The sequence below is a fragment of the Mesorhizobium sp. P2_E6 genome (assembly GCF_056403835.1).
This window is the reverse complement of the sequence record NZ_JBFUEQ010000003.1, coordinates 1-55,156: the sequence shown is the minus strand read 5'-3', so window position 1 is coordinate 55,156 and position 55,156 is coordinate 1. Positions and strand designations below refer to the sequence as shown.

The window sequence follows — 55,156 nt, the reverse complement described above, 5'->3', positions numbered from 1 at the left end:
CAGCATCCAGATCATCGGCAACGCGGTGTAAAGCAGCATGAACACAAGGAAGATGCGCCCGCCCCACCGCCATCCGTCGACGCGCATGCGGCGACGGGTCTGACCCCGAGAGGCTGTTTCGGCAATCGTGCTCATGCGCTCCCCTCTTTGCGTTCGTTGCCGCTTAGCGCACGGACATAGAAATAGCCCAGCGTCATCAGGATGAGGAACAGGAGCACCGAGTAGGCCGATGCCACGCCCCATAGCTGTCGTCCGAAGGCGAGCTCATAAATATGGGTGATCCAGATATGCGATGCGTTGGACGGCCCGCCGCCGGTCATGATCCAGGGGATGATGAAGGAATTGAAGTTGGCCACTGCGAGCAGCAGGATGGTCACCGTCGAGACGCTGCTCAGATGCGGGAAGGTAACGTGCCAGAAGCGTTGCCACGCACTGGCCCCGTCGACTTTTGCGGCGCTCAGCAGCTGTTCGGGGACCGTCTGCAGGCCAGCCATCATCATGATCATGGCAAACGGAAACTCGCGCCAGATATTGACGACGATCAGGGAGGGCAGCACCGTGCTGACGTTGTCGATGAAATTCGGCGGCCGGTCGGCCAATCCGAGACCGACCAGCACCGCACCGATGACCCCGAAGTCCGAATGGTAGATCCACTTCCAGATGTAGGAAGCGGCGACCGCGCTGATAACCCAGGGAATGATCAGGATAGCGCGCAGGACGCCGCGGCCGATAAAGTCGCGGTGGAGCGCCAGCGCGGAGCCAAACCCCAGGACGAAGGAGATGAAAGTCGATGCCAGTGTCCAGATCATAGTGTTCCAGGTGACTTTCCAGAACACCGGACTGGTGAGGATGTTCGTGTAGTTGTCGAAGCCGACGTAGATCTTGTCGCGCAGCTGTAGGCCTGGCGGCGTCTTAAAAAACGACAGCTCGATTGTGTAATAGATCGGATAGGCGATGACGATGAGCATCACGGCGATCGCCGGGAGCACGTAGGCGTAATCGGCGCGATGCTCCCATACCCTCCGCAGCACGCCGGACCTACCGGATTGCAATCTTCGGCGAGCCTCGGCCTTACCGGTCACGATCGTCACTATGGCGCGCCCTTATTTTCCTTGGAACGAACCGGCTGCACCGTCGGTGCAGGCCGGTCGAATCGTAAGCCAGGTTCAAACTAGAGTTTGCCTTCCACCAGGCTCTTCACCTTTTCAGCCGCGTCGTCCGCTGCCTGATCGACGGTCATCGCTCCGGTCAGGGCATTCTGCAGCATGTCCGGGACGATGATGTTCATGATCTCGGGAGACTGCGGCAGCGCTGGAAACGGGATGCCGTATGGCAGCATCGACGTCGTGACATCGAGGAACTTGATGCTGTCCAGACGTTCCTTCATCCATTTGGTCTTGAAGCCGTTGAGGTTGCCCGGGTTCGACCCGGCGTAGGCCATCTTCAGCGACCATTCAGGGCTCGTCCACATGCAGATGATGGCCTTTGCAGCCGGCTCGTCCACCTTGCCGCCCTCGACATATTCGGGCTTCAGGATGTGAATGTTCGAGCCGCCGAATACAACGGCGCGCTTGCCGTCTGGGCCAGTCGGAATCAGCCCGTAGCGCATGTTGTCGATGACGGTCTGCGCCTTGTCCTTGTCGGTGCCCGTCGCCTTTTTCTGCAAGTCTAGCATGACGTTGTAGTCGGACGGGTGCGAGACCATCATGCCGAGTTGGCCGGCGAGGAACAGCGGCTGGTTATCGGCCTGCTGGTTGGTGAGTGCCGACACCGGAACCGACTTGTCGCGAACATACATATCGTACGAGGCTTGCAGCGCCGCCTTGCTCTGGGGACTATTGAGTTCGACCTCCTTGTAGGTCGGGTTTGCGGTGGCTTCGTCGAAGACGCCGCCGCCGTAGGCCCACAGCTGCGGCATGAACCGGTACGGCGTGTTGCCGGCATTCTTGCGAGCCACGAGGCCGTAACCGGAAATGCCGAGCTTGTCGTGGATCTGCTTGGAATATTTGACCACGTCGTCCCAGGTCGCCGGAGCCTTGTCCGGATCAAGGCCGGCACGCTTGAAGACGTCGGCGTTCCAGATGAACGCCATCGTCTCGTTGTTGGTTGGAATGCCGTAGGTCACCCCGTCCCAGGTCACCGCCTTCATGGCGCCGGGCCAGAAATCCTCGGTCGAATACCCCACATCCTCGGGCTTGAGCGGCTGCAGATAGCCCTTTGCGGCGAACTCGGTACCACCCAGGATTTGCAGTCGGACCGCCATCGGCGCGGCATTGCCCAGGAGCGCCGTCCGGAACTTGTCAAGAAGGTCGTTGTAGGTGAGGGCCTGTTCCTCAAGCTGGATGTTTGGATAGGTCTTGCGGAAGGTCTCGAAGAATTCCTTGTAGTACTGGCGCAGGAGGTCGGGATCGCCCTCGAACACGCCCTGATACCAGAAAGTCAGTCGCCCCTTGTAGTCGAGCGGGGTGACTTTGCCGCAATCGGCCGCCGTATCAAAATCCTGTGTGCCCGCAATGGAACGCACATATTCCGGCGACCACTTGCTCAAATCGACCGGCGGCGCACCCAGCGCCGATGCGGACAGCGATACCACTAAAGCAGTGGAGACAGTGCCGCGCAGGACGGCACCGCCGAGTGTAATCCTCGTCATAGGTATCCTCCAGGTTCTCTCCCATGCCGCTTTGCTTCGAGGCAAGCGGTCCATGCTCGTTCGATCGCGGAACGTCTTCCTGTTCTGTGTATCCCTTCGAGCACTTTGTACGTTTTCAGATCATGGATTGTCTGTCAACGCGATAAATCGTACATTGTTTATGGAAACCGTGCGTGATATCGATCAAAGTGTGTATTGAATTGGGGAGCCGGCCTTGGCCGAAACAAGCGATTTCAAAGCAGAGCCACCCGCGGGGATTGATCCCATCGGGGCCTCCAGCGAGGGCGCCTCGCTTTATGAACTGATCAGGGAAGACATCATTGAGGGGCGCCTCGCAGCCAACGAGCGGCTTGTGGTGACCGATCTCGCCCGGCGCCACGGCACCTCGACCAACCCCGTGCGAGAGGCTCTGCAGCTGTTGCGCGGGGAGGGCTTCGTCACTTTTGTCGCCAACCGCGGGGCGCGAGTCCGGCCCATAGATCAGGATTTTGTCCGCGATATCTACGAGATCGGAGTCCTGATCGAGCCAGCCCTGACGCGATGGTTTGTGAATATGGCGACCGTCGAAGACATAGCCGAACTCGAACGTATCCAAGGTCTGATTGAAGAGAACAACTTTGCCGACACGTTCAGGCACAGTGAGCTGGATACCGCCTTTCATACCGTGATGTACCAGCGGCACTATAACCGCCATGCCGCCGAGCTTTGGTGGAAGCATCGCGAGGTGCTGCGGGCCGTGAGCCGGCGATTCAATTTCACCCTCGCACGGCGCGCCGCAATCCTTCGCGAGCATCGCGAACTCATCGCACTCGTGAAGGCGGGAGAGGCAGACAAGGCCGCCGACCTCATTTCCCGCCATGTCGAGGGTTCCGGCCGGCATGTTCTCGAACAGATGCGTGCGCGCAACGCCGCTCGGGCCGGATAGACTCTCCGATCTGGAACATCGTTAGCCTGACAATCAGATAAAGGTAGTTGAGAGATGAAAATCACGAGCGTTCGGCCGTGGCTGATCAAGTCCGATGCTTCATATTGGGGAGAGTACCTGTTCGTCGAAGTGACGACCGATGAGGGGGTGAGCGGCTGGGGAGAGATCACAACCACCACCAGGCTCGCCAACCGCGCTCTCTGCACGATCCTTCGGCAGATCGGCATCGCAGTAACCGGCGAGGATCCGGCGCGGATCGAGCACCTGTGGCACAAGATTTTCCGCAGCTTCACCTATATGGGCAGCCGCGGCGCTGCCGTCGAATGCGTGAGCGCCATCGACATCGCCCTCTGGGACATCCGGGGCAAAGTTCTTGGCAAGCCGATTTACGAATTGCTGGGCGGACCGGTACGCGATGAAATCGCGCTCTACACCCATCCCAACCAGGCCAAATTTACCAGCAAGGAGGCCGTGGTCCGCGAAATTCGAGACATCGTCGAATCCGGACACACCGGGCTCAAGTTTGATCCTTTCCCCCATCAGGGGCGCACCGCCGATGGCCTGTCCCGCGAACAGCGGGACGGCTACCTCGACGGCAGCATGACCCGCAAGGACGAGCGCGAAGCGGCCGAACTGACGGCGCTGATCCGCGAAACGGCGGGACCCGATGTCGACATCCTGATCGACGCGCATGGCCGCTTCGACGTTCCCACCGCCATTCGCCTGTGCCGGAGCCTTGAGGAAGCCGGCCAGATCGACTGGTTTGAGGAGCCTTGCCCGCCAGAGAGCCTCAATGCCCTCAAGCAGGTGCGTGAAAAGGTCAGTGCCGCTATCTCGTGGGGCGAGCGCGGCCACACGAAGTGGGATTTCGTGCCGGTGCTCGAGAACAAGCTCGCTGACTACATCATGCCGGACGTCACCTGGACCGGCGGCATTACCGAACTGAAGAAGATTTCCGCCCTGTGCGAAGCCTATTACATCCCGGTCTCGCCGCACGACGCCGCGGGGCCGATTAACGTGGTTGCGGGAGCGCAGGTGATGATGACGGTGCCTAACTTCTACAAACTCGAAACGTCGGAGTGGAACCTGGGCAAATACGATCACCTCATTGACAGACCGCTCGACGTCACGAACGGCAGCCTCAAGCTGACATCGAAGCCTGGTCTCGGCGTTGAGATGAACCGCGACTACCTTCAGGCCAACGAAATCGAGCTGGGCTAAGCAACGCTCCATGCCGCCCCGGCGTGCTTTCGACAAACCCCGCCGACCAGAATGAGGATAAGTCATGCCAAAGACAGGTGGAGCCGACGGGGCGCTCAATCGGGTGAACACGAATTCCAGGCCCAGCGACCTGCGCATCACCGACCTGCGCGTCGCCGAAATCGTCGGCGCGCCGTTCACCTCGGCGCTCGTTAAGATCTACACCAACCAGGGTATTGTCGGCCTGGGCGAGGTGCGCGACGGCGCCAGCGCGACCTATGCGCTGATGCTGAAAAGTAGGTTGCTTGGCGAGAACCCTTGCGACATCGATCGACTGTTCCGCCGCATCAAGCAATTTGGCGGTCACGGGCGGCAGGGTGGTGGTGTCTCGGCAATCGAGATCGCTCTCTGGGACCTCGCCGGCAAGGCCTACGGCGTGCCGATCTACCAGATGCTTGGAGGACGGTTCCGCGACAAGGTGCGAGTCTATTGCGACACCGACGCGGAGAAGCCCAGCGGCACCGAGACCGGAAGGCGGCTCAAGGCGCGGATGGACCTCGGTTTCACCTTCCTCAAGATGGACCTCGGGCTGGCGCAGATCTCCCACATCCCAGGCGCGGTCGTCGCGCCTGCCGGCGTGCTCGACGGTTTCCGCACGCATGCCGGCCGCGGGCGAGGAGGCACGCTGGACGAGCGCCGGGCGCGTAATGCCGCTTACGACGCGCAGAACGTGCCGCATCCCTTCACCGGCCTCCACTTCACCGAAAAGGGCATCGACCTGCTCGATCAATATATCCACGAGGTCCGCGAGGTGATCGGCTATGAGATTCCGCTCGCCATCGACCATGTCGGCCACGTCTCGCTGCAGGACGGCATCCGTCTCGCCCGGCGGATCGAGAAATACGCACCAGCCTGGCTCGAAGACGTGATCCCCTGGCAGTACACCGACCAGTATCGGCGGTTGCAGGAGGCAACGTCCGTGCCGATTTGCACGGGTGAGGACATCTACCTCAAGGAAGGCTTCGAGCCGCTGCTCAACTCAGGCATTTCGGTCATCCATCCGGACTTGCTTACCACCGGCGGCATCCTCGAGACCAAGAAGATCGGCGACGCGGCGCTGGACCACGGCGTCGCCATGGCCATTCACATGGCGGAAAGCCCGATCGCGGCAATGGCCGCCGCGCATGTCGCGGTGGCCACGGAAAACTTCATGGCGCTCGAATATCACAGCGTGGAAGTGGACTGGTGGGACGACATCGTCACCGGCTTGCCCAAGCCGCTGGTCAAGGACGGGTTCATTACAGTGCCCGACAAGCCGGGCCTGGGCATCGACGACGTGGTCGATGAAGTCATCAGCCAACACCTGCAGCCCGGTGTCACAGGGATATGGCAATCCACCGAGCAATGGGACAATGAACATAGCTGGGACCGGACCTGGAGTTAGCCCAGACCCCATACCCACATTCCCCCCCCAGGCTCACAGGGCCAACGACGGACCATTCGTGTCGACCTCCTCCCAAGGGAGAGGCGAAGAAAGAAACGGACGAAACCATGATCTACGAACTGCGTATCTATGACTGCCTGCCGGGCAGGCTGCCGGCTTTGCTCAAGCGCTTTTCCGACCAAACGCTGGCCATCTGGGAGAGGCATGGCATCCGCCAAGCCGGGTTTTTCACCACGGCTATCGGCGAAAACAGCAATCGCCTCACCTATTTCCTCGCCTGGGAATCGCTGGCCGAGCGTGAGGTGAAATGGGCGGCTTTCGTCGCCGATCCGGGATGGCACGGGGCTCGGGACGAGTCTGAGCGCGACGGGCAGATCATTGCTAATATCAGCAGCCAGCTGCTCACGCCGACAGCTTTCTCGTCTGTGAAATAGGACTGCGCCATGAAGATCACCGACCTGCGCTGCGCCGTCATCGGCAAGCACCCCATCGTCCGCATCGTCACCGATGAAGGTCTCTATGGCCTTGGCGAGGTTGAGTACACCAAGCCCTATCTCAAGCCCTGGGTGCTGCATTTTCGCGACGCGCTGATCGGCGAGGACCCGACCGACGTCGAACGCTGCATGCTGAAGATCCGCCAGCGCGGCTCGTTCAAGCCCTATGGCGCCGCTGTCTCTGCAATCGAGCATGCCTTGTGGGACATCGCCGGCAAGGCGGCAGGCATTCCGGTCTACAAATTGCTCGGCGGCAAGGTCCGCGACAAGGTGCGGGTCTATAACGGCTCCATCCGCAAAAAAAGGACCGGCGACAGGCCCGAGGACTATGCGGCGGATGTCAAATGGATGATGGAGCAGCCGCAGAACTTCTTCATGGTGAAGCAGGGCATCAGCTTCCACTCCAACATGAAGACGAGCGTACCCGACTTCCATTACGGCGTCCGGCAGCCGCCGACCTATCACGGCGCGATGGACCAGGGGCAGATCAGCGAGCGCGGCATGGCGCATATGATCGACTGCGTCATCGCCATGAAGGAAGTGCTCGGCGACAAGGTTTCGCTCGCACTGGATTGCGGCCCCGGCTGGTTCCTGCCCGACGCCATCCGCTTCGCGCAGGCGGTGGAAAAATACAATCTGATGTGGCTCGAGGACATGCTGACGGGCGACTATGTGCCGTGGGTCAATCCGCAGGCTTATCGTGAACTCACCACATCCACCTCCACGCCCATCCACACGGGAGAGCAGATCTACCTGCGTCACAACTTCAAGGAACTGATCGAAACGCAGGCGGTCCGTATCATCGGTCCGGATCCCGCCGATATAGGAGGCATCGCCGAGCTCAAATGGGTGGCCGAGCACGCCTATATGCACTCGATCCTGATGGCGCCGCACGGCACCGCGAATGGCCTCCTCGGCCTCGGCGCGCTGATCAATGTCTGCGCCACCTTGCCCGCCAACTACATCGCCTTCGAATATCCGAGCGCCTCCGACCCTTGGTGGGAGGACATCGTCATTGGCCTGCCTAAGCAGATTGTGAAGGATTCGATGATTGATCTGCTAGAAGCCCCCGGGCTTGGTCTCGACATCGACGCCAAGGCCGCCAAGAAGTATCTGCTGGAAGAGGACGCCGGGTTCTTCGACTGAACCACCCCGATTGAGCGAGACCGCGCCTTGCGTGGCCGCCATGCCTTCCGAAGCCGCTGACATACTCGTCAAAGTCCTTGATCAGGACATCAACTATCGCTGCGGCACGAGGCTTACCATTTGCCTCGTCAGTACCGTCAATAAATGTGCCATCGAGCCGGGGAAAATCGTCCTGACGCCCGGTGTCCTTTTTGGGCCCAATCTGGTCAGCTGTGGACTCATAGGAATCCACGCCGGTTTTTGTAACGTCCGCCGACCTTCTGTCTGAGATATTAATCACATAATCTAAAACATCACAACAGTGTTAGCGCCGTCTATCGACAGGTCAGGCTATTCGGAACAGGCGTTACTGTTACAGCGCGGTTCGCGCGTCGACAGGCGGCCTGTCGAGTTTATCGTGCGGCAGCACGTCTGGCTGCGCCCATTGCCTGCGGGCCCCTTCGGAGAGGACAAGGCCATGGCCGGGGCGCTCGGGGGCCTGAATCCATCCATCGACGATTGCCATAGGCTCATCGACAAGATGGTTCAGATTCTGGAAGGAATATTCGAGCCACTCGACTTCGGGCAGGGCGCAGGCCATGTGCACCCCTATTTCAAGAAACGTATTGCCGAGGGTCACCGGGATGCCGAGTTCAGCCGCCAGCCAGCCGATGCGCATCACGTCGGTCACCTGTCCATGAACATTCAGCATGTCGGTCGCCCCGGCCTGCATCAACAGGCGCTTGCCGGCGGCATCGAGATATTCGCCTGAATTGATCATGGTTTCGGGGGTTACCGCCTTGAGCATTCGAAGGCCTTCGAAGTCATGGCGCAGAATCGGATCCTCAACCCACAGGAGTTCATAGCCAAGGTTATGAATTTTATGGATTTTTACCGATGCTTCCTTTGCGCCCCAAGCCTCGTTTGCATCGATCATGATCGATGCGCCCGGCCGCACCGTGTTTCTCAACAGCTCCAGCCGGGACAAGTCGCGGTCGAAATCGGGGTGCCCCACCTTGATCTTGAACGCGCGGTACCCGAGGGCGTCGGCATGGGCAAAAAACGCTTGGAACTCATCGTCGCCAAGGTGGAAATCGAGACCTGAGGCATAGGCTCTCACGCGCTTGCGGCGGCTTCCCAGCAGGCTGTGCAACGGTAGGCCGGCCTGCTTGGCGCTCAGATCCCACAAGGCAACCTGAAGGGCTTCTTCGAAAGGCAAGCCGAAGAGGCGTCGGTTGCCGCCGCGGGGCCGCTGGACCCGGTGCACGAGCGCCAGCGGCGCCTGTCCGACAAGACCGGGCCAGACCTCTTCCTCAAAAACGCGGACGATCTCCGCCTGGGCGGGTAAAGGGTGAAACAAGCTCTGCACAAAGCCCAGTCCAATTTGGCCGTCCTCGCCAACGAGCTCGAGCGCGGCTACATGCACCGCATCGATACGCACCTGACTGTCACCTATGATACGGTCACGAGCGAATTGATAACGAGTGATGCGGTATTCTGCGATGCGCATATTAAAGTCTCTATATCTGATATTCCAGAATGTTGTTTAGATATTTCAGATTCAGAGGGGTGAAGCAAGTGGCTGAGCGCGAAAGGGAGCCCGACGGAAACGACGGAGCGGCACCGGGCCAACGCCTTGGCGATCGTGCCTACACGCGAATTCTCGAAACGCTGTTTGAGCGAAAGATCCCCGCAGGGGCCTTTCTGTCGCAAGGCGATCTCGTCAAAATGCTCCAGATCCCGGTTGCGCCTCTTCGCGATGCACTCAAGCTGCTCGAGGCGGAGGGGATCGTCATCATCCACTCGCGGTCGGGCATCCAGTTCGTGAAGCCCGGATTCGAATTGACCAGATCGACCTATCAGTTTCGCAGCATTCTGGAACGGGCGGCGACAGGTGTTTACGCGCAAACCGCCGAAGAGGCGGAATTGGCGGAACTGGAACGACGACATCTGTCGACCATCGAAGAGATCGAGCGCACCGGGCTCACCGACCATGTCAGAGCCGACCTCGAGGAACTCGAGACCTTGCTGCATCACTCCATCATTGCCAGCCTGAACAATCCATTGATCGAGAGTTCTTACAAGCGGCTGCACAACTACGTTCGGCTGATCCGGCTGGACAGAAAAGTCACCGTGCCACTCGTGCTGCAATCCCTGCGCGAGCACATGCAGGTCATCTTGGCATGCAAGGCACGTGACCCGGAGGCAGCAGCAGCGGCGATGCAGGCGCATCTGGCATCGGCCCTGCAGCGGGGCCTGGGGCTTTACTACGGTTACTAGGCTCAGGACCCTGACGCGTCAGGCAACGGAGCGCGACCGTTTGATGCCACGAGGCGTTTCGCCGATCTCGCGCCGCATCCAATGGGAAAGGTGGGATTGGTGAGCGAAGCCCGTCAGATGCGCCACCTCGCTGATGCTGAAGTCGCCTGCCAACAGCAACAAACGCGCCCTTTCGACCCGGCGACGAAGCACATAGCGATGAACGGTCAGTCCCGTCGCAGCTTTGAACCAGGTTCTCAGGTGTGAATTGCTGACCCCAGCGACCCTGCTCAATGTTTCCAGGGACAGCGGGGTTTGGATTTGGGCTTCGATGAAGTCGACTACACGCTTTAGTTGGATCTCGGACAAACGGCTCGCTCGCTCGGTCTCCTTTTCATCAAGACCCAGCAGGCGAACCGCCAGCGCAACGCCGATGCTATCCGCGAACAGCGATCCGCTCGGTGTGCCTGAGCGGAAATCGTTCTCGAGCGCGCGCGCGAGATGCTCAATCCGTTCGTCACGGAGAAGGTGACGCGTCTCAAGCCGTCGAAGGCTTGCCGAACCCAGTTCCGCTGCGACGTTCTCCATCAAGGCTGGTGAGAGGCTGAGTTCAATGGTGTTGAACCGCGTCTCGGCTTCAAATCCTCCTTCCTCTCCCGCGGGTACGAGATCGATATCGCCGGCGCGTCGTACGAAATACTTCCCAACCTGGCTGCAATAGGAACGCGTCGCTGCGCTTGCGTGGACGAAGACGCGGTGCCGATGGGCTTGGGGCAATTGGAAGCTGCCGGCCTCAACCTGCAATGCCGCGATGGTAACGGCGTTGGCCGCGGACGAAGCAAACTGTCGATGCATGGGCGGCCTCAACGATTGGCGAAACATGCTGAACATTTGGCGAATGCCGCGCGATTTTCAATGCGTTGCCTGGCTAACGTTGACGACATCGCAACGTTCGAAGGAATTTGACATGAGTATCTATGTAGTTGTGGGCGCCGGTCCGGTGGGGCTGGAAACCGCTCGCCTGCTTGGAGAAGCCGGACATGACGTTGTTCTCACAAGCCGAGGTGTCGGCTCCATTGATCTGAAGCACGTGCGCGCGGTCCAGGCAGATGCCACGGACGCCGACGCGCTTGCGCGGATTAGCCGGGGCGCGGACGCCATTTTCATGTGCGCCATGGCCGCCTATGACCGTTGGCCAACTGATTTTTTCCCGATCATGGATGGGGTCACGCGCGCAGCCAAGATGGTCAGCGCAAAACTGATCGTTCTGGGAAATCTCTATGGATACGGCGCAAATGCCAAGGGCCAGCTTCGCCCCGATCTGCCGCTTGATCCCACCTCGCGCAAGGGCACCGTTCGAACCATAATGTGGCAGCGAGCCCTTGGCGCCGGTGTTCCCACCATTGAGGTTCGTTCCAGCGATTACCTTGGGTACGGCGCAGTCACCTACTTCTCGATTTTGGCATTGCCCTCTCTGTTGGATGCGAGACCCGTTACCTTCCTGGGCAATCTTGATGCGGATCATGCCTGGACCTTCACGAAGGACGTGGCCAGAACACTTGTGGCTGCCTCATCCTATGCTGGAGAATGGGGCCGTGCATTTCACGTTCCGTCCCAGCATGCTTCGCCCCGGGTCATCATGCAGAAGACCTCGGCGATGCTGGGAAAAAAACTCCCGAAGTCAGCACCTACTCGCATGCCCAGATGGACGCGTTGGGGATGCACGAACTCGTGGAAATGAGCTACCTCTTCGAAAGTCCGTTGCTGGTCGATTCCTCCGATTCCGAGGCGATCCTCGGAGTGTCGGCACAGAGTGTCGATGTCATGATCGCCGACACGCTTCGCGAACATATCTAGTTGCCTGCCGGGCATGGCCGGCATGGTTGACCGGGGTTTAGGCTGCCGCGAGGTGGGCCAGCAGTGACGCGGCATCGGTGCCGGCCAAGCCAAGGTCGCGGACGCTGCTCATGTGGTTGGCCGCTGCAAGGATCGTGCGCGAGACATCCAGTCCTTGTTGCTCCAGGTGGTCCGCATAGATTGCGGCCTGGTTGTGGAAGGGGGGCGTTTCGTGGGCTCCGACCGAGATTTCGACAGCCACTGTCGGATCACAGGTTTTGCTGATTGGCGAGAACAGGCGGACCTCTTCGTCTGTGATCGCAATCTCGCTGGCAAGGAATGAGGTCTGCAATGGTTTCAGGTCGTAGAGGCCGCCAAGCAGCAGTGCGGCTCTAATGCCGGATGGCCGGCTATCGTCGTCAAAGAGCATTGTTGCCAGATGCGCTCCGGCTGAATGACCGCTAACGGTCAGCCGGCCGGGATCGCCCCCATAGTCCGCGATGTGGTCGGCTACCCACTGTCTGGCGCGGCGTACCTGGTCCACGATCGCCGCCATTCTAACGGCGGGCATCAGGGCGTAGTCGACAATGACCGCGATCGCACCTGCAGAGGTAACGGTCTCGGCGACATAGGAATAGTCGCGTTTGGAGAACATCCTCCAGTAGCCACCGTGGATGAACATGTGCACCGGCAGGCGCTCGCGTTTGCCTTTCGGGAAGAACAGATCAACGGTTTCAGTTGCATCAGGTCCGTAGGCTACGTCGGCGACCATGGGTATGTTCGCCCTGCTTTCTGTGCTGCGGCGAACAATCTCGGCGACGATGGTGTCGAACTCGGCCACGTGATCGCGAATGCGGAACGGATCTTTTTGCATCGTATCTGCTCAGATGGTCACGGCGATGTACTTCGCCTCCATGAACTCGGCAACGCCGTGCTTCTGCCCACCTTCGCGGCCCAGTCCGCTCTGCTTGACCCCGCCAAAGGGCGCCGCAGGATCCGACATCAGGCCGCGGTTCAGGGCGATCATGCCCGACTCGATCTTCGATGCCACACGCATTCCCCTGGCCAGGTCGCGCGTATAGATGTAGGCGGCGAGACCGTATTCGGTGTCGTTGGCCTTTGCGATCACTTCCGCCTCGCTGTCGAAGCGCAGAAGCGGAGCCACCGGACCGAATATCTCCTCGTGCGCCATGACGGCGTCAGGCGACACGTCGCGAAGCACTGTCGGCGGGTAGAAGTAGCCCTTGCCTTCGGGGATCGCCCCTCCGCACAGAACCTTGGCGCCACGGGCAACTGCGTCCTGGACGAGCCGATCGATCTTGTCCACTGCCTTCCTGGTGATCATAGGGCCGCATTCGGTTTCCGAGTCTGTGCCAGGGCCTACTTGGAGAGCAGCCATGCGTTTGCGCAATCCATCCGCGAAAGCATCATGGATGCCGGCCTGGACGTAAAGCCGGTTGGCGGCGGTGCAGGCTTCGCCGGCATTGCGCATCTTGGCAACCATCGCACCGTCGAGCGCTGCCTCCAGGTCGGCGTCGTCGAACACAACGAACGGTGCGTTGCCGCCAAGTTCCATCGAACAGGAGATGACGTGTTTTGCGGCTTCGGCCAGGAGCACGCGGCCGATGCCTGTCGAGCCGGTGAATGACAGTTTTCTCACTCTTGGGTCGGCAAGCATGGCGGCCGTCACCGGCCCGGGGCTTGAGGTCGTCAGGACGTTGACGACGCCAGGCGGCACGCCTGCTTCCTCATAGAGGGCTGCAAGCGCGTAGGCCGTCAGCGGCGTCTCGCTGGCGGGCTTCAAGATCACGGTGCAGCCTGCCGCGAGCGCCGGCGCGATCTTGCGTGTCGCCATGGCGGCGGGGAAATTCCATGGCGTGATAAGCACGCAAATGCCGATGGGCTGATAGTCGACGACGATCCGGTTCGCGCCCGAGGGGGCGAGACCGAACTCGCCGCTGATGCGGACAGCCTCCTCGGCGTTCCAGCGAAAAAATTCCGCCGCGTAGGCGACTTCGCCGCGCGCATCGCGCAGTGCCTTGCCGTTTTCCAGCGAGATCAGCGCTGCCAGCGTGTCCGCCCGTTCGGTCATCAGTTCGAAGCAACGCCGCAGGATTTCCGAACGCCTGCGTGGCGGGGTTTCGCGCCAACCGGCCGCTGCCTCCGCAGCCGCGTCGACGGCGAGGGCAGCATCGGCGAGCGTGGCGTCGGGAACCGCCGCGATCACCGCCTCGGTCGATGGATCGATCACTTCGATCACACGGCCATCCGACGACGGCTGCCAGCGGCCACCAATGTAGAGACCGTGCGAAAACGTGGCGTAGTCGGACATACTTTCATCCTCGTCGAATATGTCTGCGGAAATGTTCATTGGACCAGCTCCTGTCGCATCGTGGCTGCAGACATATCGCCGTCGTAAGCGGCTCTGATCAGTCGTCGCATCGCGGTGAGGTCGAAGGGGCGGGGATTGTTCTTGATCAGCCGGTCGATGCCGAGCGCCTGCTCGGCCGTCCAGTCGATCTTGTCCTCGGGAAGACCAAGTTCAGCCAATGTCGGCGTGATGCCGATGGCACCGAACAGCCGGCTCACCTCGCTTATGGTGGCATGCGCCAGCGCATCAGGTCCGCTGCTGCTCCGATCGGACAGGCCGAGGGCGGTGCCGACTTCAGCAATTTCCGGGGCCGCTGCCGCAAGATTGTATGTCATCACATAAGGCATCATGGTGGCAACGCCGAGCCCATGCGGCGTGTGGGTGATCGCGCCGACGGGATACTGCACCGCATGAGCGGCAGCCGTTCCAGCCGTGCCGAAGGCGCAGCCGGCGGCCAGCGCCCCCATCATGACGTCGGCGCGTGCATTTTCGTCCGATCCGTCGCGATATGCCTTTTCCAGACTGCGGCCCAGCAATCTGATGGCCAGAAGCGCGAAATGGTCGGTCAGAGCGCTCTTGCCGACGAACACATGCTGCTGCGGCAAATTTGGATCAGTGCCGCGCTTAGCCGCTGTGAAGGCTTCGATTGCATGCGTCAGCGCGTCGGCGCCGGCGATCGCCGTCAGGGAACGTGGACATGTGGCCGTGAGATCCGGATCGCAGAGTGCCACCGCGGCAATGAGATGAGGACTCGAGATGCCGACTTTCAGCGTTCGCTCCGGATCGGATATCACGGCGACGGGGGTCACCTCCGAGCCGGTGCCAGCCGTTGTCGGCACAGCGATCACGGGAAGGGTAGGGCCCGGCACCTTGAACTCGCCATAGTAGTCCTGAAGCCTGCCGCCATGGCTAAGCAAAAGCGCAGCGCATTTTGCCATGTCGAGGCAGCTGCCGCCGCCGATCCCGATGACCATGTCCGGCTTGTAATCCATCGCCTCCGTGATGCAGGCGGCGACGCTATCGCGGGGAACATCCGGCAGCGTTCGGTCGTAGACCAGCGTCTCCACCGCGGCGGCGCGCAGGCCAGCAAGAATCTCGGCGAACTCAGCTGTCGTGGCGAAACGCTCATCAGTGCAGACGAACGCACGCCGTCCATACTTGGCGGCAACGGCGGGCAGCACATGGCGCTGGCCTTTGCCGAACAGGATCTCGCGCGGCAGGCGCACGGCTGCGAACAACGTCATGGACAGAATCCTTCGAAGAGAGGTTGAAAACTGAATGAATTGGGGCAGAGACCCGCCCCGATCTCGAAGTCGTCGTTCAAAGCGCGAGCGCGCCTGCCGGACGCCCCGAAACCGGGGACGATGCCTGGGTGCGCGAGATCTGCTCTCGCGGCGCCTTGAGTTGGTATCACGGATATCCCCTATAAAATCGTATAGGATATAGTATTGAATTAGCCGGAGCATCATGTTAGTGGGTGCTCCTGTCAAGAGGTAAACCATGCAGAACCCCGACCTGACGGTTGACAATGAAGCCCGCCTGAGTGGCCGCATTCAGCGTGCCAACAGCCTGGCTGGCGACGTGTACGAGGCGATCTTCGGGCAATTGATGTCACTGCGGATTGCTCCGGGATCGCGCATCACCGTCGATAATCTCGTCAAGGAATTCAACGTCTCGCATACCCCCATTCGCGAAGCGCTTGGCCGGCTGGAAGGCGAGGGGCTGGTGGTCAAGACCCACCTGATCGGCTTTCGGGCCGCACCGCAGATCACCCGCCGCCGCTTTGACGAGCTCTATGAGCTGCGTCTTCTGCTCGAGCCCGCCGCGGCAGCCAAGGCCACCGCAACGCTCGATGACGAGCGTCTAGCCGTGCTGCAGGAGGCCGCAGGCGTCATGGCCCGGCGTGTGGGGAAGGATGAGCGCCTGCGCTATTCGAACTTCGCCCGCCAAGATGCGATCTTCCACGACAAGATTGTGGAGTTCGCTCAGAACGAGCTCATTCGCGAGACCCTGAATCACCAGCATACCCACTTCCACATCTTCCGCCTGATGTACCACTCGCGAGTGACCGAAGAGGCGCTCGACGAGCACGAGGCAATTCTCGCTGCCTTTTCCGCGGGTGACCCGGACGCCGCCGAAAAAGCGATGCGTGTGCACATTGAGAATTCCCGGGACCGGCTCCTGCCTGCGTTCGAGTAGCCGTTGCGATGTCCCTTGCCATGCGATTTGAGACAGATACCGGCACCTTGCCGGCACGGCCTGAACGGCAAGCTGAACCCGTGCTGCGCGCCGAGGGCCTTTCAAGGAAATACGGCCCGGTCACAGTACTGTCGGATGTGACGCTGGATATCCTGCCAGGCGAGATCCACGCGATCATCGGGGAGAACGGCGCGGGCAAGTCGACGTTCATGCGACTGCTGTCCGGCTACATCGAGCCGACCCAAGGCATGCTGTCCATGGCCGGAAATCGGGTGCGCTTCACCAAGCCTGATCAGGCTCAGGCAGCCGGCATTGCGCTCGTTCACCAGGAAATCCTGCTGGCCGAAGCACTCACCGTTACCGACAACCTTTTCCTCGGCCGAGAACTCACGAGGGGCGGCCTTGTCGACGACAAGGGCATGCGTCGTATCGCGGTGGCGAAACTGGCTGAGATCGGCTGCGCGGTGTCGCCAACCGCATTGGTGCGAGACATCTCACTGGCCGACCGCCAGCTCGTCCAGATCGCCCGTGCTTTGCTCGACGAGCATCGCCTCGTCATCTTTGACGAACCGACAGCGGTGCTGACCGGGGAGGAAGTCGAGCGCCTGCTTGCCATCATCTTGGGCCTCAAGTCGCGCGGCATTGCCGTCCTCTATATCAGCCACCGCCTCGACGAGGTTCAGCGGCTGGCAGACAAGGTGACTATCTTGCGTGACGGCAAGATGGTGGGCACCTACCCGGGGCATTCATTGAGCCAGTTCGACATGGCGCGGCTCATGGTGGGCCGTGATCTCGCCGCGCTCTATCCGCAGAAGCGCGCAGTGCGGACGAACCAGCCAATGCTGAGCGTGCGGAACGCAAGGGTGCCCGGCTACGTCCAGGACGTGTCCTTCACCGTTCACAAGGGCGAGATCCTCGGCTTTGCCGGGATGATCGGGGCAGGGCGGACCGAGCTCTTCGAAGGCATCCTGGGTTTGCGGCCGGCGAATGCGGCCATCGAGCTGAACGGTTCCCCAGTGCATATTCGTTCGCAGCGGGAAGCCATGGATGCCGGCATCGGCTACCTGACGGAGGACCGCAAGGGCAAGGGTCTGCTCCTGCAGGAAGAGTTGGCGCCGAACCTCACTCTATCCGCGCTTGCCCGCTTTCATCCCGGTCTCATGGTTCGACGGCGCTCCGAGGCGCAGGCGCTGGCGCAAGCCGTTTCCAGCTACGACATCCGGGTGAAGAGCCTGAATGTCAAAGCCGGACAGCTTTCAGGCGGCAATCAGCAGAAGCTGCTTCTGGCCAAGGTCCTGCTGACCGAACCTTCAGTCGTCGTCATCGATGAGCCGACGCGCGGCATCGATATCGCCAACAAGGCCCAGATCTACGCCTTCATCCAGGAATTGGTCGACCAGGGCAAAGCCTGCGTCGTCATCTCCTCGGAGATGCAGGAGTTGGTCGGCATCTGCGATCGCATCCTGGTGATGCGCGAGGGCAGGATCAGCGGCGAGGTATCGGGTGAGGCGATGACCGAGAGCAACATCGCGCTGCTTGCGACCAGCGAGAGGGGTCACGACGTTGCCCCCGGAGGAAAACCGTGACCGCACTGACAAGTTCCACGCCAGCCCGCACCGAACGACAATACCATGTCTCATGGGCCGATGCCGGACCCTTCCTCGCGCTCGTTGCACTGCTGGTCATCGGGTTTCTGGTCAATCCGGATTTCCTCTCGGCGACCAATCTCGGCAACGTCGTCACGCGCAGCGCCTACGTCGCGATCATCGCCGTTGGCGCGACGTTCGTGATTTCCTCCGGCGGCCTCGACCTCTCCGTCGGTTCGATGGTCGCCTTCATCGCGGGCATTACGATCATGTTCATGAACATGATGGCGCCGAGCCTCGGTCTGTGGGCAATCCCCGCGGGTATGGCGATGGCGGTCGCCGCAGGTCTGCTATGCGGACTGGCGAACGGTCTGATCGTCACCGTCGGGAGGATCGAGCCGTTCATTGCCACGCTCGGCACGATGGGCATTTTTCGGGCACTGATCACCTATATGACGAATGGCGGCACGATCCCCATCGATCGATCGCTGCGGGAGGCCTACAGGCCGGTCTATTTCGGCACCCTCGCCGGCATTCCTGTTCCGATCCTGATTTCGGCCGTTGTGGCATCGATCGGCGCCTTCGTACTCTACAAGACCAAATACGGCCGCAAATGCGCGGCTGTCGGCGCCAATGAGGACGTCGCCCGCTATTCGGGCATCTCGGTCATCAAGACGCGTACCATCGCCTTCGTCATCCAGGGCGTGTGCGTCGCCGTCGCCGCCATCTGTTACGTGCCACGGCTTGGAGCGGCGACCCCGACCACCGGAGTGCTGTGGGAGCTGCAGGTGATAACCGCGGTGGTTATCGGCGGGACCGCTCTTCGCGGCGGCAAAGGCCACATTTGGGGAACGGTCGCAGGTGCGGTGATCCTCGAGCTCATCGCCAACCTGATGGTGCTGTCCGATTTCGTCTCCGAATACCTGGTCGCTGCGGTGCAGGGCGTCATCATCATCATCGCCATGCTTGTGCAGCGGTTTTCGAAATAACCCGTCCTCGGACCCGACGGGTGCCTTGTGTTGTCTGGTCCATATCTCTGGGAGGTAGTTGATGTTTAGTAGAAAATGGGTCGCGGCCGCGGCAGCTGGCGCGCTGTTGTTGGCCGGCCAGGCGCTTGCAGCCGACAAGAGGGTGGTGGCGGTCTCGATCCCAGCGGCGGATCATGGCTGGACGGCTGGAATCGTCTACCACGCACAGGCTGCCGCCAAGGAAATCAACGCGGCGTTTCCCGATGTCGAGGTGGTCGTCAAGACCTCGCCATCGGCGGCCGAGCAGGTGAGCGCGCTGGAGGATTTGTCCGCCAGCCGCAAGCTCGATGCCCTGGTCATCCTGCCATACACGTCCGAGGAACTGACCCAGCCGGTCAAGGCCATCAAGGACATGGGAACGTTCATCACCGTCGTCGATCGGGGCCTGACCGATGCCTCGATCCAGGACCTCTACCTCGCCGGCGACAATATCGCGGTGGGCACCAACACAGCGAAGTTCATGATCGACAAGCTGGGCGGCAAGGGTGACCTTGTCGTGCTGCGCGGCATTCCGACCGTCATCGACGACGAGCGCATTAAGGGCTTCGAGGATACGATCAAGGGCACCGGCCTGAAGGTACTCGACATTCAATATGCCCATTGGAACAGCGATGAAGCCTTCAAGCTCATGCAGGACTACCTGGCCAAGTATCCGCATATCGACGCGGTCTGGGCCAACGATGACGACATGCTGCTCGGCGTGCTGGAGGCCGTGAAGCAGTCGGGCCGGACGGACATCAAGCTGGCGCTCGGCGGCAACGGCATGAAGGATATCGTCAAGAAAGTGATCGACGGCGATGCAATGACGCCGGTCGAGACGCCATACCCGCCGTCGATGATCAAGACGGCAATCTACATGACCGTCGCCAATCTGATTGGCCAGGCGCCGGTCCGCGGCACGGTCAAGCTTGACGCTCCGCTGATCACCCAGGCCAACGCCAAGGAATACTACTTCCCCGACTCCCCGTTCTGATCCCGACTTCGAGCCCTTAAGGGCAAGACGCGGGGTGCGCCTTGCCCATCACAAACACCGAGAGGAAAGAGCCATGCCAGGCAAAAAAATCCTGATGCTGACAGGTGAGTTCACCGAGGAATATGAAATCTTCGTCTACCAGCAGGCGATGGAGGCCGTCGGCCACACTGTCCATGTCGTCTGCCCCGACAAAAACGCCGGCGACTTGATCAAAACGTCGCTGCACGACTTCGAAGGCGACCAGACCTACACGGAAAAACCCGGTCACAATGCACTGATCAACAAGACTTTTTCCGAGGCCGAGAAGCAGCTTGATCAGTATCATGCGGTCTACTGCGCCGGCGGGCGCGGACCGGAATACATCCGCACCGACAAGCGCGTGCAGGCGATGGTCCGCCACTTCCACGAGGCGAAGAAGCCGATATTTACGATCTGCCACGGCGTCCAGATCCTGGTTGCCGTGGACGGCGTCGTCCGCGGCAAGAAGGTCGGCGCGCTAGGGGCTTGCGAGCCGGAGGTGACGCTTGCTGGCGGCACCTACATCGATCTCTCTCCGACCGATGCCTATGTGGATGGGACGATGGTTTCGGCCAAAGGTTGGACGGCGCTTGCAGCCTTCATCCGCGAATGCCTGAAGGTGCTGGGAACGGAAATACGCCACACGTGAGCTTGGCCCGACGCATTCCTCAGGGGATGCGTCGGTTCCCTCGATGGGCCACGTCGTGGGCCGTCATGAACCCGCCGGGCGCGTTCGCCAATCATGTTCCTGTCTGAACCCCAGGACCTCGCGCAGCTTTCGATTTGAGATTGGCCCCTCGAACACGCCCATGGAGCGAGTAATCGGCGTGTCGGGCGCGTGCTTCTTGAGAAACTCTGCCGTTGGTGTGTCCGAGACGATGTTGTCGTTGACGGCGTTGAATACCTGGAACCCCAAACCGTCCTTCTCGATGCACAAATGCACGATCTGGCCCAGGTCGCGCGCGTCCATATAGGTCCAGCCGTCGCGCCGCCGCTTTGAGGGTTCGGCCAGGAACTCCGGAAACCGGGCGTAGTCCTGCGGTTCGACAACGCCGCCGATCCTCAGAGCGTAGATATCGCTCCCTGTGCGGGTAGCGAAGGAGCGCGCGATCTTCTCGCCGAGGACTTTTGAAAGGCCATAGCTGTCGGTCGGATCGGTGTCGTAGTCCTCTTCCACCGGAAACGATGTGAAGTCGCGTTCGCCTTCGGCAAAGCACACGCCATAGACCGTTTCGCTGGAAGCTGTGACGATCTTGCGGATGCCGAGTTTGGTGGCGGCCTCGATCACATTGTAGGTCGACTGCACATTGGCGGCGAACATGGCGTTGTCCGGCCGCAGGAATATCCGCGGGATCGCTGCGAAATGGACCACGGCGTCGACCGGGCCGCGGCCCTTTCCGCCGAAATATTCCTTGAAGCCGAAATGCAGCGTCAGCGCATTATAGGTCTCGCCGGCATCCGCAAGGTTGGTGATCACAGTCTCCACCCCAGGCACATCGAGAGGTGTGAGGTCGAGGTTCAGAACCTGATGCCCACGTTCGAGCAGATAGGGTATGACGTGGCGGCCGATCTTGCCGCTGCCACCGGTGAAAACGATCCGCTTGCCCATGGTTTCCTCCCAACGGACCTTATGCGTCGAGCGGCAGAAACTCGGCCAGAAGGCATTTCCGCCCGGTCACACATTATCCGGTCAGCGCCTATTCAAAGATGCCATAACCAGGCACGGCGTATTTGTGCACGCCGTCCATGTTGAGCTCGACACCGATGCCGGGCGTGTCGGGTATGACGATGTGGCCATCCTCGACGATCGACCTGGCGCCATCCGGCAGGCGCACATAGCTATCCCACGCTTCCCGCTCCTCGAGGGCATGCCACTCCAGCACGAGGAAGTTCGGCACGCTCGCGCACACATGGCATGTCGCCATCGTGCCAAGCGGTGTCGACACAAGATGCGGTGCGAATGGCACATAATACATTTCAGCGAGGTTCGCGATCTTGCGGCTTTCGGCAAGGCCGCCGCATTTCGGCACGTCGGGCATGATGATGTCGGCGCCATAATTCTGGAACAGCTCGCGGAAACCCCAGCGCAGGTAGAGATTTTCGCCGACGCAGATTGGCGTCTTGGTTCGCATGCGGACCTGTTTCAGGGCCTCGACGTTCTCAGCCGGAATTGGCTCTTCCAGCCACAAAAGGTTGAACCGCTCCATCTCCGACGCTATGCGGCTGGCGCTGAGTACGTCGTAGCGCGCGTGCAGGTCGATGCAGAGATCGACGTCAGGACCGATCGCGTCGCGCACCGCCGCAACGCGCTCCACCATTGAGCGGAGCTCGGCGCCGTTGATGGTGTGGTTCACCGCATCGAACTTTGCCGGATGGCGCACGTTGTCGATGTCGAATTTCACCGCCGTGAAGCCCTCGGCCACTATGCGGCGGGCGCGCGTTGCGCACCCCTGCGGCGATCCCGCTTCGTCATCACCGTGGCCGCAATCGGCATAAAGCCTTATCCGGTCGCGGAACTTGCCGCCGAACATGCGATAGAGCGGCTGCCCCGCCGCCTTCGCCGCCACGTCCCACAGCGCCATTTCAAGCCCGGTCAGCGCGATGAGAAAGACGCCGGCCTGCGCACCGGAAAAGACATGGTCGCGACGGATCTTGTCCCAGCAATATTCGACGTTGCGGGGATCCTGGCCAATGAGTTCCGACTTCAATTCCGAAATAAGTCCGACGATCGCGGCCGCGCCCGCGTCGGGATTTGCCTCGCCATAGCCGGAGATACCGGCGTCGGTATCGATACGGATCAGGGTCGCCTTGCCGTGATAGGCGACGACCGCCGTCTTGATGTCCACGATCTTCATCGAAGCTCCTCCCGAGGGTGACTCACCCATACCTGTGCACTCACCTTGCGGGTAAGGCCTCAACTTGTCCGATGAGCATATAAGAAGAGAAGATGAAACGTAAACCCCTTTTTCCGACCGTTTTGCCGAATGTGTTTTTGGCTGTTGCGCCGGCGCAGGACGGTTTAACGGCCCGGATGGTGGAAATTTCTATCTCCGATCAAAAATAAGCGGCAGGTCACGATTTACTTGTCAGACGAGCATATAAGTCTATAAATGTCGAGGCAAACTGGGCGACGTGCCAAGACGGGCATGCCGCCGATCAGGAGGAGCAAATGCAACAGCGACAGTTAGGATCGTCGTCGGTCAAGGTATCCAAGATTGGCCTGGGTACCTGGGGTATGTCGGGCGCGTTCTGGGGCGCGGCCAATGACAAGGAATCGATACGGGTGATTCAACGCGCCATGGAACTCGGCATTACCTTGATCGACACGGCCGAAGCCTATGGGCATGGCCATGCCGAGCAGGTTGTCGGCAAGGCGCTCGCCGGCAACCGGGAAAAAGCGGTGATCGCGACCAAGGTTGCCCCGAACCATCTCGAACCCGCGGCGCTCGAGGCGGCGCTCGACGGCTCGCTGAGACGGATGCAGACGGACTATGTGGACATCTATTTCGTCCACTGGCCGAACGCGGACTTCCCGATTGGCCCGACCATGGAAATGATGGAACAGCTGCGGTCATCCGGGCGGATCAAGGCGGTCGGCGTTTCCAATTTCAGCACTGCTGAAATGAACAGCGCACGCCAGTATGGCGTCATCGACGTGCTCCAGCCTCCCTACAACATGCTGTGGCGCGAGGTTGAGGCGGAAACTCTGCCCTATTGCCGCAAGCACAATATCGGCGTCATGCCCTACAGTGGTCTTGCCCAGGGGCTGCTTACCGGCCTGCTCTCGCCGGATACCAAGTTCGTCGAGGGAGACGAGCGGCGCACCACCGTGCTGTTCCAGCCGGGCACCTACGAGCGAGCCGTCGCCGCTGTCGACGCCCTCAAGCCGATTGCGGCCAACTACGGCAAGACGGTGCCACAGCTTGCGATCCAGTGGCTTACCAGCAGGCCAGGCGTGAGTTCGCCGCTGGTCGGCGCACGTACTGTCAGGGAACTTGAGGAAAACATCGAGAGCGTAGGCTGGACGATTTCCGACGCGGACGTCGCCGCCATCGACAAGCATACCACGCCTATCTGGGCGGAAATCAAGGACAAGGGCGATATGTTTGGTTTTCGCGCCCGGCAGCGCCAGGAGCGGGAAGCGAAAAGGGCTTAAAGCGCGCCGCGTTGAAAGAATTCAGGCGATGCGCTTTTGCATGTCGTTGCCCCAAGACCGGGCCCAGTTCTGGGCGACATGCATTGAATCCGGCCGTGTCCTCCCAACACGCCACGGCGCGGCCAGTGCGTTTGCTGGCCGCGCCGCACCAGGGATGGTCAAACGGCTAATCCTTATACGGTAACCCGACGGCGGTGGTTGCCTTCAGGTGCCGGCGCATTGCTTCTTCCGCACGTTTTGCGTCGCGCGCAACGAGTGCCTCATAGATTGCCCTGTGATCTTCCGTCGCGAAGGACAGGGCATGAGGCATCAGATTGCTGACGCGCCGGCTCGCCGCCTGCCACCATCGCGACGAGTACATGAAGCGGTCGAGGATCCTGTTTTGGGTAGACCGGCAAATCTCCATGTGGAAGTCGAGGTCTAGCTTCAGATAGGCATCCGGATTGTCCTCGGTCGCGGACATGGCTGCCAGCAGTATGCCAAGACGCTCAAGGTTTTCCTTCGTCATATGCTTGGCAGCGATGGCGGCAATGGCAGGTTCGATGATAATTCGCGTCGCGTGTGCTTCCGCCAGCAGTTGCCGGATCTGCTCGGGCGGCAGCCAGTCGATGAGCAATGGACTGAGATAGTCCCATTCCTCGGCCGGACGCAGCACCACGCGCCGTCCCTGTGCGATCTCGATCATGTCGAGGGAAGCCAGAATCTTCAACGCTTCGCGCGCCACGGCGCGCGATACCCCGAATTCTTGCAGGATCTGTTGCTCCGACGGTCCTTGGCCCCCGGAAACACCGTCGGTGGCGATGCGACGCGCGAGCACGCCTGCCACCTGCTTGGGCAAAGTTTGAAGCTTGACCTCCATGGCATCCATCATTAACATCCACTTGTCTGATAAGCTTATAGGCAGATGGCTAGATATGCAGTCAACTATCTCATAAAAATGCTCACTAGCCTATAACTCGTGCCGCGGGAAGGGAGGATTGGACGTTGGAGATTTCCAACCCCGGCGTTCGCCACCCGAGATGAGGATCGATATACTGTCGCTGAACGCGGCGGTCATCGTTGCTCAATCGTCCAGCGGGCTCGCAAGGGTCGCCTGGTTTCCGTGAGGAGAAATGTATGCGCGTAGCAAAGCGCGCCGGAACAAACGGAACACCGGAAGACCGACAAGAGAATGACAGAATCTCCGCCAGAAGCCGGCGAGGGCCATAGGCCCACTGCAGGGCAAAGGTGGTGTCTGCACGGGAGTGATCCAGACAGTCTCCTGGCGGGAGGAGCAAGCCGCCGCGGACTTTGACGGGAATGCTGAACGTCGTCGCTCGACCCAAAGGGCCGACCAATCATGATCAAGGAGGAAATTGTGATGTCCGGAAACTTATCGAGACGCAAATTCCTGGTGGCTGGCGCCACGGTGGCGGCAGGATCGCTCGCCGCGCCATGGATCGCCAGGGCGCAGGCCAACGAGATTACGGCGCTGCTGATCACGGGCGGCCCGCTCTATCCCAAATATTGGGAGAAGATTGTCCAGGATTTCACGGCGAAGACCGGCGTCAAGGTCCGCTATGATCTGCTGGAATTCACGCCGCTGACATCGAAGGTCGTCACGTTGAGCGCCGCGCGATCGAGCCAATATGACGTCTACAGCACCCACACGGCGCAGATTGACTCCTACTTCAGCCATTTTGCGCCGCTGAACAGCTATTTCAGCGAGTCCGAATTGGCGGATTTCTATCCCGTCGCGGTCAAATATCTGCGCGATCCCAAAAACGGCAATCTGGCGGCTATTCCGCGCAACATGGATGCGCGCGTTCAATATTACCGCAGCGACATCTACCAGGAGAAAGGCCTGAAGCCGGCCGAGACCTGGGAAGAACTCGTCGACGTCGGCCTGAAACTCACCGGCAATGGCCATTACGGGTTGGTTGTCCCGGGGCAGGGCGATCCGGCCCAGCGTACCTTCAGCGATCTGCTGTGGCAGGCCGGCGGGGATTGGGTCGATCAGGCCAACAAACCTGCCTTCAATTCCGAAGCCGGGATCAAGGCCCTCACATTCTACCGTGACCTCGTCCAGAAACACAAAATCGTCCCCCCGGATGCCGTCGGCTATCAGTGGAACGAAAATTCGACTGAATTCTCGTCTGGAACGGTCTACGCCAATTTTGACTGGCCGGGCGCTTTCGCCACTCTCTCCAATCCGGACACCTCCCGCGTTGTCGGCAAGTGGTCGAGCGCGCCCTATGTACGGGACAAAGCGGCAATTTCCTGCGCCATCTCGCACGCCATGGCCCTCAACGGCCAGTCGGGGCGCAAGGATCCCGCGGTCGAGTTCATCAAGTATACGGTCGGCCCTGAGGCGCAGCGCCTGCAGTTCGACGAGTTCACCAACTTCCCCAGCAGTCAGGCGATCGCCAAGGAGGTGATCGCGGCGGCGAAAGGCCCGCAGGCCGCATGGCTGCAGCAGCTAGAGACGACGATCGCGAACGGCAAGGAATGGCCCAAGCTGCCTGGCTTCTCAAAAGTCTGCACCTTGATGTTCTCGGCCATCGAACAGGCGCTCACCGACCAGGTTTCGCCAAGCGATTCGCTCAATCAGGCGGCCGTGGAAGCGGAAGACGCTATGCGTCGGGCCGGAGCCTACGACTGAGGATGTCGTCCATCCCGCAGGGCCGGGTGTCGGGGCGTCGGCGGCGTTCGCCGCTGCCCTACACCTGGCAGAAGGGGTACCTTCTGGCCGGCCCGGCTTTCGTCGTTATGCTCGCCATCTTCGTCTATCCCCTGGGGTACTCGTTTCTCATGAGTTTCTTCCGGTGGGATCTGAGCGGCTCCGCGCCGTTCATCGGGACAGGAAACTACACGGACGAGCTGTTTGGCCGGCAGTTCAACCAGGCCCTTCGAAACCAGATCATCTTCAGCGTCGTCTCGATTACGGTCGAGGTGGTGGCTGGAATGGCGATCGCGGTGCTGGTCAACGGAGAATTGCGGGGCATGCGGCTCGCCCGCACATTGCTGTTGGTGCCACCGATGATCGCTCCCGCCGTCGTCGGCCTCAATTTTCGGTGGCTTTTCAATACGCAATACGGTCTTGTTGATGCATTGCTGCGCATGTTCAACCTGCCCAGCATTCCCTGGCTCAGTGACCCGACCTGGGCCCTGGTCTCGGTCATTATCGCTGATGTCTGGCAGAACACGCCGCTGATGGTGCTGCTGTTCCTGGCCGGCCTGCAATCCTTGCCCCAGGAGCCGCTCGAAGCCGCGACGGTGGACGGCGCCGGGCCGTGGCAGCGCTTCTGGCACATTGTTCTGCCGTTGATGCGTCCGGTCATCATGATCGCGTTGATGCTGCGTATCATAGACACGTTCCGAACCTTCGACGTCGTCTGGCTGATGACGCAGGGCGGGCCGGGGGGCGCTTCCAACCTGCTTACCGTCTACGCCTACCTGCTGGCATTCCAGGCCGTGGATTTCGGGCACGCGGCGGCGGTTTCCTACATTGCTCTGGGGATGTCCCTGGTCGTGCTCGGCCTGCTCTACGGAGTGCCGTGGCTGATCGCAAAGCGGAGGGCCATCTGATGGACACTGCGGCCGTGAGCACGCATCGCAAGCCAACACGCCGCCGCCGCCGGTTCACAGCCGGCGTTGCCGGACGCTACCTCGCTCTCATCCTGACCATCGCCTTTACCATTTTTCCGTTGGTGTGGCTGTTCCTGACGTCGATCCGCAGCTCGGCCGACATCTTCTCCGTGCCGGTCCACATCATTCCCGTGACCGCGACGTTGACGCAATACGTGTCGGTTTTCCGCGAATATGACACCATGGATTATGTCTGGAACACGGTCATCGTATCGTTCGTGACCGTCATTTTGGTCCATTTGCTGGCCATCCCCTGCGCCTATGCCCTGTCGAGCTTCAGGATGCCGGGCGTCATGCTGATCTTCGGCCTGCTCTTGATCATGCGGATGATCCCGGTCATCGCGCTCGCCATCCCGCTCTTCGCCGTGTTCGCGGCAATCGGCCTCCTGGATTCGGTCTGGGCGCTGATCCTCGCCCATACGGCTGCCAAACTGCCTGTCGCCATCTGGCTTCTGCTGGGCTTCATCCAGGATGTCCCGAGAGAGATCGAGGAAGCTGCCCAGTCAGACGGCGCCGGCACGATGCGCACGCTGGTCCAGATTGTCACGCCGCTGATCGCGCCTGGCATCGGGGCCAGTGCGGTGATCACCTTCCTTTTCACCTGGAACGATTTACTGCTCGCACTGACCCTGACGTCGAGCAAGTCCGCGCAGACCCTGCCGGTCGGGCTCACCAATTTCGTTTCGCAGTTCGGCATCAACTGGGGCGCCATGTCAGCTGCCGGCGTTCTCATGGTCATCCCGACTTTGGTGTTTGTCTGGTTTGCCCAAGGGCTGTTGGTCAAAGGCCTGACCACCGGTGCGGTCCGTGGCTGAGCGGCGGGCAAGGGAGCAATGCGCTCGATGCTTTCGATGACAGTTGGTTAGGCGAGTGAGACCGGCGCGGTGGATAAAAGTGGTGCTGCGCTAAGGGAGGACGACGAGTGGAAGCGGACCAAATACCGGCGATATCAGACATTTCCCGGCCACCGAGGCAATTGGTCGATGCGCTTGCAGCGATCGGTTCGGCGACACTGGCCAGTGAGCTCTATCATAAGATGGGAATTCGTGATCCGCACATCCGGGGCCCGCGGCCGTTGAGGCCCGGCCGCACGGCGGCAGGCCCGGCTCTCACGCTCCAATGCATGCCGAAGCGCGAAGATCTCTATAACGAAACAGAGTATGAGGACCCGGAGCGACAGCTCCACCGTCACGTTCTCTACCCCACGCAGCCGGGCGACATGGTTGTCGTCGATGCGCGCGGCGATCTGGGCAGCGGCATCTTCGGCGAGATGATGCTCACCTATTTCGCAGGTCGCGGCGGGGCCGGGGTGGTCGTCGACGGCTGCATCCGCGATTCTGCCCAGGCCGCGGCCCTGGATATCGGTATCTGGGTGAGGGGGGCGACGCCGAATTTCCACGCCCAGACCAACATTGTCCCCTTCGCCGTCAACGTCCCCATCGCCTGCTCGAATGTGCTCGTCATACCCGGCGACATCATAGTGGCTGACGACGACGGCGTGGTCGTCGTGCCGATCGCACTTGCGCCCAAGCTGGTCGCGCTTGCCGGCGAGCATATCGAGTGGGAAGAATTTACCCGCGCGCGCTTGGCCGAAGGAGGGGATTTGCGGAAATACTACCCGTTGAGCCCGGAGGGCGAGACCGAATACCGCGCATGGCGGCACGCTCAGCGAAAATGAGCAGGGCCTGCACGGGAGGAAAATAGATGTCCGCAATCCAGATAGAGCAGCTCGGCAAGAGCTTCGGCGCCGTGGAAGTTCTTCGCGACGTGAACATTGAAATCGCCAGCGGCGAGTTCGTGGTCCTTGTCGGTCCCTCGGGCTGCGGCAAGTCAACTCTGCTGCGGATGATCGCCGGCCTGGAAGAACAGACGACGGGCGAGATCCGCATAGGCGGGCGCGTCGTCGACGAGATGCCCGCCAAGTCGCGCGACATCGCGATGGTCTTCCAGAGCTACGCGCTCTATCCGCATATGAGCGTGGCCGACAATATGAGCTTCGCCCTTCGACTGGCCAAGGTCCCAAGGGAAGAGATCGTCTCGAGGGTGAAGGCAGCCGCCGAAATCCTCGGCTTGCAGGATCTGCTGCGTCGTATGCCGCGCCAGCTGTCTGGCGGCCAGCGCCAGCGTGTCGCCATGGGCCGCGCGATCGTGCGCGACCCGGCAGCCTTCCTGTTTGACGAGCCGCTCAGCAATCTCGATGCAAAGTTGCGCGTCAAGATGCGTGCCGAGATCAAGAAGCTGCACCAACGGCTCGGGCGCACCAGCATCTACGTCACGCACGACCAGACCGAGGCGATGACGCTTGCCGACCGGATAGTGGTGCTGAACCGAGGCCAGGTTGAGCAGATCGGTACCCCTTCCGAGCTCTACGAGAACCCTGCCAACCTTTTCGTTGCGAGCTTTATCGGCTCACCGGAAATGAACCTGATCAAGGGCCGAATTGACAATGGCGCATTCGCCGCCGAGCAGGGCCTGCGCTTGCCCTTGGCCGATGGCGCTCGGATCAGTGACAGGGAAGGGGTGGTATACGGGATTCGCCCACAGCACATCACGGTCGGCGGCACCCACGCAAAGGCAACGGTTCAGGTGGTGGAACCGACCGGCGAGGCCCAGGAACTTACCTTAAATGCGAATGGCGTCGATCTTATTGCCGAAATCCGGGAACAGCCACTGTTCAAACCTGATCAAGAGGTGAAGTTGGAGATAATGGTGCATAAGGTGCACCTGTTCGACGCCCAGAGCGGCACCAGGATAAACTAGAGCGCTTGTGCGATCGGAACGTCTTGCCAGGCGTTGGTGTCCATCCCATCGAATACAATCAGCGAACGCATCAATGTTTCCCTTGCCGAAGCCAGATGGGCTCGGCAGACCCGCTCAATCCGCTCGGAATCGCGGCTTTCGAGCGCATCGATATAGGCGAGATGCTCCAGGATCGCCGCCTGGTTACGCTGTTTTTCGTCATGCTTGTTCCACTGATAGTGGTAGTGGAAAATGAAGCTGATGATATCGTAGAAATCGTCGATGAAGCGGTTCGGCGAAGCCTCGTTTATGAGCCGGTGGAACCGGTTGTCGAGACTGGAGAAGTCGTGAAAGCGGCTTTCAATCTGCTTCAGCAGTTCGGTATGCGAGCTTTTGAGCACGCCCAGCTTCTCCCACAGCGGAGACGTGTCGGGCTGTCGTGAAAACAGATGCGCCGAGCGTAGCTCGAACATCACCCGGATCTCGAACAGCTCAAGTGCGAAATCTTCCGTAAAGCCCTTGAAAAGCCAGCCCGTATTCGGCCTCTTCTCGAGCAGTCCAAACCGGCTGAAGCGTATCAGGAACTCACGAATTCCGTTGGTCGCCACGCCGAACTGACGCGCAAGCTCCAGTTCGTTGATGCTGGTACCAGGTCTGGTGTCACCCCGCAGCATCCATTCCATGAACTGCTGTTCCACATGCTTGGCCCGCGAGGTGGTTTCGGCGTCGGGATAGTAATCGCTATCCTCGACCGCACGGCCTGCCGTCCTGACACCGCTGCGCTCGGCGATGAGGTCGCGGTGGGCAAGTTCTCCCAAGACCTTTCGGACAGTCGTGCGGCTGACTCCCATTTTCCGTCGAAGCTCATTTTCGGAAGGGAGCTCTCCGGTCAGTTGTCCGTCGCGCAGCATACTGGCGACGCGATTGAAAGCCTTCTTGTAGACAGTGTCGGTTCGCATCGGATCTTCCTCTGAGCAAGACCTTGTCCTTTCTACCATGAACTTTATCCATAAAAAACAACTTGACCAAGTCATGCAGGTTGTTTTTTATCGATAAGAGGGAACTAAAATACAGCATGAGTTTTTGACGGCGCGGCTTGCACAGGCCGCGGCGGGGAGGGAACTTTGCCTGAAACGCGAAACACCGGCACCACTGTCGGCGACGCGGCATTGCCAGCACCCAAGAAGCAAGAAGCCGTCCCCGGCCTCGCGCTTGGCCTGGCCCTGCTGAGCGCCGGTCCGGTCGTCATCCTGGTGTTGCTGATCGTCGTTCTCAGTTTTCTGTCCCCCTATTTCCTGACTGGACGCAACCTTAGCAACATCCTCGCCCAGACCGCCGTCATCTCGGTGGTGGCGATGGGCCAGCATCTGGTCATTCTGACACGAGGGATCGACCTCTCCGTCGGCTCGAACCTGGCACTGGCTTCCGTCGTCGGCGCGCTCAGCTTTCATGCCGGCGCTCCCGCCTTCGTCGTGATCGCGGTGATGGTTGGCTGCGGGGCGGCGGTCGGCACCATCAACGGGCTCTTCTACGTCTTCGGCCGGTTGCCGCATCCTTTCATCATCACGCTGGCGACATTAAGCATCGCCAAGGGGCTGGCGCTCCAGCTGGCCGAAGGGCGCGCCATCCCTGGAATGCCGGATGCCATCGATGCGCTTGGCCGCGAGGCGGTCTGGGGCCTGCCTGGATCGGTTTTTGTGGTTGCGGGCGTTGCCGCGGTGCTTTTCGTCATGGCCAAAACGATGGTCTGGGGGCGCTGGATTTATGCCGTCGGCGGCCGGCCCGACGCTGCCGTGCGCATGGGCATTCCGGTGTCCTGGGTCCTGGTTTCGGTCTATGTGATCTCGGGTCTGTGCGCCGGCATCGGTGCGGTCATCCTTGCCGGCCGCACCGATGCCGGTTCGCCCTTGTTCGGCAATCTGCTGGAACTGGATACGATCGCGGCGGTGATCATAGGCGGTGCCAGTTTTCTCGGCGGCCGCGGACATCTTGGCCATGCCTTGATTGGCGCCATCATGATCGGCGTCATCCGCAACGCGCTCAACCTGCTCAACGTCAACGTCTTCTTCCAGCTCATCGTCATCGGCGTGGTCATCGTCATCGCGGTCGAGGCCGACGTGCTGCGCAACTATCTCGAAGGCCGCGTGCGGGTCATGCAGGCCGGGAGGCAGTCATGAGCGCCGTTGCGGCCAGCGTCGATCCTTCAGCCTCCGCGGATCATCCCGTCCTGGCGGTGCGCGGCGCTACCAAGCGTTTCGGCTCAGTCGTGGCGCTGGACGATGTCAGCATCGAGGTCCGACGCGGCGAGATCCTCGGGCTTCTCGGCGACAACGGCGCTGGCAAGTCGACGTTGACCAAATGCATCAGCGGGGTGCACCAACTCGATGCCGGCGCGATCCTTCTGGACGGTGCGCCAACGCAGATGCGCTCCCCTGCGGACGCGCGCTTCGCCGGCATCGAGACCGTCTATCAGGATCTGGCGCTTTTCGACAATCTGACGCCGGGACAGAACTTCTTTGCCGGCCGCGAGTTGGCCGGGCCGCGATGGCTTCCTCGCGGCATGCGATTTCTCCAACAGCGCAGGATGGATGCCGAAACGCGCATTCTGCTCGCCAATCTGAAGGTCACGTTGCCAAGGCTGGACGCCGTCGTCGCCATGATGTCGGGCGGTCAAAGGCAAGCCATCGCCGTGGCCCGGTCGACCGTGTTTGCCCGCAAGGTTGTGATCCTGGACGAACCGACCGCCGCACTTGGCCTGCGTGAATCGCGGCAAGTGTTGAACCTGGTCGCGACGCTGCGTGACCAGGGCAACGCCGTCATCCTGATCACCCACAACATGGAACACGTCACTGAGCTTGCCGACCGCGCCGTGGTGCTTCGCCAGGGCCGCAAGGTCGGCGAACTGGTGCCGACCAAGGACAACAAGCAGGAGCTGGTCTCCATGATCGTTGGGGCCTGACTCGCTCGAAATTTGGGGACTGTTCCGGTCCGCAAATGCCTGAAGCGACTTCCGCCGGAAGACGCCTCAATCCAAGGGAGGAATGGAATGCCAATGAACCGAAAACTGTTCACCGGGCTGGCGATCGCCGTTGCGTTTGCGATGCCGGCTTCGGCCGCCGACAAGATCAAGATCGGCCTGATTACGAAATTCCCGGTGCCGTTCTACTCGACCATGGAGGATGCAGCCAAGAAATACGCCGCCGCCCATCCCGAGATCGAGCTGGTCACCGGCCAGGGCCAAGCGGCGACCGACATCGAAGGGCAGATCGCGCTGATCGAGTCCATGATCACGCAAGGCGTCAAGGGTCTGGCGATCACTCCGGTCGATCCGACCGTTGCGCCGGCGCTCGACAAGGCGGTCGCCGCCGGCATCAAGGTGGTTCTCGTCGACAACAGCATCCCGGACTGGAAAGGCCAGACAGCGCTGGTCTCGACCAACAATCTCAACGGCGGCAAGATCGCCGGAGAGTACCTCAAGACCGTGCTCAAGAGCGGCGACAAGGTCGGCATCCTGCAAGGTGTTCCCGGAGTGCCAGCACTCGACGACCGGGTGACCGGCATGATGGAGGGCCTCGGCGACGTCAAGATCGATGTCGTCGGCAAGGGTGCAACCAATTGCACGCTCGAACTTGGCACGTCGGTGACCGAAGACATCCTGACCGCCAATCCCGATCTCAAGGCGATCTACTCGGCCTGCGGCCCGCCAATCCCGGGCGCCGTCAAATCGATCAGCAATGCGGGCATCGCCAACGACAAGATCATCCTGGTCGGCTTCGACGCCTGCTGCGGTGAGATCGAAGCGATCAAGTCGGGCGCGGAAGATGCCAGCGTTGCGCAATTTCCAGCAAAAATGGGTGAGCTTGGCATAGACACGGTCGTCAAGGCGATCCGCGGGGAAGCCGTCGAGGCCAATGTGGACACCGGCGCCGGTCTCGTGACGCTGCAGAACGTCAAGGACTTCGAGTGATCCACCAGTGGTCCGGTGGATTGCACCGCCGGACCACTTCCTGTTTCCGCACTCCAGGAATTATGCCGTTAGCGAAGGGGTGGAATTACACTTATGGACGCCACCATCAAGATCGTCCGATGCGCCGAGCCCGGCAGGCTGGCGTTCGAGGAACAGGCAGCGCCAGGCGCTCCGCCGGAAGGCTGGGTGCTGGTCAACGTCGCCCACGTCGGCATCTGCGGAACCGATTACCACATCTTCCAGGGCAAGCATCCGTACCTCGCCTACCCACGCGTCATGGGTCATGAGGTTTCGGGAACAATTGGGGCAATCAACGGGCCCGTGGACATGGCGGTCGGGCAACATGTCGTCGTCAACCCCTATCTTGCCTGCGGCAATTGTCCCGCCTGCCGCCAGGGCAAGCCGAACTGCTGCCTCGCGATCGAGGTGCTCGGCGTGCACCGTGACGGTGCCATGAGCGAGCAGATTCTCGTACCGGCGCAGAACCTCATTCCAGCGACCGGTCTGTCATTGGTCGAGGCGGCTACGGTCGAGTTCCTGGCCATCGGTGCGCACGCGGTTCGCAGGTCCATGGCCGGGCCGGGCAGCCGCACCTTGGTTATCGGCGCAGGGCCAATCGGCCTCGGTACCGCGCTTTTTGCCCGCATAGCGCGGCAGTGCGTGACCGTCATGGATGTCGATGCCGAGCGGCTGGCTTTTGCCGTAAGGCAAGGTTTTCTGGTGATCGACGGGTCGAAGGGTTCGATTGTCGAGACGATAGCAGAGCGAACCGCCAGGACAGGTTTCGATGTGGTCTTCGACGCAACGGGAAACAGCCGTTCGATGCGGTCTGCCTTCGCCTATGTTGCCCATGGCGGCGTCATGGTGATGGTCAGCGTCGTGCAGGACGACATAACCTTCTCCGACCCAGAGTTCCACAAGCGGGAAATGATGCTGATCGGCAGTCGCAACGCGACGCGCGCCGACTTTCTGCACGTCATGGCATCGATCCGCGCTGGAAAAATACCAATCGACGAACTCGTCACGCATCGTACGACCCTGCGTGACAGCCCACGCGATATTGCGATCTGGGCACAGCAGAAGTCCGGTCTGATCAAGGCTGTCATCGATGTGGCGGGATCTGGCTGATTTTGCCAAACGCCGTCGTGAGAAAAAGTCTCTCCCGAGCGTGTGAGATATCTGCGAGGAGAGAGGACCAGCCTGACTGGGCAGGACACCCTGGTAAGGGTCCTAGGGGCTCAGGAGGTCGCCATAGACGACGACGTGATGCTCAACGAATTCCGGCTTGTTGATCAGGTACTGATCGTCCTTGGGATAGTAGTGGGCCCGCTCGGGTTGCTCGCCCGCATAGGCCTTTACCGCTTCCATATCGGTCCACCAGCTCAGAGCGCATATCTCCGTAACGCTATCGCTGAGGTCGCGCAGCGTGATCTGGTGACCGAGATTGCCTTTGGTGGCGGCAAGCTCGTCGCCACCGGTCCCTGCCACGTAGCGCGAGTATTCGGCGGCCATCTGCGTGCGCACCGTCCCGCACCATCTGACTTGACCCCGGCTGCTGCGAGGGCACGCGGGAAGTCGTCCAGGGTTTCACTCGGCCTTCAGTACTTGGTATCTGATCGACCAGTCACGAATGATCAGTCGGACGGCCTCAGGTCGCGAAACATCATGCTCGGCAGCAAATTGATCGACGCCCGCGAGCATGTCCGGTTGAAGGCGGACCATGATTGGCACGCCCTTTCCAGTCGGGGCCGGTCCCCGCCGTTTCTTTGATGCCACGGTTTCCTGCTTTGCCATAAAACCGTGATATCAGAATTCTTGCTCTTACGGAAGCACTAGAGCCTGACACTAAATCGAATTGGCGAAGATCCGATGTCGAACACCATTGTTCGCAAGGCACTCGGCCCGCTGCCCCATCAGCGGCGGGTGGTGGTGCACTCGGCAGGGCTCGAACCTGCATCTGCCCGGGAAGGTCCCGCTCTGTCCTAGATTGAGCTACGAGCGCCAATTTTGGCACGCTAGTAGAACGGGCTCATTCGATCAAATTAGCGATTGGGATAGCCGGCACATGCATTGGAAGTAGGTCGAGGTGGGAGGCCGAGCTACCCTCTGTATCGCCCTTTCTCGCACCAATATCGAACAACGACACCGGGTTGCGCCCGAAACAGACTGGCCGCAAGTTGACAATTCTCTCTGTTGTACGCCTCCGCCTCGGTCGCATCGAACGTGGCCACATGGATACGCATTTCGGCGGCAGCGGAGCTTCGGTACAGCGTATAGGTTTTGGAGTCATCAGCCTGGGGCGCGCAGCCAGCCAAGGCCGAAACCACCCCCAGAGCAAGGAACAACCTCATTTTAGCATCATAGGTGTGGCAAGAAGACGATCTAAGGAATGGAAAGGTCACGTTGCGCGGCGAACCTTTCGATCGCCAACGTGAAAGTGACATGATCTACGCCGGCTATGTGGAGGTGCTCGTTGCATCAGGCCCCGACGCACCGAAAGGCAGCGATGCTTTGGCCGGCGAGTGAAACTTACGGGGGGCATCCTCGCACCGTTCAGCGCTTCGCGAGGTCGTCAAATGTGATCCCGGTGCCATAACCGCTTGGTAGATCGGCGGTTGCCTCCCGGAAACTGCGTTCAACGGCAGCCGTGTACCGGCCGTCATTCGCCAGCCTATCCCAAATGACGAAGGCGACAGCCAAGGCGATGACGACGAGCACCATTCGCATCGGAACCTCCCTCAAAGAGTTCCAGCAGGCATAATACAGCCTGTTGCTAATATGCGCCAGCGTGGACGATGGCGAGGCTCGCGTCGGCCTATGTCCAACCTCGCGGTCAGCGACGTCAATCAGCGCTAGCTAATATAGATGAGCCCGCGTCATCCAATCGAGGGATGGCGCGACTTACCCCGCTGCTCCACTTGATGGCAAGGCAAAGGGCGGCAATCCGGTTTTGCTGCCCAAGGGGCCTGCTAGCTCTAGGGGGGCTAAATATGAGCAATACGACTCTGATTGCTATCGCTATCCTCGCGATCAGCATCGGCCATGCCGATGCCAAGGGCCGCAAGGTGGAGCTGCCGGTTTGCACCGCGTCAAACCACCTCTTCGAAGTCCTGGGTGACAAATGTTTTCTCGTCAAAGGTTCGATGATCTATGGCGACATCGCCGGTCTTTCCCAGATAGTCACCTGGGCTGGGGGTGGATCTGGCGGTCTGTGAGGTGCGCCCTTAGGTGCCATCGACGGGGACAGGGTACAAAAAAGGCCTATGCCGCAATGGCCGGTGCGCTCACAACCTAAGCACCCTCGCACCGGCCATTTCTTTTTTGCCTCCAGCGCTACAGTCGCGTGAATTCGGCAAGTCCTAAGCGTAGCCGCTGGCCGGTGCGGCCAGCCCGGCGCCCTGTTTTTTACACTGAACAAACCAAAAAGGGCGCCGAGCCTTCACCGGCGGCGCTTTGAGGGAAGCGACGCCGAGAAGTGAGCATAGCGCTCTCGCTAGAGTTGTCGGAATACAACCTTTAGGATGATGGCCGCTGCTGCCCTACATTCTGATCGAAACATACGACAACAGGTAAACGATCGCGATGGTCGCCGTAGCGAGTACGACCCATACGCCCAAGCTGCTCATGCTTCCTCACTTTCCGCCGGCGCACCGTTGGGCAGGATGTTGGGATGGAGGACGCCGGCCCAGGCGGAAAAGGTACTACAAGCACAAGCTAATATAATCGAGATGCATACGCCTATGGTGTGATCGCGGAAGCCTTGGCGTAAGCGCCCCCGTCGGTGTCGCTTTCCTCATCAATCCCGAGCACCTTCCTAAGCCCTTGATGATGGTGCATCGTATCGCCGTCCTGATAGCAGCCTAATCCTCTAAGAACGCCCGCCACTTGCCGCAGGCTCTGAGCAACCGCGACTGGAAACTCTCGCTTAGCTCATTACGATTTGGGTCTTTAGGGCCGGCAAGCCAAGGACTTCAGTCTCAATTGCGTGATTGCTAATGTAATATAGACTTATCACCAGCGGGGGCTTTCTCGCGATGGCCGGTGCTCGCTTACAACCCCTCGTCGTCTGCACCGGCCATTCCTTCGCGAGGCGACTAGCGGCCCAGCGGCCAAGGGCGGGGGGCTGGGGTTTGACCACCGGGCCTAACCGGCGCGGGGTTGGGGCTCGCCGGCTGGCGAATTATACGCCGTTCCCGCTTGGTCGACCATGTCTCACAGTGACTTCTTGTGTGTCGGAGAGCTCCGCCTTACGTGGCGGGCTTTTCCCTGGTTCACTCTGAGCCGGTGCTAAGTACGGTGTACGACGACGTTGTCACCGAGCCGGAACCGTTACCACGCGTGACGCGCACTGTAGCAGGTCGGCTCTTTGCAGGGGCAGGGGTTGCGGTCGAGACCACTGTCCGGATTACGTCCGCTGCGCTGGCGTAGAATAGCTCGCCATTCGGCGAGACGCCCCATCTCGCGATATCATTCTCATCTCTGATCACCTGGCAACGCCCAACCGTTTTTTGACCAGCGTGCGGAACTCTCGATATGTGCTCAGCCAACGCTTCTTCGCATTGGGATGTGGTCGAAAAGATCATGGGCTTTGCGGCCGGCGCTCGGCATAGCATCAAATCGGGGCTGCACGACAACAGCACCATAATGGCAGACGTTACCGTATCCATCGCCCTTCGCCTCCGCCACGCAATATAGCCTCAATGCTGAGACTGCGGAATGGGTTCAAACGATCGAGCCCGCTGTCTTACGGTGGCGGGCCAGGACCAAACTTCACAAAGCAGCTTGCAGAGGCTGAAATCGAGCGCTTTCCGGTGGAGGCGGAACGGCAGCACGGGAGCATCGTCCAGCCGCTTCTATCGCCTGGCAGCGACCATTGCCGGGCGCTCCAGCGCACCACGAAGCGCTATTGAAGACGGTCGAGGACATCACCGGCAAGGATGCGCCGTTCATTCAATGGTTTGGGACCGGACCGGCGCGGTCTCCTATGGCAGGGTAGCACGAGGTTGGGACTTCAGTCTCAGTTGAGCTATCGCTAATATGCCTATAGCTTAGGCAGTGCGGGGACAACCCGAAAACCTAATCCCGCAATGGCCGGTGCGGCTCGCTTACAACCCCAAGCACCCCGCCGGCCATTTCTTTTGCGTCTGGATGGCGCGGACTGCCAAAGCTGGATCGCGCGGGGACATATGCGCAGGTCAGTCAAGATTCTCGTGCCGGTCTTGGCCGTCGTTTCGACTGAGGCCATGGCTCACGAATGGTATACGGGGAAGAAGGACCCCGTCACTGGCTTCGACTGCTGCGCAGGCTCAGAGTGCGCACCGATCCCGGAATCTCAAGTCAGAGAAATGCCGGGCGGCTATATCTATCTCCCCACTGGCGAGTTCATCCCGCTTCGCCGCGTGCAACATAGCCATGATCGGCAGTATCACCGCTGCATCTATCACTCGGAATTTCTCAACCTGGATCAGGGACGTTTCAGGAAGGGCGACACACGCTGTTTCTTTGCGCCGCATATCGAGATCGGCGCTGCGTATTAAAGCGGCCCGGCATCCGGCAGCAGCGGGAGGCCAGGCACAGTGCGGGGCCTGACCTGCGCGGGAAAAAGTTCTGGGTCTGCTGTGGATCGCCCGCAACATGGCAGAGCAATTGGCCGGTAATGCTGCGGCTTGCCATCAAAAGGTGATGGCGGAGGCTAAACGCTTATACCGACAGGAAGAGGCAGATACCGCCGCCTGATCATTTCGCGAGCGAAACGATGGCCCGCTCCCCAAGTGGCGGGCTCTTTTGTCGGAAGGCTTATTTCTTGGCCCTTAATCGCTGCACCATCACGGTGGAGACTTGCCCCACCAGGATTCCGATGCCTCCTGCGATGGGCATGTAGATGTGTCTATTCCAGCCTTCTGCCTTGCAGAACTTTACAAGCAAGATAGCCAAGGGAAGACCCACCAGAAGAATGCCAAGAGCCTGCCAACGTCTCTTTTTGAGGCGCTCAATATGCGCGGACGTTTCGTCGCTCGCCACCCTCAACCCCTCCCATGTCGCACGGACCTGCCGATAGTTGCAGGAATGACCCGGCACCGCAATTGGCACCGGGCGGGTGGGGCAGGGAGGGTAGGAAGTCAGGCCGCGGCTGCCTAGCGTAGCCGGGCGTCTTCACTTCTTGGTTGCGTTAGGCCCGCCCAATTTGCTTCCTTGGTGACGCGGGTAGCATCCATCTTTCCCAGCGTCTCCGAGGCAGCCGCAGTGGTCTTGTTGAGAGTGGCCGATGGGCTTCAGTGTGTTTTCGGTCGGTTGCTCATGTAATCCACGGCCACGACCGCGACGAACGCCAAAACGACGATGGCTGTTCCAACTACCCAGATGACAGACATTTCGATCCCCCACGCGCGACTATCCTACGGCCGAGAAGCCATGGTCGCAACGGTGGGTCTTTAGGGCCAGTAAACGAGGGACTTCAGTCTTAATTGCGAGACTTCTGAAACAATATAGATTTATCATCGCGGGGGCCTTTCCCGCTATCGCGATGGCCGGTGCGGCTTCGCTTCCCCAAGCATCCCCTGCGCCGGCCATTCCTTCGCGAGGCACCAGCGGCCCAGCGGGAGGGTGCCATGCGAGATTTGCCCATCGACGTCGATGCAGATGCCGTGATTGCAGTCGGCCGGTATCTTGATGATCACGCGAAGACCACCGCAGTTTCGATATCTGAAGCGCTCCGTGTAATCAGGCGTGGCGTCAACAAATCGCGCGTCGGCGATATGTGGCTGGAGGAACTGATTGTCGAAAGCGCCGCAGCCAGAAAGCTTGCCATCTTGTTGGACAACCACAACTAAGGCGCGATCCGGCTTGCTTTCGTACACAGTGCGTGCGCTACATTTTAGCGGTGCCTGATAAGCCTGTAACAACCTATGTGGTCAGCGTGTTCGAGAAGCTGCACTGGCGCACGGTGCTAACCACCAAGGACAAAGACAAGGCCTTGGCCATGGCGAAGGAGATCGGCGACAAGGCACGGATCGAGGAGATCACGCCGCTGACCGCGACAAAATTAGCCGTGCAAACGATAGATTATGAAGCGCGAAGATCCGCAATGCGTGATCGGGAACTACGCCTGACTAGATGCGTTGCATGGAAATGCCTGCTCTTCCTGCGGGCGAGAGCGGGAGATTTGTATGGATCGGCGATCCTTGTTGACGGCAATGTTTGGCATTGCAGGGGCAGCGGCATTTGCAAGCGCAGTTCGGCCTATCGACGCAGTGGCCGGCGTTCCAGGCGCCAGAAGCGGCATTCTCGATGAACTCGAGGCGCCAGAGGCCGAGACCTTCGACAACGACGGTACCCCGGCAGAAGTGGATCGGGTCCACTACCGCTACCCCCGCCGAGGTTGGAGAAGGGTCTGCCGTAGCTATTGGCGACATGGTCGTTGGCGCGTTCGATGCTACCGCAGGAGTGCTTGGGGTTATTATCCCCGTGGATACTAGAGAGTGGGCTCCGCCCGAATTAGTCCCGGATTGAAAAGCCCGCCACGGGAGCGACCTGTGGTGGGGCTTTCGGAGTGGCTACAGAAGCGCTGAGCGGATTTTCACTAGGGCGGCGCCAGCGAGTATCGAGGCGGTGATCGCGGCGATGTAGATCGGAACCACGCCTACATCTTGGTCTTCAGGCTGGGCGCGCTCGGCTTCATGTTGTCCCGCATCATGTCCACGAAGGCGCAAGCTCCCTTGGTGAACTGCGAATCCACGCCCACGCCGAGATTCATATCTTCCTTTGTCATCGCGAACACCACATCGAGTAGTTGATCGTTCAAGACACCACGGTGCGTTAAGATAAGAAAAAGCGATCGGATAAGAGCTGTGTTAGCAATTAATATTTCTGGCGTTGTGTACTCGCGAGATTTTGAGATCATTTTGCCCCTCCACTTTCCCCAAGGCCAACATCGCGCCAGTCGAGCCCAAACGCAAGCAGGCTCCCCGAAGGGAGTAGCGAGCTCCCCTCTGATGCCTACCCTGTTGATGCTTCCGATTTCAGAAGGCGCTCCGCCAACTTCTTCAACACCACCCGATCAACCTTATCCGTGGCGCTGAGGGGCATCTCATCCAGCAAAAAAACGCTCTCGGGTGCCTTATAGCCAACGCTGGCACGAGCGAAATGGATAAGCTCCTGCGGGGCTGGCTGCACGGCGCCTGGCTTGAAAGTTACGAACGCGTGGACATTTTCGCCATGGACGGTGTCAGGGACCCCGACAACTCCGGCGATTGCCACAGCGGGATGCCGCATAAGGGCTTCCTCGACGTCCTGCGGGCTGATGTTCGAGCCATCGTGTACGATGATCTGTTTTCGCCGCCCGCAGAACCAAAGGTATCCGTCCTCGTCTATCTTCATCACATCGCCGGTGTCCAGCCAGCCATCCCTGATGGTGGCACGCGTTGCATCTGCATCACCCCAATAGCCGACCATGTTGCAAGGTGAATTGATCCAAAGGCGCCCCTGAGCGCCGGGAGGCAGTTCATTGCCGTTATCGTCGCGGATGGATATCTGGTAGCCGACAATCTGACGCCCGATCGAACCCGCTTTGTTGAGCCCGTCAGGAGGGTTGATCGTGGCAACTCCAATTTCAGACATGCCGTACAGCTCATTGACGGACAAGCCGCTGAGCGCAGTAACTTCGAGCGCCAGCTCGAGCGGCACCTTATCGCCGCCGGCACAGAGCAGTCTGAATGACGAAAAGTCTTCGCGCCTGGCATTCTTCGCCCGAACCAACCCGAAGAGGACCGAGGGCAAAGCGATGAGTATGGTTGGGCGATGCTCGCGCAGCATCAACAGGAGCCTGGGTCCATCGAAGCTTGGCGGGACGACGACACGAGCGCCGGCTGCGAGTCCCATGAGAGCGTCCAGGAGCGCTCCGATGTGCGACATGGATCCGCTCAGCAGAACGATGTCGTCTGCCGCAGTTTGGCAGCCCTGTGCGAAGCTGGCAATCATACTGCCCAGACTTTCGAAACTATGGGCTACGCCCTTTGCCGGGCCGGTACTGCCCGAAGTGAAAAAGATAACCGCAGGATCAGTAGGCGCAGGCATAGGCAAATTTTCGGGCGCGATCGGGCTCTCCAAGAGCGTCGCGAAGTTTGAATGGCGATCGTGCTCGGAGCCGTAGTTGATGACCCCAAGTGGCAAGTCCCGCGCGATACTGGAAGCGATGTCTTCCTGACGGTCCACATGGGCCAATAGCGCCCGAGCGCCGCTCGTCTTGAGTCCATGATCAATCTCGGGATGCGTGTATCGGTAGTTCAAGGGTACTGCCACGATCCCCGATTTGAAGCAGCCGAGGTAGTGAATCATCAGCGCAGCGCTATTGGGCATGAGCGACGCAATTCTGTCGCCCGGCTTCAGCCCATAGGCCAGCAAGCCAGCGGAATAGCGTTTGCTGGCGCGTTCGAGTTCTTGCCAACTCAAGCTGCCCTCGGGGCTAACAAGTGCCAGATCATCTGGCTTGCGTCTTAGCCCAACGTCGAGCAGACGTGGTACCCAGATTGGCTCGTCGTGCTTGGCTCGTGACTGAGGCACTTCGTTCCCGCCGCTGGATTGACGGCCGTCGATGGTCCTGACTTGCTGAATTTGGATCGTGCACGGCCTAAGTTGTAGCCATATTATTAGCAGTCGCTCATTTAATATTGAAGGTCTGGTTCACTCGACCTAACCGGAAAACGGATGTGGCCCCCCGGGTGGCCATCAGCAGGCAGGCGGCCATGCCGATCATATCGCGCTGCCGGTAGCGCCAGACGGCGCCAGCGAGCATCGAGGCGGTTATGGCGGCGATGTAGAGGGGAAACGCTCAACCGGGTCGGACTAGGGCAAAGAAGCAACGGCGGCCCACGCCTGAACCACAGTTGCCGCGACGCCGATGCTAGCAATTAAAAGACCGGCAATTGCAAGACCGCGCTCAAAACCAGCGAACCGCGCTCGTTCCATCTCGGTATGTCGAACCCGTACGGTCAGGTTGCCGCATTGCCGTTCGGCTTCGACAACAAGAGAATCGGCGTCGATCACTTCCTGAAGAAACGTGGCAACCTCTCGCTTGAGGGACCTGGGGGAACCGAGTGGCCGTCGGAAGTCATAGAAAAACCACCAGCGCAACGTCTGCCGTTGAGATCGACAGCAGCCCCGGTGCCCCTTGGAATGGCTACTACAAGAGCGGCGTCAGCGAAGCAGCGATAGTGAACGTCTCCAGCTATTCGTCAGGCGGCGGCAACGTCAGTTATGGCCTCGCGAAGATCGAATCGTTGGTCTGAGATAGACACGGCCGTCACGCCGCGGCAAAAAAGCATAGGCTGAAGGTTACGGCTGACTTGAGAACTGCTACGCCCTACGCCATGTCCGATAATCCGCAGGCTTCGGTAAGTTCGGCTGTGAAGTGGTGGCGTCCTCGATGACGATAGATTCCGCTTTTGGCTGGAGCCACAATCGTACCTCGACCATGGTGGTGGTAGCGATTGCACCGGCCACAGCCGCCAGAAGAAACAGTCCCCAAAAACGGTCCTGCAGACTTCTTCGCGGGGCGGTCAGAATATGCTCAAGGTCGTCTAGCAGATTGTCCATACCCCTATTTTACATCGAAAACCTTTAGACACTGCTAATGAACAGCGTTCTCATCGAACGCCAAGGCCAACCTATCTGGCTATCTGGCGATTCGCTCGCACCGACCCAAGTTGGAGTGCGCCGCTCGGGTTCAATCGGACGGCGGCGCGCGTAGTCACTACGGCGTGCAATCGCCGCCAGCACCGCCACCAGCAGTGACGCCCTTGGTGTTGAGGTTAGCGCAGAGACCGGTGAACTGATCACCAACCCACCCGCCGATGGCAAGGATCGCGAGCAGCGACACTGCAGAGATGATACCGACGAGAATGGAATATTCAACCATCGCGGCGCCGGACTCTTCATCGCGGAACTGCTGAATGAACTTACGCATGTTCCTTCCCCCTTGTTGACTTTCAACCCCGGAGCCGACCTATGCTCAAAGCTCCGTCGAGGGTTATTTAGCTACCGCTGAAGAAGTGCTGGAGTCAAAGGGATTTTAACGCATCATTAACTGGAATGACCTCCGAAAGCGCTTGGATGATCGAGCTAACCAGATGATTTTGCGTGTAATTTTGGCGACTTAACTATAGAAATAGCCCTTTGGTGGAAGATATATCCCGTTATTTGCACAACTTGCGACGACTGTGTTTTTGACGACGTTCAAAAGCGCTGCCTGGTAAGCCACAGCAAGGCGCCAGGTACGAGCTGGGCTTTAAGGAAGGACGAAGCGGTAGACCCGACACTCAGCCGGCCAGTGTGTGCCCGATAGCAATGCCGATACCGATGGCGAGGCCACCAGCGAGCTTGCGGCAAAGTCTAGGGCGAAGGCGCGGATGGAGCCCCAGACGTTCTGGCGGGGCTCCCTGCAGCATTTGAAAGGTCATCGAACAGCGAATCCCCAAGCGAGACAGGGATTTGACGTCCCGGCAAAGGCTGGACGCGGTGGGCCGAAGGCGTTGGCGAATACGAGATCGATCGGACTTGGTGGCAGGCCAAGATCCTACATTTTCCAAAGCTCAACGTAACCGTCTGGTTTGACGGATCTTTTGATGGTCGGCCTGAAGCACTGGGGATACCGCGAGCCGAAATGGTGTACGCCGCCGGCAGACTGGCAGCCAATGCCTGCCGGCTACAGGGCGGCGGCAGAGAGCGCTTGGCAGGAATGGAGAGCAGGACAGCGGCCAAGGGAAACGGGCGCTCTCTGGTGGCCATAGAAACCGTCCCGCCTATCTGTAGAGCTGCGCCTCGTTTCGGAATGCTTTGTCTACAAGGGTGTTATTGGCAAACCCTCCATCGACGTCGACAATCTCTAGGCTGATGGGCTTCTCGCCGGCCGAAGAATCTTCATCGTCCTTGCTGTTATCCTGCTTCTGGATGGGGCTGTTTATAAAGACGCTGGTATAGCCATCAGGCTTGAGCTGGGTATGGCCATTGATCTTGGCCTGGTTGGCGATGCAGTTGACGATCGCCATGTTGAGCAACCGGCGATCGGGATCCAGGGTCGGCGTCGCTCCTTTGAAGCAGGCTGGAACGCCGGTCTCCTTTGTCGGCGCCTTGGACTTGTCCCCGACAAGCCCGTTCGCGATCTCGTATTTATAGACGTCATATCTGGAAGCCGGTACAGCGGCGCCGGTCGGGTTGGTGGTGCTCGGGACGTTGGGGTACGCCGTGCCGTGATTGATCAGCCAATAATTGGTGCGATCCCAGGTCGAATTGGTCATCCCTGTGGCGGAATCGAAGCTATTGCCTGGCGGTAGCGCCATTGCCGTCCCGTCTGTGTTTGCCTTGTATTTGTTGCAGTTGGCGGTCTTGTCCACTCCCTTGCGCACATTGGTCGCCGGCCGATATCGCCAGTCCTTGTCATTCTTCTTCAGCGAGGAACTGTAGATGTCGAAGCGGACGTTGAGCCCAGCGTTGACCTGACCCAAAGTGACGCCGGTTTTCGTGGTGAGCTTATCGCGTTGATAGCAAGTGCCTGCGGTGCCCATTGCGAGGGCATCTCGCAGCGAGGTCAAGTTGTTGTCGATTAGTCCGAAGTTGCCGGGACCAGGGTTCGAGTCGACCTTGAGGATGCGGTATTCGCGGCTATAGGTGAGGCCGGCGGCGAAGGCTTGCTGGATGGTTTTGCTGGTCGCGGGCGTCGTCGTTTCGAACGGGTTGCACATGAAAATTGGCACGGTTTCGCAGATAGACTGGACGAACCCGGCCACGGCCTGGGGCTGAATATCGATCTTGTCGGCGCTGCCGATGAAGCTTGCAGGGAAGATCGTCTCGAAGGCACCGGCACCATCCGCCAGACCAGAGGCATTCACCGTCACTTCGGCGAATTGTACCGCCTTAGGGTCAGTGCTTGCCCAGTTGACGCCGTTGCCGTCGACGCCATCGGCGGTCAACGGGATGTCATCGCTGGCAGGTATTCCGGTCAGGTAAGTGATTTTCACGTCTGCAAGAGTGAGCGTGTGATTGTCTGCCGTAGAAAACTTGGTGTTGTTGGTGACGAGAGTTGCGGCCGCCAGATTGCCTCTGGTGATCGAATCCGCCCGGCCGTCAAGTTCCGCCGCAATGGCAATGGCCATCGCGTCGATGCCCTTCTGCAGATCGTTTTGGAGCCCGTTGACACGAGCCACATCGATCGCCAATACGGAAAAACCGATCAGAACCGGAAACATAATGGCGACGAAGATCATCGCGATACCGCGTTGATCATTCCAGAATTCGCGCAAAAAATGAAACATCGCAGCGCCCCCAACCCTGCCGCAAATATTTCCCCGTGGGAAGACAATAGACCTCATTTTTCTCCGCGGTCAAGTGACCGTTATTCATCTGTGTTGCCGTATATTTTTGGCATACCCCGCTATATAAATCTTCTCTCCGCATTTTTCTGATACCTATGTTCATTCCATGCATGGGAGACGTTGATCGATCCTCGTATAGTTTTAGCGGAATTCGATAGGGGGACATCTTTATGCAGATCGAACACGCCTAAAAACTGATCCTGCGGAGTATGTATATATCGTGATTGACTGAAGTAACCGAACTGCCGATGGGTGTTGGTAGAACTTAAGCAGTTGACCCAGACCTTTGCGTCTGTCATGCAAGACTTTAGTCCTGCCCTCTGCCAGCCTCTTCATCTGCTCAAATGCAGGGGGGCGAGCCGCGACCGGGCATCCCAAGGGGCCTGCAGAGGGAGCGGAACCGCGACTGGAAGCCGACATCCGGGACGACTAGAGCCCAATTGATCCGCCTGACTGGCGCGGTCGGCGGCTCGTCAAGGCGTTAGCTAATATAGATGAGCCCGCTTCATCCGATCGAGGGATGGCGCGACTTACCCGCTGCTCCGAGGAGGTCTAGGCCGTGCTATTCAGGGTATATTACTTCGCCTACCAGCGCGGCTATGAATGCCAAGAGAAGATATGCGTGGCGAGTTCATCGTCACGGCCGACACGATGGTGGCGATGGCGAACGCGACAGGAGCACGGGAAGCCTCGCGTCGGCTACTTGGGGAATAGCGCTCGCCGATGAATTGATCAAAATCTCTGCCGAGAACATTGGCCCGCTGCCTCTGGTGGCGGTCTATTTCTTTTGGCCGATAATATCCCCCAGAACGTCAGGGGAGTAATTTCGCACCTGTCGCTGCTTGTGGACGCGAGGCATATCTACAGGCAAGAGGCAGAGCTGGTTTGGTTGCGGTGGCATGCGGCCACAGGTGGGCGCCAGGACGCGCGGTGTGGTTCGGGGGTCTAGGACAGCGGCCGGCGGGAAACGCAACTGGCGAGGCTGTGCAGGGTTTCAGCCTGCGAAGTCCAGGAGTCTGGTGGCGGGCTCACGACGAAGTTCGGTATGGGTGCGGTCGATGCCTTCCACGGTGATCGCAAACGTCCCGTTTTCGATCCTTCCTATCCAGCCTTTGGCTTTTAGATACCAAAGATGAAACTCCAGATGTTCACGCGGGCAGTCTGCCATGCGTTCGAGTTCTGTATCGCCAACACCAGCATTGTTCACGTCTTGTCGGCGTTTGACATAGAGGAGCGAGAGCACTTTGGCCTGAATGACGGCATCCCGTTCTATGCCTTTGGTGTTGTTGGCTTCCTCGCTCAACCCGTGGCGAATCTTCAAATGCTCTTTATACTCGATGTCGTACTGCGCGCGCTTGAGCGGATCCTTGAGCGTATTGTGGGCATCTATGATTTCACTAAAGCGGGATTCGTCCCCGGTATCCCGGTTGTCGGGATGGTAGCGCATGGCAAAATAACGAAATATCCGTTCTATCGTTTCCGAGTTGGCGTTCGGACTGATTTCCAGAAGTTCATAGTAATCAACGAACAAAGTGATCCTCCCTCGACATCGAGGCAGAGTGTTACGACGCCTCTTCGTCGCCGGCGAGGACCATGCAATAGTGGTGCCAGACGCATTGACCCATTGCGGGACATCATCTGCGCGCGTCGCTTAAGCCGGTGGCGCGCTGGCCGCCAGTCTGCGCTCCCAGTGTGCGCGACTGCGAGCTTGTCGAGAGCCGTGGTCGGGCTGGACGCGCAGCGCTTAGGATCGCGATCGGCACGCTGGTGAGGTTCGGGGTCAGTGCCGACTTGAAGGGGGTTGCCTACGAAAGCTGACCAAGGCACGCATGAAGCCTACCACTTTATCCACCAATGGCGGATGAGCTATTCTATCAGCTTTTTCTCGGGCAAGTCGCTCCTGTTCCAAGGCATTTCGTCGAGCCTCTAGCCCATCATCATACAGATTCTGGGCGTAGCGCTTCCTTGAATGCTCTGACGCCGAAAGCGAATTGGCCTCCAGCCATGCTTTGAACAGGTCGGGTCTGATGCGCACGTTGTAGCGGGCAAACCCAGGCTGCTTCGCTATATGCGATACTTCTAAATTTGCGCGCCACTCTTCCCAAGTCGCAGGCATATCGTCGGCGCCAGGAAGCTCCCGGATAAGAGGATAGTCTTTGGGCATATAAACCGGAACTGCCTCTCCCGCGGTAGCCAAAGCGCGCCTCGGATCGAGCTCTTCGCGATTTCTGGCACGAAAATCCGCCAGTGCTGTTTCTGTTTCCTCTTTCGACCTGCCGGCAATGATTTGAAATGGCGGTTCGGGCGCCGTTAGGATAGCGCCGTTGTCAGATATCATTAGAAAGAGCTCGGACTGATCTTCTAGTCGAAACAGAAAGCAATAACCTTCAGGCTCCTTGAGCCCCATACTCGGGTGGGTGAACCTTGCGTGAAAATTAATCGGTTTCGGCTTCGATATTTCTCGAAGCATCTCGGCTCCAACGGTCCCGGCGTGCTCTGCGTACCCGATATGCTCCATACTCCGCTCCCACTCGATTGGAATGCATGCATTAGCAGTCTTCAGGAAAGCAAATCTACCTTTTGGTGTGGATATGTCGATGTCTTCGAATGGCGCAAGAACCATACCCTCAGACATCTTGACTGCTCGCAACCGACCAATCGCTGTTTCAAGGCAATAGCTCTTCACCTTATTGCCTCGCATGTTGAGCAAAGCTTCAGCTTCCCTAATTTCTGTGATTAAGGGTCGTTCCGGCAGTGCATTGCAGAAGCTCTGTAAGAATGGTGTCGGATCGTTAGGATCGCTGATCTTAAAGATCGTGGAAAGCAGCCATTCGTCGTCCCTTTTAATGGCTTCCTTTTTGTTGAATGCGCGCAAGTTCCCCTCCCTTTTCACCAAGGGTCAGCATCGCGCAGCGCGCAGTCGACTGCAAGGCGAGCCTGCCAGCTATCGGGATCAGGAATAGCCTCCGTTGCGGAGGCTCGTTGGCTGATCGTCGTGCAAAGGCTGCGGGCCCAGACCGCCGGCCGGTGTTTTTCACTGTGGTTCCCGATTACGAAGGAATCGATGCGAAGCGCAACCGCGACTGGAAATCTACGTTCGATCGACGCTAGACGGCTGGGCTGGGACTTCAGTCTTAGTCCAGCCAATAGGCTTAATTGCTCGGCTGCTATTGTGCCCATAGTTTAGGCAGCGCGGGGGACGTCCAAACCAAAAACCCGCATTGGCCGGTGTGGTCCGCCACCCCAAAGAGCCCAACCGCACCGGCCATTTCCCTAACAAGACGCGGCCGGGCGCCGACACCCTCAGACGCCTATGGTTTGATCGCGGAACCTCCGGGCTTACGCGCTCGATTGCCCATGCTGGCTTGATCCCCAGCACTCCATAAGACCCTGGCCCGCTGCCGAAAGGTGGCGGGCTCATTTGCCTGCAAGTTTGGTGGCAGCGTGCCAACCGCCCTGCTATGTTCCCGTCTGGTGGGTTAGTTGGGAGTTCCGATCATGGACACGGAAGAGATGCAGGCGATAGGCGACACCCTCACGCGGATCGTCACGCCAGAAATGACACCGAAGCAATTGGTCAAAGCGGCTCGGAAAGAGCACCCAAAAGCCTCGAAGAAGGATATCGCCAGGGCCGCATTCTTCTCGATCATTGCCCATGCAGACGAGGACCACGGCAAGGCAAAGGACCTACGGGCGTTCGCCATTGCCGAGCGTATTAACGGCAGCTAGAGAGCTAAAAAGAAAGCCCGGTTTGAAGCCGGGCCTTGGGAGGATCGATTGGGAACCCCGAAGGGGGGAGGGATCGATCGAACCCCCTTCAGCGCTTACTAATCTGCATCGCTATTGTGACGCCCGCGTGAAGCAAACCAAGCGCCGTGCTAGACGCCACCGACAGGTAGGCTATATTTTAGCGATGCCTGATAAGCCCGTAACAACCTACGTTGTGAGCGTCTTCGAGAAACCGCATTGGCGCACGGTGCTGACAACCAAGGACAAAGCCAAACCTTTGGCCATGGCGAAGGAGATCGGCGACAAGGTCAGGATCGAAGAGATAACGCCGAAGGTGAAACAGCGGTAGGCTTTGTTGAGTGAAGATGGTGAGAAGTCTAGCCCTTACCACCACCGTCATTGCAACTACAGCTGCCGCTATCGTGCTGACATTTATGGCAGCTAAGAGATTTGAGTTACGGCGCCCAAATACGATCGAGGCTCATATCGAGAGGAACATCTGAGGCGCTACGCCAGGGGCGCGGACTTCCTCAGTGCGCAGCGTGCCAGGTTGGCCCTGACCACGAGGTGATGAAAAGGCCTGATCGCGTTGAGATAGGTGAAGCCCAAGGCATTGTGGGTATGCACAACGGTTGTTGCGATGAGCAACGTGCCTATTGGAGAATGGCGTCGGAGCAGAGATAGCCGGAAGTCCAGGTGTCGGTCATCCGTTCCGAGCACAATTTCGTCCTTGCCCTCCCAGTGCACCGGGAAGAAGTCCACCCGTTGATGGCTGTCCCGGGACGTCCTGACCGTACCGGAGGTTTTGATGCCAAAGGGCGTAACCATGGCGTCGCGCAGCGCGATCAATGCCTTTTGCCACGCCGGTGGATTGACGAGTGTCCGCGTCGCCAACTCGCGCATGCTCGACTGTTCCGATGCACTCATGTCAATGCTGTAGCTATCGAGTAAGCTGGCGTTCTCGTACCAGCCCGCAACGACACTTTCCGACGGCGGCGTCGTCCGGCGTACCTGCGGTTGGCGGTCTAAACCCATGCTCATGATCGTGTCACCTATTCAAGGGGCCATCAACTACGGGGGTGAAGACGAGGCTTATTCAAACTCAAACCACGAAGAGGCGCTAGGGTCTACGGCGCTTAGAAATGGCCTGCAACAGATCTTTTCGACCATCGATGACATAGAACGCATGCGTCCTTTGGCGAGGCCAAAGGCAGAGGGCTTTTCATATCGGTTGGTCAAGTCTACACCATCGGTCGGGCGAAAACGCTGGTGGGGCGCCATGAAGCCGATCGCGATTGCAATTCCGTTACTCTTCCTCGTGGTGCAGGCTCAAGCGCAAGAGCGCAGGGATATCGCCGGCCTGAGTTGCGCCGAAGTTCAGGCACTACTGAAGCAGGACGGCACCACCGTCATTCGCTACCGCTCCATATTCAACCTCAGCCTGACGCGCTACGACCTCTATGTCAGCGGGCAGAAGCAATGCGGTCCTGGCGAGGTGGCTACTGGCGCAGGCGTGCCGACGACCGACACAGATTATTGCCCGGTCCATAAATGCATTGCGAGCAATCTCTTCGTGGCAAGGTAGCCGGCCAGGTCGAGAAGCTGAAATATCGACCGGCTCGTGATCGCCGGCCGGTATTTTTCACTGTGATTCCTGATTACGAAGGGATCAATGCGAAGCGCAACCGCGACTGGAAATCTACGTTCGATCGACGCTAGACGGCTGGGCTGGGACTTCAGTCTTAGTCCAGCCAATAGGCTTAATTGCTCAGTTGCTATTGTGCCCATAGTTTGGGCAGCGCGGGGGACGTCCAAACCAAAAAAGCCCGCAGTGGCCGGTGTGGTTTGATGCCCCCAAGAAGCCCCAACTGCACCGGCCATTACTCTAAGGATGGTGCCGTTTAAGATGACAGATAAGCCGGTGACGACCTACATCGTCAGCGTGTTCGAGAAACCGCACTGGTGCACTGTTCTAACGACCAAGGACAAGGAAAAGGCGTTCGCGCTAGCCAAGGAGATCGGGGACAAGGTTAGGGTTGAGGAGATCACGCCCAAGCCGAAAAAGCGCTAGAGCCTTCAGTGTGGTTTCGGTCGGTTGCTCATGTAATCCATGGCCACGACCGCGACGAACGCCAAAACGACGATGGCTGTTCCACCTGCCCAAATAACAGACATTTTGCCTCTCCCCAGGGCGATCCTACGCCCAGTGAGGTAGCGCCGCAATCACGACAGGCAATGGTGGTAAAATGCGAGAAGCGCGGGAACAAAATTTCGCATCTCTCGTTGAAAATGCCGGCCGGATGCCTGTCCAAAGTCCATGTCCGGCTTGTGTCAAAGGCCCGTTGCCGTGCCCTGGCAGCGGGCCGCTGGCACTGGCAAGGTTGTCAAAAATCGCGTCCATCCGAAGATTCTTGATCGGACCGGTTTCGTAGTGAATCCCCTGTTTGTTCACGGCACAAGCCATGACGATTGCGAGGCCGAGAATGAGCATGGAGGCGACGTGCTGGACGAACCGCACGACGGCTGGGACGATGACGAGTATGAACCTGGCTGGACGGAACATGTCGACCAGCGCAAGGCAGTCATCGTCGATCAGAACACCTGGAACCACCCCGAAGGCGAGCCGCTGCTCGGCTGGTGCGAGAATCACGGCAAAGGCGTCATGCTTTGCGAACCGGCAGACGATCGCGAAGGCGACGATGAGCGGGAGCAGCCCGACTTCTACTGAAACCGAAACCAAGTTTCGAATTGGCCCGCTGCTTCGGTGGCGGGCTCTTTTTACTGGCACTGTTCGCCGTCGTTGCCGACAAAAGGTGATTTGACGTTACGTTAACTGGGCGCAATCATATCGGATTGTACAAGGGTTGAAGGGCGTTTCAATGAAACTCATTGTCTTTGGCGTAGCAATGGTATTGGCCGCCACCGGAGCAGCTGTTGCGAAAGAGAAGAAAAAAGTGGCCACAGCTCATCAGGCTGCAACCTCGTGTTCTACACCTCATATGAAGGCTGGCAGCAAGCCGACCCCGAAACTGGATTGTAAATCGACAGGCACCGTGGTTGCGCGACAGCCAAATGGGGCAAACTTCCTGGATCATTATAATCCGCGCTTAGGGTATGATGACACCAGTCCGTGGTTTCAAACTGGCTATAATTGACTGCGGCTTCGGCTTCCGGGCCTTTCTTTATCCAGCGACGCGGCCAGCCCGCTGCCTTAAGGTGGCGGGCTTCTCTTTTGGGGCTGGGTTTGTCAAGCAAAGGGATCCTCACCGTGGCATACCATGCGCGGCGTTGGTCGTGGTGTTGACGGCTGATGCGTAAACGGCTTCGATGCGCCGGAGATGATGAGTGCCCGCCAGGGGTCTGGCTTCTCTTCGAAGTCGGCGCGCGACCGCTCCATGATCGGGTCGGATGGAGAGGCATCTCAATCTTTTTACCGAAACTGTCAGTCTGACCTGACGTCCAAGCC

Annotated in this window: 59 protein-coding genes and 1 tRNA gene (1 of these 60 cut by a window edge); 34 read left to right on the top strand and 26 right to left on the bottom strand. The window is 59.5% G+C overall.

All coding sequences use genetic code 11. The features are described 5' to 3' along the window. The 3 genes from AC1D08_RS08175 to AC1D08_RS08165 form a co-directional block, all read right to left on the bottom strand. A protein-coding gene (locus AC1D08_RS08175) for a carbohydrate ABC transporter permease (protein WP_477304304.1) crosses the window boundary here: on the bottom strand, positions 1-135 show its 5' portion. It extends 756 nt beyond the left edge of the window; 135 of the gene's 891 nt are visible here — the first part of the coding sequence; it begins with the start codon at positions 133-135; its stop codon lies beyond the left edge, outside the window. Then, positions 132-1,091 (bottom strand): carbohydrate ABC transporter permease, encoded by a 960-nt coding sequence (locus AC1D08_RS08170; RefSeq protein ID WP_457153281.1) that lies wholly within the window; start codon positions 1,089-1,091, stop codon positions 132-134. The genes AC1D08_RS08175 and AC1D08_RS08170 overlap by 4 nt, the downstream gene beginning before the upstream one ends. 80 nt (positions 1,092-1,171) lie before the next feature. After that, positions 1,172-2,650 carry an ABC transporter substrate-binding protein gene (locus tag AC1D08_RS08165; RefSeq protein ID WP_095087549.1) on the bottom strand — a complete coding sequence of 493 codons (1,479 nt, stop codon included), beginning with the start codon at positions 2,648-2,650 and terminating at the stop codon, positions 1,172-1,174. A 214-nt stretch (positions 2,651-2,864) separates the two neighbouring features. Here AC1D08_RS08165 and AC1D08_RS08160 point away from each other — a divergent pair, with 214 nt between their 5' ends. From AC1D08_RS08160 to AC1D08_RS08140, 5 genes are all read left to right on the top strand, one after another. Further along, complete coding sequence (locus AC1D08_RS08160) at positions 2,865-3,575, top strand: GntR family transcriptional regulator (protein ID WP_477227464.1); 711 nt, start codon at positions 2,865-2,867, stop codon at positions 3,573-3,575. A gap of 54 nt (positions 3,576-3,629) precedes the next feature. Beyond that, positions 3,630-4,796 (top strand): mandelate racemase/muconate lactonizing enzyme family protein, encoded by a 1,167-nt coding sequence (locus AC1D08_RS08155; RefSeq protein WP_457153279.1) that lies wholly within the window; start codon positions 3,630-3,632, stop codon positions 4,794-4,796. 64 nt (positions 4,797-4,860) lie between these two features. Next, positions 4,861-6,219: a mandelate racemase/muconate lactonizing enzyme family protein gene (locus AC1D08_RS08150; protein ID WP_457153278.1), complete on the top strand. Its 1,359-nt coding sequence runs from the start codon at positions 4,861-4,863 to the stop codon at positions 6,217-6,219. A 107-nt stretch (positions 6,220-6,326) separates the two neighbouring features. Continuing rightward, entirely contained in the window at positions 6,327-6,653 is a 327-nt protein-coding gene (locus tag AC1D08_RS08145) for an NIPSNAP family protein (protein WP_457153277.1), read from the top strand. A gap of 9 nt (positions 6,654-6,662) precedes the next feature. After that, on the top strand, positions 6,663-7,859 hold the full coding sequence (locus AC1D08_RS08140; RefSeq protein WP_477422928.1) for a mandelate racemase/muconate lactonizing enzyme family protein: 1,197 nt from the start codon (positions 6,663-6,665) through the stop codon (positions 7,857-7,859). Between the two features lie 352 nt (positions 7,860-8,211). Here AC1D08_RS08140 and AC1D08_RS08135 read toward each other — a convergent pair whose 3' ends face one another. Then, the gene (locus AC1D08_RS08135; RefSeq protein ID WP_477422926.1) at positions 8,212-9,348 is read right to left on the bottom strand and encodes a mandelate racemase/muconate lactonizing enzyme family protein; all 1,137 of its coding nucleotides are present in this window, start codon (positions 9,346-9,348) and stop codon (positions 8,212-8,214) included. A 68-nt stretch (positions 9,349-9,416) separates the two neighbouring features. Between AC1D08_RS08135 and AC1D08_RS08130 the strand changes: the two genes are divergently transcribed. Then, positions 9,417-10,118, top strand: coding sequence for a GntR family transcriptional regulator (locus AC1D08_RS08130; RefSeq protein WP_457154757.1), 702 nt, complete (start codon positions 9,417-9,419; stop codon positions 10,116-10,118). An 18-nt stretch (positions 10,119-10,136) separates the two neighbouring features. On the opposite strand, the gene AC1D08_RS08125 is transcribed toward AC1D08_RS08130, so the two are convergent. After that, on the bottom strand, positions 10,137-10,952 hold the full coding sequence (locus AC1D08_RS08125; protein ID WP_477422924.1) for a helix-turn-helix domain-containing protein: 816 nt from the start codon (positions 10,950-10,952) through the stop codon (positions 10,137-10,139). Between the two features lie 112 nt (positions 10,953-11,064). On the opposite strand from AC1D08_RS08125, the gene AC1D08_RS08120 reads away from it, so the two are divergent. Continuing rightward, on the top strand, positions 11,065-11,838 hold the full coding sequence (locus AC1D08_RS08120; RefSeq protein WP_477422922.1) for an NAD-dependent epimerase/dehydratase family protein: 774 nt from the start codon (positions 11,065-11,067) through the stop codon (positions 11,836-11,838). 153 nt (positions 11,839-11,991) lie between these two features. Here the strand turns inward: AC1D08_RS08120 and AC1D08_RS08115 are convergent, their stop codons facing one another. From AC1D08_RS08115 to AC1D08_RS08105, 3 genes are read right to left on the bottom strand one after another with little or no spacing between them, the layout of a single operon-like run. Continuing rightward, positions 11,992-12,807 carry an alpha/beta hydrolase gene (locus AC1D08_RS08115; protein ID WP_477422920.1) on the bottom strand — a complete coding sequence of 272 codons (816 nt, stop codon included), beginning with the start codon at positions 12,805-12,807 and terminating at the stop codon, positions 11,992-11,994. 9 nt (positions 12,808-12,816) lie between these two features. Beyond that, on the bottom strand, positions 12,817-14,304 hold the full coding sequence (locus tag AC1D08_RS08110) for an NAD-dependent succinate-semialdehyde dehydrogenase (protein WP_457154532.1): 1,488 nt from the start codon (positions 14,302-14,304) through the stop codon (positions 12,817-12,819). Beyond that, positions 14,301-15,548 (bottom strand): iron-containing alcohol dehydrogenase, encoded by a 1,248-nt coding sequence (locus AC1D08_RS08105; protein ID WP_457154533.1) that lies wholly within the window; start codon positions 15,546-15,548, stop codon positions 14,301-14,303. The genes AC1D08_RS08110 and AC1D08_RS08105 overlap by 4 nt, the downstream gene beginning before the upstream one ends. 256 nt (positions 15,549-15,804) lie before the next feature. Between AC1D08_RS08105 and AC1D08_RS08100 the strand changes: the two genes are divergently transcribed. From AC1D08_RS08100 to AC1D08_RS08080, 5 genes are all read left to right on the top strand, one after another. Continuing rightward, on the top strand, positions 15,805-16,503 hold the full coding sequence (locus AC1D08_RS08100; RefSeq protein ID WP_095087567.1) for a GntR family transcriptional regulator: 699 nt from the start codon (positions 15,805-15,807) through the stop codon (positions 16,501-16,503). 20 nt (positions 16,504-16,523) lie between these two features. Next, a complete protein-coding gene (locus AC1D08_RS08095; RefSeq protein ID WP_477422918.1) occupies positions 16,524-18,089 on the top strand; it encodes a sugar ABC transporter ATP-binding protein in 1,566 nt (521 codons plus the stop codon). Further along, positions 18,086-19,078 (top strand): ABC transporter permease, encoded by a 993-nt coding sequence (locus AC1D08_RS08090; RefSeq protein WP_095087570.1) that lies wholly within the window; start codon positions 18,086-18,088, stop codon positions 19,076-19,078. Before AC1D08_RS08095 ends, AC1D08_RS08090 begins: the two co-directional genes overlap by 4 nt. Before the next feature lie 61 nt (positions 19,079-19,139). Further along, the gene (locus AC1D08_RS08085) at positions 19,140-20,090 is read left to right on the top strand and encodes a substrate-binding domain-containing protein (protein WP_457154764.1); all 951 of its coding nucleotides are present in this window, start codon (positions 19,140-19,142) and stop codon (positions 20,088-20,090) included. Between the two features lie 73 nt (positions 20,091-20,163). Continuing rightward, positions 20,164-20,757 (top strand): DJ-1/PfpI family protein, encoded by a 594-nt coding sequence (locus tag AC1D08_RS08080; protein WP_457154763.1) that lies wholly within the window; start codon positions 20,164-20,166, stop codon positions 20,755-20,757. A 63-nt stretch (positions 20,758-20,820) separates the two neighbouring features. Here the strand turns inward: AC1D08_RS08080 and AC1D08_RS08075 are convergent, their stop codons facing one another. Together AC1D08_RS08075 and AC1D08_RS08070 are read right to left on the bottom strand one after the other, a co-directional pair. After that, a complete protein-coding gene (locus tag AC1D08_RS08075) occupies positions 20,821-21,717 on the bottom strand; it encodes an NAD-dependent epimerase/dehydratase family protein (RefSeq protein WP_477227450.1) in 897 nt (298 codons plus the stop codon). 88 nt (positions 21,718-21,805) lie between these two features. Further along, positions 21,806-22,963: a mandelate racemase/muconate lactonizing enzyme family protein gene (locus AC1D08_RS08070; protein WP_477227449.1), complete on the bottom strand. Its 1,158-nt coding sequence runs from the start codon at positions 22,961-22,963 to the stop codon at positions 21,806-21,808. A gap of 314 nt (positions 22,964-23,277) precedes the next feature. On the opposite strand from AC1D08_RS08070, the gene AC1D08_RS08065 reads away from it, so the two are divergent. Further along, the gene (locus AC1D08_RS08065) at positions 23,278-24,264 is read left to right on the top strand and encodes an aldo/keto reductase (RefSeq protein ID WP_477227448.1); all 987 of its coding nucleotides are present in this window, start codon (positions 23,278-23,280) and stop codon (positions 24,262-24,264) included. Between the two features lie 166 nt (positions 24,265-24,430). Here the strand turns inward: AC1D08_RS08065 and AC1D08_RS08060 are convergent, their stop codons facing one another. Then, entirely contained in the window at positions 24,431-25,132 is a 702-nt protein-coding gene (locus AC1D08_RS08060) for a FadR/GntR family transcriptional regulator (protein ID WP_457155238.1), read from the bottom strand. A 492-nt stretch (positions 25,133-25,624) separates the two neighbouring features. On the opposite strand from AC1D08_RS08060, the gene AC1D08_RS08055 reads away from it, so the two are divergent. The 5 genes from AC1D08_RS08055 to AC1D08_RS08035 all read left to right on the top strand — a co-directional run bounded on the left by AC1D08_RS08055 (position 25,625) and on the right by AC1D08_RS08035 (position 30,651). Continuing rightward, positions 25,625-26,905 (top strand): ABC transporter substrate-binding protein, encoded by a 1,281-nt coding sequence (locus AC1D08_RS08055; protein WP_457153698.1) that lies wholly within the window; start codon positions 25,625-25,627, stop codon positions 26,903-26,905. A 2-nt stretch (positions 26,906-26,907) separates the two neighbouring features. Continuing rightward, on the top strand, positions 26,908-27,831 hold the full coding sequence (locus AC1D08_RS08050) for a carbohydrate ABC transporter permease (RefSeq protein ID WP_457153697.1): 924 nt from the start codon (positions 26,908-26,910) through the stop codon (positions 27,829-27,831). Continuing rightward, on the top strand, positions 27,831-28,706 hold the full coding sequence (locus AC1D08_RS08045) for a carbohydrate ABC transporter permease (RefSeq protein ID WP_457153696.1): 876 nt from the start codon (positions 27,831-27,833) through the stop codon (positions 28,704-28,706). Before AC1D08_RS08050 ends, AC1D08_RS08045 begins: the two co-directional genes overlap by 1 nt. A 122-nt stretch (positions 28,707-28,828) precedes the next feature. Then, positions 28,829-29,569 carry an RraA family protein gene (locus tag AC1D08_RS08040; RefSeq protein WP_457153699.1) on the top strand — a complete coding sequence of 247 codons (741 nt, stop codon included), beginning with the start codon at positions 28,829-28,831 and terminating at the stop codon, positions 29,567-29,569. A 26-nt stretch (positions 29,570-29,595) separates the two neighbouring features. Continuing rightward, complete coding sequence (locus tag AC1D08_RS08035; RefSeq protein WP_457153695.1) at positions 29,596-30,651, top strand: ABC transporter ATP-binding protein; 1,056 nt, start codon at positions 29,596-29,598, stop codon at positions 30,649-30,651. On the opposite strand, the gene AC1D08_RS08030 is transcribed toward AC1D08_RS08035, so the two are convergent. Next, positions 30,648-31,589, bottom strand: a complete 942-nt coding sequence (locus AC1D08_RS08030) for a GntR family transcriptional regulator (protein WP_477227548.1) — start codon at positions 31,587-31,589, stop codon at positions 30,648-30,650. The two genes, AC1D08_RS08035 and AC1D08_RS08030, sit on opposite strands and share 4 nt — an antisense overlap. Positions 31,590-31,754: 165 nt before the next feature. On the opposite strand from AC1D08_RS08030, the gene AC1D08_RS08025 reads away from it, so the two are divergent. The 4 genes from AC1D08_RS08025 to AC1D08_RS08010 all read left to right on the top strand — a co-directional run bounded on the left by AC1D08_RS08025 (position 31,755) and on the right by AC1D08_RS08010 (position 35,725). Further along, positions 31,755-32,807 carry an ABC transporter permease gene (locus tag AC1D08_RS08025; RefSeq protein WP_457154371.1) on the top strand — a complete coding sequence of 351 codons (1,053 nt, stop codon included), beginning with the start codon at positions 31,755-31,757 and terminating at the stop codon, positions 32,805-32,807. After that, on the top strand, positions 32,804-33,589 hold the full coding sequence (locus AC1D08_RS08020) for an ATP-binding cassette domain-containing protein (RefSeq protein ID WP_457154370.1): 786 nt from the start codon (positions 32,804-32,806) through the stop codon (positions 33,587-33,589). The genes AC1D08_RS08025 and AC1D08_RS08020 overlap by 4 nt, the downstream gene beginning before the upstream one ends. A 93-nt stretch (positions 33,590-33,682) precedes the next feature. Continuing rightward, complete coding sequence (locus tag AC1D08_RS08015) at positions 33,683-34,597, top strand: sugar ABC transporter substrate-binding protein (RefSeq protein WP_457154369.1); 915 nt, start codon at positions 33,683-33,685, stop codon at positions 34,595-34,597. A gap of 105 nt (positions 34,598-34,702) precedes the next feature. Continuing rightward, complete coding sequence (locus AC1D08_RS08010; RefSeq protein ID WP_457154372.1) at positions 34,703-35,725, top strand: zinc-binding alcohol dehydrogenase family protein; 1,023 nt, start codon at positions 34,703-34,705, stop codon at positions 35,723-35,725. Between the two features lie 102 nt (positions 35,726-35,827). Here the strand turns inward: AC1D08_RS08010 and AC1D08_RS08005 are convergent, their stop codons facing one another. From AC1D08_RS08005 to AC1D08_RS07995, 3 genes are all read right to left on the bottom strand, one after another. After that, entirely contained in the window at positions 35,828-36,121 is a 294-nt protein-coding gene (locus AC1D08_RS08005) for a hypothetical protein (protein ID WP_477227444.1), read from the bottom strand. Between the two features lie 63 nt (positions 36,122-36,184). Continuing rightward, entirely contained in the window at positions 36,185-36,319 is a 135-nt protein-coding gene (locus AC1D08_RS08000) for a ribbon-helix-helix protein, CopG family (protein WP_280952820.1), read from the bottom strand. A gap of 205 nt (positions 36,320-36,524) precedes the next feature. After that, positions 36,525-36,599 (bottom strand) — tRNA-Gly (locus tag AC1D08_RS07995). A 401-nt stretch (positions 36,600-37,000) separates the two neighbouring features. Between AC1D08_RS07995 and AC1D08_RS07990 the strand changes: the two genes are divergently transcribed. Continuing rightward, positions 37,001-37,123: a hypothetical protein gene (locus tag AC1D08_RS07990; RefSeq protein WP_477227443.1), complete on the top strand. Its 123-nt coding sequence runs from the start codon at positions 37,001-37,003 to the stop codon at positions 37,121-37,123. 27 nt (positions 37,124-37,150) lie between these two features. Here AC1D08_RS07990 and AC1D08_RS07985 read toward each other — a convergent pair whose 3' ends face one another. Beyond that, positions 37,151-37,318, bottom strand: a complete 168-nt coding sequence (locus AC1D08_RS07985) for a hypothetical protein (RefSeq protein ID WP_167392195.1) — start codon at positions 37,316-37,318, stop codon at positions 37,151-37,153. Positions 37,319-37,587: 269 nt separating this feature from the next. On the opposite strand from AC1D08_RS07985, the gene AC1D08_RS07980 reads away from it, so the two are divergent. Continuing rightward, positions 37,588-37,812 carry a hypothetical protein gene (locus AC1D08_RS07980; protein ID WP_457155838.1) on the top strand — a complete coding sequence of 75 codons (225 nt, stop codon included), beginning with the start codon at positions 37,588-37,590 and terminating at the stop codon, positions 37,810-37,812. A 1,872-nt stretch (positions 37,813-39,684) separates the two neighbouring features. Beyond that, entirely contained in the window at positions 39,685-40,134 is a 450-nt protein-coding gene (locus AC1D08_RS07975) for a hypothetical protein (protein WP_457154832.1), read from the top strand. Between the two features lie 259 nt (positions 40,135-40,393). Here AC1D08_RS07975 and AC1D08_RS07970 read toward each other — a convergent pair whose 3' ends face one another. Continuing rightward, positions 40,394-40,618 carry a hypothetical protein gene (locus AC1D08_RS07970; RefSeq protein ID WP_457154833.1) on the bottom strand — a complete coding sequence of 75 codons (225 nt, stop codon included), beginning with the start codon at positions 40,616-40,618 and terminating at the stop codon, positions 40,394-40,396. Positions 40,619-41,205: 587 nt separating this feature from the next. Between AC1D08_RS07970 and AC1D08_RS07965 the strand changes: the two genes are divergently transcribed. Both AC1D08_RS07965 and AC1D08_RS07960 read left to right on the top strand, forming a co-directional pair. Continuing rightward, on the top strand, positions 41,206-41,427 hold the full coding sequence (locus AC1D08_RS07965; RefSeq protein ID WP_477304248.1) for a hypothetical protein: 222 nt from the start codon (positions 41,206-41,208) through the stop codon (positions 41,425-41,427). A gap of 32 nt (positions 41,428-41,459) precedes the next feature. After that, positions 41,460-41,888: a hypothetical protein gene (locus AC1D08_RS07960; protein WP_477227439.1), complete on the top strand. Its 429-nt coding sequence runs from the start codon at positions 41,460-41,462 to the stop codon at positions 41,886-41,888. Between the two features lie 348 nt (positions 41,889-42,236). Here the strand turns inward: AC1D08_RS07960 and AC1D08_RS07955 are convergent, their stop codons facing one another. From AC1D08_RS07955 to AC1D08_RS07945, 3 genes are all read right to left on the bottom strand, one after another. After that, on the bottom strand, positions 42,237-42,497 hold the full coding sequence (locus AC1D08_RS07955; RefSeq protein WP_457155873.1) for a hypothetical protein: 261 nt from the start codon (positions 42,495-42,497) through the stop codon (positions 42,237-42,239). Between the two features lie 95 nt (positions 42,498-42,592). Continuing rightward, complete coding sequence (locus AC1D08_RS07950; RefSeq protein WP_477227438.1) at positions 42,593-44,155, bottom strand: class I adenylate-forming enzyme family protein; 1,563 nt, start codon at positions 44,153-44,155, stop codon at positions 42,593-42,595. A 282-nt stretch (positions 44,156-44,437) separates the two neighbouring features. Then, entirely contained in the window at positions 44,438-44,638 is a 201-nt protein-coding gene (locus AC1D08_RS07945) for a hypothetical protein (RefSeq protein WP_457154886.1), read from the bottom strand. 50 nt (positions 44,639-44,688) lie between these two features. On the opposite strand from AC1D08_RS07945, the gene AC1D08_RS07940 reads away from it, so the two are divergent. Further along, entirely contained in the window at positions 44,689-44,880 is a 192-nt protein-coding gene (locus AC1D08_RS07940; protein ID WP_457154885.1) for a hypothetical protein, read from the top strand. Between the two features lie 464 nt (positions 44,881-45,344). Here AC1D08_RS07940 and AC1D08_RS07935 read toward each other — a convergent pair whose 3' ends face one another. From AC1D08_RS07935 to AC1D08_RS07920, 4 genes are all read right to left on the bottom strand, one after another. Beyond that, positions 45,345-45,557 (bottom strand): Flp family type IVb pilin, encoded by a 213-nt coding sequence (locus AC1D08_RS07935; RefSeq protein ID WP_457154884.1) that lies wholly within the window; start codon positions 45,555-45,557, stop codon positions 45,345-45,347. Positions 45,558-46,392: 835 nt separating this feature from the next. Then, positions 46,393-47,901, bottom strand: coding sequence for a TadE/TadG family type IV pilus assembly protein (locus AC1D08_RS07930; RefSeq protein ID WP_477422915.1), 1,509 nt, complete (start codon positions 47,899-47,901; stop codon positions 46,393-46,395). A 1,054-nt stretch (positions 47,902-48,955) separates the two neighbouring features. Continuing rightward, complete coding sequence (locus AC1D08_RS07925) at positions 48,956-49,492, bottom strand: DnaJ domain-containing protein (protein WP_477422913.1); 537 nt, start codon at positions 49,490-49,492, stop codon at positions 48,956-48,958. Positions 49,493-49,741: 249 nt separating this feature from the next. Continuing rightward, positions 49,742-50,836, bottom strand: a complete 1,095-nt coding sequence (locus AC1D08_RS07920; RefSeq protein WP_457154920.1) for a hypothetical protein — start codon at positions 50,834-50,836, stop codon at positions 49,742-49,744. A 623-nt stretch (positions 50,837-51,459) separates the two neighbouring features. Between AC1D08_RS07920 and AC1D08_RS07915 the strand changes: the two genes are divergently transcribed. Both AC1D08_RS07915 and AC1D08_RS07910 read left to right on the top strand, forming a co-directional pair. Further along, a complete protein-coding gene (locus tag AC1D08_RS07915) occupies positions 51,460-51,690 on the top strand; it encodes a hypothetical protein (RefSeq protein WP_477422911.1) in 231 nt (76 codons plus the stop codon). Positions 51,691-51,817: 127 nt separating this feature from the next. Continuing rightward, a complete protein-coding gene (locus tag AC1D08_RS07910) occupies positions 51,818-52,039 on the top strand; it encodes a hypothetical protein (RefSeq protein ID WP_477227433.1) in 222 nt (73 codons plus the stop codon). A 158-nt stretch (positions 52,040-52,197) separates the two neighbouring features. On the opposite strand, the gene AC1D08_RS07905 is transcribed toward AC1D08_RS07910, so the two are convergent. Next, positions 52,198-52,731 (bottom strand): DUF2867 domain-containing protein, encoded by a 534-nt coding sequence (locus tag AC1D08_RS07905; RefSeq protein ID WP_457155318.1) that lies wholly within the window; start codon positions 52,729-52,731, stop codon positions 52,198-52,200. Between AC1D08_RS07905 and AC1D08_RS07900 the strand changes: the two genes are divergently transcribed. Together AC1D08_RS07900 and AC1D08_RS07895 are read left to right on the top strand one after the other, a co-directional pair. Continuing rightward, the gene (locus tag AC1D08_RS07900) at positions 52,724-53,275 is read left to right on the top strand and encodes a hypothetical protein (protein WP_477227432.1); all 552 of its coding nucleotides are present in this window, start codon (positions 52,724-52,726) and stop codon (positions 53,273-53,275) included. The two genes, AC1D08_RS07905 and AC1D08_RS07900, sit on opposite strands and share 8 nt — an antisense overlap. Positions 53,276-53,596: 321 nt before the next feature. Next, a complete protein-coding gene (locus tag AC1D08_RS07895; protein ID WP_477227431.1) occupies positions 53,597-53,761 on the top strand; it encodes a hypothetical protein in 165 nt (54 codons plus the stop codon). 126 nt (positions 53,762-53,887) lie between these two features. Here the strand turns inward: AC1D08_RS07895 and AC1D08_RS07890 are convergent, their stop codons facing one another. Then, complete coding sequence (locus AC1D08_RS07890) at positions 53,888-54,181, bottom strand: hypothetical protein (protein ID WP_457154481.1); 294 nt, start codon at positions 54,179-54,181, stop codon at positions 53,888-53,890. 9 nt (positions 54,182-54,190) lie between these two features. Between AC1D08_RS07890 and AC1D08_RS07885 the strand changes: the two genes are divergently transcribed. Both AC1D08_RS07885 and AC1D08_RS07880 read left to right on the top strand, forming a co-directional pair. Further along, a complete protein-coding gene (locus tag AC1D08_RS07885) occupies positions 54,191-54,418 on the top strand; it encodes a hypothetical protein (RefSeq protein WP_457154480.1) in 228 nt (75 codons plus the stop codon). Positions 54,419-54,569: 151 nt separating this feature from the next. After that, positions 54,570-54,845, top strand: coding sequence for a hypothetical protein (locus AC1D08_RS07880; protein WP_457154479.1), 276 nt, complete (start codon positions 54,570-54,572; stop codon positions 54,843-54,845). Positions 54,846-55,156: the final 311 nt, after the last annotated feature.

What these genes read in the sequence shown, in the direction of transcription:
- AC1D08_RS08100 (WP_095087567.1), top strand. Translation starts at nt 15,805, where the DNA reads ATGCAGAACCCCGACCTGACGGTTGACAATGAAGCCCGCCTGAGTGGC.
- AC1D08_RS07930 (WP_477422915.1), bottom strand. Translation starts at nt 47,901, where the DNA reads ATGTTTCATTTTTTGCGCGAATTCTGGAATGATCAACGCGGTATCGCG.
- AC1D08_RS08095 (WP_477422918.1), top strand. Translation starts at nt 16,524, where the DNA reads ATGCGATTTGAGACAGATACCGGCACCTTGCCGGCACGGCCTGAACGG.
- AC1D08_RS08050 (WP_457153697.1), top strand. Translation starts at nt 26,908, where the DNA reads ATGTCGTCCATCCCGCAGGGCCGGGTGTCGGGGCGTCGGCGGCGTTCG.
- AC1D08_RS07965 (WP_477304248.1), top strand. Translation starts at nt 41,206, where the DNA reads ATGCGAGATTTGCCCATCGACGTCGATGCAGATGCCGTGATTGCAGTC.
- AC1D08_RS07905 (WP_457155318.1), bottom strand. Translation starts at nt 52,731, where the DNA reads ATGAGCATGGGTTTAGACCGCCAACCGCAGGTACGCCGGACGACGCCG.
- AC1D08_RS08165 (WP_095087549.1), bottom strand. Translation starts at nt 2,650, where the DNA reads ATGACGAGGATTACACTCGGCGGTGCCGTCCTGCGCGGCACTGTCTCC.
- AC1D08_RS08140 (WP_477422928.1), top strand. Translation starts at nt 6,663, where the DNA reads ATGAAGATCACCGACCTGCGCTGCGCCGTCATCGGCAAGCACCCCATC.
- AC1D08_RS08015 (WP_457154369.1), top strand. Translation starts at nt 33,683, where the DNA reads ATGAACCGAAAACTGTTCACCGGGCTGGCGATCGCCGTTGCGTTTGCG.
- AC1D08_RS07895 (WP_477227431.1), top strand. Translation starts at nt 53,597, where the DNA reads ATGACAGATAAGCCGGTGACGACCTACATCGTCAGCGTGTTCGAGAAA.
- AC1D08_RS07890 (WP_457154481.1), bottom strand. Translation starts at nt 54,181, where the DNA reads ATGCTCATTCTCGGCCTCGCAATCGTCATGGCTTGTGCCGTGAACAAA.
- AC1D08_RS08155 (WP_457153279.1), top strand. Translation starts at nt 3,630, where the DNA reads ATGAAAATCACGAGCGTTCGGCCGTGGCTGATCAAGTCCGATGCTTCA.
- AC1D08_RS07915 (WP_477422911.1), top strand. Translation starts at nt 51,460, where the DNA reads ATGGACACGGAAGAGATGCAGGCGATAGGCGACACCCTCACGCGGATC.
- AC1D08_RS08000 (WP_280952820.1), bottom strand. Translation starts at nt 36,319, where the DNA reads ATGGTCCGCCTTCAACCGGACATGCTCGCGGGCGTCGATCAATTTGCT.
- AC1D08_RS07980 (WP_457155838.1), top strand. Translation starts at nt 37,588, where the DNA reads ATGAGCAATACGACTCTGATTGCTATCGCTATCCTCGCGATCAGCATC.
- AC1D08_RS08145 (WP_457153277.1), top strand. Translation starts at nt 6,327, where the DNA reads ATGATCTACGAACTGCGTATCTATGACTGCCTGCCGGGCAGGCTGCCG.
- AC1D08_RS07955 (WP_457155873.1), bottom strand. Translation starts at nt 42,497, where the DNA reads ATGATCTCAAAATCTCGCGAGTACACAACGCCAGAAATATTAATTGCT.
- AC1D08_RS08035 (WP_457153695.1), top strand. Translation starts at nt 29,596, where the DNA reads ATGTCCGCAATCCAGATAGAGCAGCTCGGCAAGAGCTTCGGCGCCGTG.
- AC1D08_RS08045 (WP_457153696.1), top strand. Translation starts at nt 27,831, where the DNA reads ATGGACACTGCGGCCGTGAGCACGCATCGCAAGCCAACACGCCGCCGC.
- AC1D08_RS08065 (WP_477227448.1), top strand. Translation starts at nt 23,278, where the DNA reads ATGCAACAGCGACAGTTAGGATCGTCGTCGGTCAAGGTATCCAAGATT.
- AC1D08_RS08075 (WP_477227450.1), bottom strand. Translation starts at nt 21,717, where the DNA reads ATGGGCAAGCGGATCGTTTTCACCGGTGGCAGCGGCAAGATCGGCCGC.
- AC1D08_RS08020 (WP_457154370.1), top strand. Translation starts at nt 32,804, where the DNA reads ATGAGCGCCGTTGCGGCCAGCGTCGATCCTTCAGCCTCCGCGGATCAT.
- AC1D08_RS08120 (WP_477422922.1), top strand. Translation starts at nt 11,065, where the DNA reads ATGAGTATCTATGTAGTTGTGGGCGCCGGTCCGGTGGGGCTGGAAACC.
- AC1D08_RS08085 (WP_457154764.1), top strand. Translation starts at nt 19,140, where the DNA reads ATGTTTAGTAGAAAATGGGTCGCGGCCGCGGCAGCTGGCGCGCTGTTG.
- AC1D08_RS08135 (WP_477422926.1), bottom strand. Translation starts at nt 9,348, where the DNA reads ATGCGCATCGCAGAATACCGCATCACTCGTTATCAATTCGCTCGTGAC.
- AC1D08_RS07975 (WP_457154832.1), top strand. Translation starts at nt 39,685, where the DNA reads ATGGCCGGTGCGGCTCGCTTACAACCCCAAGCACCCCGCCGGCCATTT.
- AC1D08_RS08150 (WP_457153278.1), top strand. Translation starts at nt 4,861, where the DNA reads ATGCCAAAGACAGGTGGAGCCGACGGGGCGCTCAATCGGGTGAACACG.
- AC1D08_RS08125 (WP_477422924.1), bottom strand. Translation starts at nt 10,952, where the DNA reads ATGCATCGACAGTTTGCTTCGTCCGCGGCCAACGCCGTTACCATCGCG.
- AC1D08_RS08060 (WP_457155238.1), bottom strand. Translation starts at nt 25,132, where the DNA reads ATGGATGCCATGGAGGTCAAGCTTCAAACTTTGCCCAAGCAGGTGGCA.
- AC1D08_RS08080 (WP_457154763.1), top strand. Translation starts at nt 20,164, where the DNA reads ATGCCAGGCAAAAAAATCCTGATGCTGACAGGTGAGTTCACCGAGGAA.
- AC1D08_RS08030 (WP_477227548.1), bottom strand. Translation starts at nt 31,589, where the DNA reads ATGCGAACCGACACTGTCTACAAGAAGGCTTTCAATCGCGTCGCCAGT.
- AC1D08_RS07935 (WP_457154884.1), bottom strand. Translation starts at nt 45,557, where the DNA reads ATGCGTAAGTTCATTCAGCAGTTCCGCGATGAAGAGTCCGGCGCCGCG.
- AC1D08_RS08110 (WP_457154532.1), bottom strand. Translation starts at nt 14,304, where the DNA reads ATGAACATTTCCGCAGACATATTCGACGAGGATGAAAGTATGTCCGAC.
- AC1D08_RS08105 (WP_457154533.1), bottom strand. Translation starts at nt 15,548, where the DNA reads ATGACGTTGTTCGCAGCCGTGCGCCTGCCGCGCGAGATCCTGTTCGGC.
- AC1D08_RS08070 (WP_477227449.1), bottom strand. Translation starts at nt 22,963, where the DNA reads ATGAAGATCGTGGACATCAAGACGGCGGTCGTCGCCTATCACGGCAAG.
- AC1D08_RS07900 (WP_477227432.1), top strand. Translation starts at nt 52,724, where the DNA reads ATGCTCATGATCGTGTCACCTATTCAAGGGGCCATCAACTACGGGGGT.
- AC1D08_RS08055 (WP_457153698.1), top strand. Translation starts at nt 25,625, where the DNA reads ATGTCCGGAAACTTATCGAGACGCAAATTCCTGGTGGCTGGCGCCACG.
- AC1D08_RS07985 (WP_167392195.1), bottom strand. Translation starts at nt 37,318, where the DNA reads ATGGTGCTCGTCGTCATCGCCTTGGCTGTCGCCTTCGTCATTTGGGAT.
- AC1D08_RS07880 (WP_457154479.1), top strand. Translation starts at nt 54,570, where the DNA reads ATGAAACTCATTGTCTTTGGCGTAGCAATGGTATTGGCCGCCACCGGA.
- AC1D08_RS08115 (WP_477422920.1), bottom strand. Translation starts at nt 12,807, where the DNA reads ATGCAAAAAGATCCGTTCCGCATTCGCGATCACGTGGCCGAGTTCGAC.